The organism is Asanoa siamensis, from assembly GCF_016862555.1.
Lineage (GTDB): Bacteria > Actinomycetota > Actinomycetes > Mycobacteriales > Micromonosporaceae > Asanoa > Asanoa siamensis.
Genome location: NZ_BONE01000063.1, coordinates 1 through 44561 on the forward strand (window position 1 = coordinate 1; position 44561 = coordinate 44561).

General features: G+C 72.6%; 45 protein-coding genes. 25 read left to right on the plus strand and 20 right to left on the minus strand.

All coding sequences use genetic code 11. The annotated features are described in order from the left end of the window. The 7 genes from Asi02nite_RS30045 to dhaK all read left to right on the plus strand — a co-directional run. On the plus strand, nt 1-1446 hold a 1446-nt coding region (locus Asi02nite_RS30045; protein WP_203717369.1), incomplete at its 5' end, for a helix-turn-helix domain-containing protein. A gap of 52 nt (nt 1447-1498) precedes the next feature. Further along, complete coding sequence (locus tag Asi02nite_RS30050; protein WP_203717370.1) at nt 1499-2287, plus strand: alpha/beta hydrolase; 789 nt, start codon at nt 1499-1501, stop codon at nt 2285-2287. 74 nt (nt 2288-2361) lie between these two features. Beyond that, a complete protein-coding gene (locus Asi02nite_RS30055) occupies nt 2362-4104 on the plus strand; it encodes a GAF domain-containing protein (protein ID WP_203717371.1) in 1743 nt (580 codons plus the stop codon). A 71-nt stretch (nt 4105-4175) separates the two neighbouring features. Then, the gene (locus tag Asi02nite_RS30060; protein WP_203717372.1) at nt 4176-5036 is read left to right on the plus strand and encodes a class II fructose-bisphosphate aldolase; all 861 of its coding nucleotides are present in this window, start codon (nt 4176-4178) and stop codon (nt 5034-5036) included. Further along, nucleotides 5033-5812 (plus strand): HAD-IA family hydrolase, encoded by a 780-nt coding sequence (locus Asi02nite_RS30065; RefSeq protein WP_203717373.1) that lies wholly within the window; start codon nt 5033-5035, stop codon nt 5810-5812. Before Asi02nite_RS30060 ends, Asi02nite_RS30065 begins: the two co-directional genes overlap by 4 nt. Next, nucleotides 5809-6465, plus strand: a complete 657-nt coding sequence (dhaL, locus tag Asi02nite_RS30070) for a dihydroxyacetone kinase subunit DhaL (RefSeq protein ID WP_203717374.1) — start codon at nt 5809-5811, stop codon at nt 6463-6465. Before Asi02nite_RS30065 ends, dhaL begins: the two co-directional genes overlap by 4 nt. After that, nucleotides 6462-7457 carry a dihydroxyacetone kinase subunit DhaK gene (dhaK, locus tag Asi02nite_RS30075; protein WP_203717375.1) on the plus strand — a complete coding sequence of 332 codons (996 nt, stop codon included), beginning with the start codon at nt 6462-6464 and terminating at the stop codon, nt 7455-7457. Before dhaL ends, dhaK begins: the two co-directional genes overlap by 4 nt. 39 nt (nt 7458-7496) lie before the next feature. On the opposite strand, the gene Asi02nite_RS30080 is transcribed toward dhaK, so the two are convergent. The 7 genes from Asi02nite_RS30080 to Asi02nite_RS30110 all read right to left on the minus strand — a co-directional run bounded on the left by Asi02nite_RS30080 (nt 7497) and on the right by Asi02nite_RS30110 (nt 12859). Next, on the minus strand, nt 7497-7949 hold the full coding sequence (locus Asi02nite_RS30080; RefSeq protein WP_203717376.1) for a DUF417 family protein: 453 nt from the start codon (nt 7947-7949) through the stop codon (nt 7497-7499). A 25-nt stretch (nt 7950-7974) separates the two neighbouring features. Beyond that, nucleotides 7975-8901 (minus strand): hypothetical protein, encoded by a 927-nt coding sequence (locus Asi02nite_RS30085; protein ID WP_203717377.1) that lies wholly within the window; start codon nt 8899-8901, stop codon nt 7975-7977. Continuing rightward, nucleotides 8898-9380 carry a hypothetical protein gene (locus Asi02nite_RS30090; protein WP_203717378.1) on the minus strand — a complete coding sequence of 161 codons (483 nt, stop codon included), beginning with the start codon at nt 9378-9380 and terminating at the stop codon, nt 8898-8900. Before Asi02nite_RS30090 ends, Asi02nite_RS30085 begins: the two co-directional genes overlap by 4 nt. 2 nt (nt 9381-9382) lie before the next feature. Continuing rightward, a complete protein-coding gene (locus tag Asi02nite_RS30095; RefSeq protein ID WP_203717379.1) occupies nt 9383-10567 on the minus strand; it encodes a macrolide family glycosyltransferase in 1185 nt (394 codons plus the stop codon). Between the two features lie 23 nt (nt 10568-10590). After that, the gene (locus Asi02nite_RS30100; RefSeq protein WP_203717380.1) at nt 10591-11481 is read right to left on the minus strand and encodes an aldo/keto reductase; all 891 of its coding nucleotides are present in this window, start codon (nt 11479-11481) and stop codon (nt 10591-10593) included. Beyond that, nucleotides 11478-12074 carry a TetR/AcrR family transcriptional regulator gene (locus Asi02nite_RS30105; RefSeq protein ID WP_203717381.1) on the minus strand — a complete coding sequence of 199 codons (597 nt, stop codon included), beginning with the start codon at nt 12072-12074 and terminating at the stop codon, nt 11478-11480. Before Asi02nite_RS30105 ends, Asi02nite_RS30100 begins: the two co-directional genes overlap by 4 nt. A gap of 95 nt (nt 12075-12169) precedes the next feature. Further along, nucleotides 12170-12859 (minus strand): VOC family protein, encoded by a 690-nt coding sequence (locus Asi02nite_RS30110; RefSeq protein ID WP_203717382.1) that lies wholly within the window; start codon nt 12857-12859, stop codon nt 12170-12172. Nucleotides 12860-12998: 139 nt separating this feature from the next. Here Asi02nite_RS30110 and Asi02nite_RS30115 point away from each other — a divergent pair, with 139 nt between their 5' ends. The 3 genes from Asi02nite_RS30115 (at nt 12999) to Asi02nite_RS30125 (ending at nt 15716) form a co-directional block, all read left to right on the plus strand. Next, entirely contained in the window at nt 12999-14024 is a 1026-nt protein-coding gene (locus Asi02nite_RS30115) for a DUF4331 family protein (RefSeq protein WP_203717383.1), read from the plus strand. Between the two features lie 68 nt (nt 14025-14092). Further along, complete coding sequence (locus Asi02nite_RS30120) at nt 14093-14848, plus strand: SDR family NAD(P)-dependent oxidoreductase (protein WP_203717384.1); 756 nt, start codon at nt 14093-14095, stop codon at nt 14846-14848. A 55-nt stretch (nt 14849-14903) separates the two neighbouring features. Beyond that, the gene (locus Asi02nite_RS30125) at nt 14904-15716 is read left to right on the plus strand and encodes an MmyB family transcriptional regulator (protein ID WP_203717385.1); all 813 of its coding nucleotides are present in this window, start codon (nt 14904-14906) and stop codon (nt 15714-15716) included. Here the strand turns inward: Asi02nite_RS30125 and Asi02nite_RS30130 are convergent. Next, nucleotides 15697-16539: a TIGR03621 family F420-dependent LLM class oxidoreductase gene (locus Asi02nite_RS30130; protein ID WP_203717386.1), complete on the minus strand. Its 843-nt coding sequence runs from the start codon at nt 16537-16539 to the stop codon at nt 15697-15699. The genes Asi02nite_RS30125 and Asi02nite_RS30130 overlap by 20 nt on opposite strands. Before the next feature lie 148 nt (nt 16540-16687). Between Asi02nite_RS30130 and Asi02nite_RS30135 the strand changes: the two genes are divergently transcribed. After that, the gene (locus tag Asi02nite_RS30135; protein ID WP_203717387.1) at nt 16688-18628 is read left to right on the plus strand and encodes an N-acetylmuramoyl-L-alanine amidase; all 1941 of its coding nucleotides are present in this window, start codon (nt 16688-16690) and stop codon (nt 18626-18628) included. A 42-nt stretch (nt 18629-18670) separates the two neighbouring features. On the opposite strand, the gene Asi02nite_RS30140 is transcribed toward Asi02nite_RS30135, so the two are convergent. Continuing rightward, nucleotides 18671-19582, minus strand: coding sequence for a phosphotransferase (locus tag Asi02nite_RS30140; RefSeq protein WP_203717388.1), 912 nt, complete (start codon nt 19580-19582; stop codon nt 18671-18673). 78 nt (nt 19583-19660) lie between these two features. Between Asi02nite_RS30140 and Asi02nite_RS30145 the strand changes: the two genes are divergently transcribed. The 3 genes from Asi02nite_RS30145 (at nt 19661) to Asi02nite_RS30155 (ending at nt 23892) form a co-directional block, all read left to right on the plus strand. Beyond that, complete coding sequence (locus tag Asi02nite_RS30145; protein WP_203717389.1) at nt 19661-21295, plus strand: APC family permease; 1635 nt, start codon at nt 19661-19663, stop codon at nt 21293-21295. Between the two features lie 221 nt (nt 21296-21516). Then, on the plus strand, nt 21517-23196 hold the full coding sequence (locus tag Asi02nite_RS30150; RefSeq protein WP_203717390.1) for a hypothetical protein: 1680 nt from the start codon (nt 21517-21519) through the stop codon (nt 23194-23196). Nucleotides 23197-23325: 129 nt separating this feature from the next. Beyond that, nucleotides 23326-23892 (plus strand): hypothetical protein, encoded by a 567-nt coding sequence (locus Asi02nite_RS30155; protein WP_203717391.1) that lies wholly within the window; start codon nt 23326-23328, stop codon nt 23890-23892. Between the two features lie 142 nt (nt 23893-24034). Here the strand turns inward: Asi02nite_RS30155 and Asi02nite_RS30160 are convergent, their stop codons facing one another. Together Asi02nite_RS30160 and Asi02nite_RS30165 are read right to left on the minus strand one after the other, a co-directional pair. After that, the gene (locus tag Asi02nite_RS30160; RefSeq protein ID WP_239127244.1) at nt 24035-25009 is read right to left on the minus strand and encodes a polysaccharide deacetylase family protein; all 975 of its coding nucleotides are present in this window, start codon (nt 25007-25009) and stop codon (nt 24035-24037) included. Nucleotides 25010-25094: 85 nt separating this feature from the next. Next, nucleotides 25095-25706: a class I SAM-dependent methyltransferase gene (locus tag Asi02nite_RS30165; protein WP_203717392.1), complete on the minus strand. Its 612-nt coding sequence runs from the start codon at nt 25704-25706 to the stop codon at nt 25095-25097. Nucleotides 25707-25725: 19 nt separating this feature from the next. Here Asi02nite_RS30165 and Asi02nite_RS30170 point away from each other — a divergent pair, with 19 nt between their 5' ends. After that, nucleotides 25726-26064, plus strand: a complete 339-nt coding sequence (locus Asi02nite_RS30170; protein WP_203717393.1) for a VOC family protein — start codon at nt 25726-25728, stop codon at nt 26062-26064. On the opposite strand, the gene Asi02nite_RS30175 is transcribed toward Asi02nite_RS30170, so the two are convergent. From Asi02nite_RS30175 to Asi02nite_RS30185, 3 genes are read right to left on the minus strand one after another with little or no spacing between them, the layout of a single operon-like run. Continuing rightward, complete coding sequence (locus tag Asi02nite_RS30175) at nt 26061-27416, minus strand: MFS transporter (protein WP_203717394.1); 1356 nt, start codon at nt 27414-27416, stop codon at nt 26061-26063. The two genes, Asi02nite_RS30170 and Asi02nite_RS30175, sit on opposite strands and share 4 nt — an antisense overlap. A 55-nt stretch (nt 27417-27471) precedes the next feature. Continuing rightward, complete coding sequence (locus tag Asi02nite_RS30180) at nt 27472-28563, minus strand: hypothetical protein (protein WP_203717395.1); 1092 nt, start codon at nt 28561-28563, stop codon at nt 27472-27474. Next, on the minus strand, nt 28550-29059 hold the full coding sequence (locus Asi02nite_RS30185; RefSeq protein WP_203717396.1) for a SigE family RNA polymerase sigma factor: 510 nt from the start codon (nt 29057-29059) through the stop codon (nt 28550-28552). The genes Asi02nite_RS30180 and Asi02nite_RS30185 overlap by 14 nt, the downstream gene beginning before the upstream one ends. Before the next feature lie 174 nt (nt 29060-29233). Here Asi02nite_RS30185 and htpG point away from each other — a divergent pair, with 174 nt between their 5' ends. The 6 genes from htpG (at nt 29234) to Asi02nite_RS30215 (ending at nt 35447) form a co-directional block, all read left to right on the plus strand. Beyond that, nucleotides 29234-31069 (plus strand): molecular chaperone HtpG, encoded by a 1836-nt coding sequence (gene htpG, locus Asi02nite_RS30190; RefSeq protein WP_373312350.1) that lies wholly within the window; start codon nt 29234-29236, stop codon nt 31067-31069. Further along, nucleotides 31066-31716, plus strand: a complete 651-nt coding sequence (locus Asi02nite_RS30195) for a hypothetical protein (RefSeq protein ID WP_203717398.1) — start codon at nt 31066-31068, stop codon at nt 31714-31716. Before htpG ends, Asi02nite_RS30195 begins: the two co-directional genes overlap by 4 nt. Continuing rightward, nucleotides 31695-32249 (plus strand): hypothetical protein, encoded by a 555-nt coding sequence (locus tag Asi02nite_RS30200; RefSeq protein WP_203717399.1) that lies wholly within the window; start codon nt 31695-31697, stop codon nt 32247-32249. The genes Asi02nite_RS30195 and Asi02nite_RS30200 overlap by 22 nt, the downstream gene beginning before the upstream one ends. Nucleotide 32250: 1 nt before the next feature. Then, the gene (locus Asi02nite_RS30205) at nt 32251-33570 is read left to right on the plus strand and encodes a flavin-containing monooxygenase (protein ID WP_203717400.1); all 1320 of its coding nucleotides are present in this window, start codon (nt 32251-32253) and stop codon (nt 33568-33570) included. After that, nucleotides 33567-34382 carry an SDR family NAD(P)-dependent oxidoreductase gene (locus Asi02nite_RS30210; protein WP_203717401.1) on the plus strand — a complete coding sequence of 272 codons (816 nt, stop codon included), beginning with the start codon at nt 33567-33569 and terminating at the stop codon, nt 34380-34382. Before Asi02nite_RS30205 ends, Asi02nite_RS30210 begins: the two co-directional genes overlap by 4 nt. Nucleotides 34383-34535: 153 nt before the next feature. Continuing rightward, nucleotides 34536-35447 (plus strand): alpha/beta fold hydrolase, encoded by a 912-nt coding sequence (locus Asi02nite_RS30215; protein WP_203717402.1) that lies wholly within the window; start codon nt 34536-34538, stop codon nt 35445-35447. Here Asi02nite_RS30215 and Asi02nite_RS30220 read toward each other — a convergent pair. Next, nucleotides 35437-35820, minus strand: coding sequence for a DoxX family protein (locus tag Asi02nite_RS30220; protein WP_203717403.1), 384 nt, complete (start codon nt 35818-35820; stop codon nt 35437-35439). The two genes, Asi02nite_RS30215 and Asi02nite_RS30220, sit on opposite strands and share 11 nt — an antisense overlap. Before the next feature lie 100 nt (nt 35821-35920). Here Asi02nite_RS30220 and Asi02nite_RS30225 point away from each other — a divergent pair, with 100 nt between their 5' ends. Continuing rightward, nucleotides 35921-37081 carry a VOC family protein gene (locus Asi02nite_RS30225; RefSeq protein ID WP_239127246.1) on the plus strand — a complete coding sequence of 387 codons (1161 nt, stop codon included), beginning with the start codon at nt 35921-35923 and terminating at the stop codon, nt 37079-37081. Nucleotides 37082-37348: 267 nt separating this feature from the next. Here Asi02nite_RS30225 and Asi02nite_RS41910 read toward each other — a convergent pair whose 3' ends face one another. From Asi02nite_RS41910 to Asi02nite_RS30250, 5 genes are all read right to left on the minus strand, one after another. Further along, nucleotides 37349-37630 (minus strand): serine hydrolase, encoded by a 282-nt coding sequence (locus tag Asi02nite_RS41910; protein WP_239127248.1) that lies wholly within the window; start codon nt 37628-37630, stop codon nt 37349-37351. 106 nt (nt 37631-37736) lie between these two features. Then, nucleotides 37737-38087 (minus strand): hypothetical protein, encoded by a 351-nt coding sequence (locus Asi02nite_RS30235; RefSeq protein WP_203717404.1) that lies wholly within the window; start codon nt 38085-38087, stop codon nt 37737-37739. Between the two features lie 6 nt (nt 38088-38093). Further along, the gene (locus Asi02nite_RS30240; protein WP_203717405.1) at nt 38094-38696 is read right to left on the minus strand and encodes a class I SAM-dependent methyltransferase; all 603 of its coding nucleotides are present in this window, start codon (nt 38694-38696) and stop codon (nt 38094-38096) included. 26 nt (nt 38697-38722) lie between these two features. Next, on the minus strand, nt 38723-39247 hold the full coding sequence (locus Asi02nite_RS30245; RefSeq protein ID WP_203717406.1) for a COG4315 family predicted lipoprotein: 525 nt from the start codon (nt 39245-39247) through the stop codon (nt 38723-38725). Nucleotides 39248-39317: 70 nt separating this feature from the next. Then, complete coding sequence (locus tag Asi02nite_RS30250) at nt 39318-40418, minus strand: sulfite oxidase (RefSeq protein ID WP_239127250.1); 1101 nt, start codon at nt 40416-40418, stop codon at nt 39318-39320. 119 nt (nt 40419-40537) lie between these two features. Between Asi02nite_RS30250 and Asi02nite_RS30255 the strand changes: the two genes are divergently transcribed. The 3 genes from Asi02nite_RS30255 to Asi02nite_RS30265 form a co-directional block, all read left to right on the plus strand. Next, nucleotides 40538-42427, plus strand: coding sequence for a lectin (locus Asi02nite_RS30255; protein WP_203717407.1), 1890 nt, complete (start codon nt 40538-40540; stop codon nt 42425-42427). A 112-nt stretch (nt 42428-42539) separates the two neighbouring features. Further along, complete coding sequence (locus Asi02nite_RS30260; RefSeq protein ID WP_203717408.1) at nt 42540-44180, plus strand: lectin; 1641 nt, start codon at nt 42540-42542, stop codon at nt 44178-44180. Between the two features lie 74 nt (nt 44181-44254). Next, nucleotides 44255-44561: acetylxylan esterase (locus tag Asi02nite_RS30265; RefSeq protein ID WP_203717409.1), on the plus strand; the 307-nt coding region annotated here is incomplete at its 3' end.

A 44561-nucleotide genomic window follows, 5' to 3' on the forward strand; every position in this document is an offset into this window, starting at 1 on the left:
CACCTCGACGATGCCGCGCGCGGCACGGCGCTGCTGCTCCGGGCGAACGCCTCCGTCACCGCCGGCGTGCCGCAGGCCAACCAGCGCGCGTCCGCGGTCTGTCTGGCCGCGGCCGAGGCGTTCGGTGCCACCCGGCCGGAGCCGGCCCGGGCCGCGGTGCTACACGCCGTCGAGCACGCCCTCGCCGTCGAGCACCTCATCCTGGACACCACCGAGGCCGAGCTCGCGACCGTGGCCCGCCGGCTCGCCGGCGAGCGCCCCGACGGCCTGACCGCGCTGCTGCTCGCCGGCTACGCCGCCGTGGCCGAGGGCGGTGTCGCGCGGGGCGGGCCGGCCGCGCGCCGGGCGGTCGCCGCCGCGACCGACCCGCGCCGGCCCGCCGCCGAGCTCCTGCCGCACGTCGTGGTGGCGGTCAACCTGTGCACGCTGCTCTGGGACGAGCGGACTCGACTGTCCATCCTGGACAGGGCGGAGACGGTGGCCCGCCGGACCGGTGCCCTCCAGGCCCTGGCCGTCGTGCATTTCATGGCGGTGCTCAGCGACACCGCGCTCGGCCGGCTCACCGAGGCCGACCGGCACGACACCACCGGCATCCGGCTGCGGCGCGCCATCGGGATCACGACCGAACGCGAGCTGATCTGGCGGCATCCCGAACTGGCCGTATGGCGGCTCGGCTCTGGGGAGCAGGCGGCTCTGCGACCCGCGCTGGAGCTGATGGAACGCGCCGGTGTCGGCGCCATGGTGTCCCTGACCCGGCACAGTCTCGCGGTTCTCGACATCGGCTACGGCGACTACGCGGCGGCCCGGGACCGGCTGGTGCCGCTGACCGGCACGGGACTGCCCGGTCGGTACGCGCGTGCCCTGCCCGACCTGGTCGAGGCCGCGCTGCGGGCCGGTGACCGGCGGACCGCGGAGGCGGCCTGTGCCGACCTCGCGGCGGCCGCGGCGGGTGCGGGCACCCCGTGGGCGGCCGGCCTGCTGCACCGGTCGCAGGCCCTGCTGGCGGGCGCCGACGACGCGGAACCGCACTACCTGCGCGCCGTCGACGCGTTGACCGGCACGCTCGCCCACGGCGACCTGGCCCGGACCCACCTGCTGCACGGCGAGTGGCTGCGCCGGCGCCGCCGGCGGGGGGCCGCCAGGCAGCGGCTCACCACCGCGCTGGAGATGTTCGAGGCGGAACGAGCCGAGGCATTCGCCGATCGCGCGCGCCGGGAGCTGGCCGCGCTGGGCGAGACCCTTCGGTCACCCGTACCCGAGCGGCAGCCGGTGTTGACCCCGCAGGAGGCCGCCGTGGCGCGACTGGCCCGGGCCGGTGGCACGAACGCCGAGATCGCCGCGCACCTGTTCCTCAGCGCCAGCACGGTCGACTACCACCTCCGCAAGGTCTACCGGAAGCTCGGCGTCACGTCTCGCCGGGCGCTGCGGGAGGCCCTGCACGACTGACTACGCGGAACACGGGATTCGGCCCCCATCGACGGCGGGCCAGGATCGGCGCATGAAACCGATCGTTCTTGTCCACGGGTTCTGGGTTACGCCGCGTAGCTGGGAGAACTGGGTCGCGCACTACGAGGCCAAGGGGCACAAGGTGATCGCGCCCGCGTACCCGGGCTTCGAGGTGGAGGTCGAGGCGCTCAACGCCGACCCGGCACCGATCCTCGAGGTGACGGTCCCGCGGATCATCGCGCATCTCGAGGAGCAGATCCGGGCGCTGCCCGAGGCTCCGATCATCATGGGCCACTCAGCCGGCGGGGCGTTCACGCAGATCCTGCTCGACCACGGCTACGGCGCGGCCGGTGTGGCCCTCAACTCGGCGCCGACGGAGGGCGTCCGGGTGGTCCCGCTCTCGCAGGTGAAGTCGACGTTCCCGGTGCTGAAGAGCCCGGCGAACCGGCACAAGGCGGTGCCGCTGAACCTGGAGCAGTGGACGTACGCCTTCACCAATACGTTCACGGCGCAGGAGTCCCGGGCGCTCTACGAGCGGTATGCGATCCCGGCCAACGGCGGCATTCTCTGGGGGAGCGTGCTGGCCAACTTCCAGCCGGGCCACCAGGACACCTGGGTCGACTACCACAACGACGACCGGGCCCCGCTGCTGTTCGTCTCCGGATCCGAGGACCACATCATGCCGCCGGAGATCCAGCGCTCGAACCACAGGCACTACAAATCCGACACCATCACGGAGATCCGCGAGTACGAGGGCTACGCGCACCTGTTGCCGGCCCAGCGGGGCTGGGAGCGGATCGCCGACGAGGTGCTGGACTGGGCGCTGCGCCACGCCCGTTGAGCGGTTCCGGTTGACCCTCCGGTGGCCCGGGATGACGATCGGGAGAGCGGCTCGATCCCGCGGGGGTGTAGGTCATGGCCAGAGTGCGAACCGGTGCCGGAGAGGCGGTTGAGGCGCGGGAGGCCATGCGCGCGGTCGCGGAGGATCTGGCCGGCGAGCTGGTGGCGCGGCCGTTGTTCGAGCGCGTGCTGCGCCGCAGTGTCGAGCTGCTGGGCGGCGACGCCGGGGCCGTCTCCAGCGTCGACGAGGCCGCCGGCACCTACCGCAAGGAGGCCGAGGTCGGCGTCAAGTGCCAGGCCGGCCGGGTGTTCCCGGTGACCGAGGGCATGACGGGCGAGGTCGTACGGCGCCGCGGGCCGGTCCGGTTCGACTCGTACGACGAGGTCGCCGGCGGGCATCTCGGCGCGGCCGACCAGGCCGGGCTGCGCGGCGTCATCGGCGCGCCGATCGAGTGGCGCGGCGCGGTCATCGGCGCCTGCGTGGTGTTCAGCCGGGAGCGCGCCTTCACCGCCGCCGACGCCGAGCTGCTGGAGATGGTCGCCCGGCAGGCCGCCGTCGCGCTGGTCAACGCGAGCTCGCACGAGGCCGCCGAGGAACGGGCCCGGCTGCAGGCCGCGGGCGCCGAACGCGAGCGCTTGCTGGTCGAGGTGCAGGGCCTGCTGGACAAGGGCCTCGTCGACCTGAACGCCGAGCTCGAGCGGGCCGAGCGGCTCGCGCCGGCCGCGGTGACGGGTTGCCTGCGCCGTGCCCGGGCCGAGGCGGAGAGCACGATGACCGAGGTCCGCCGGTCGCTCGGCGCCGCCGGGCACTCGCCGTTGGAGGACCGCAGCCTCGAGGACGCGCTGCGCGCCGAGCTCGGGTGGGCGCACCGGGCCCGCGGCGCCGACGTGCGGCTGGTGGTCGCCGGCGCGCCCGTACCGCTGGACCGCGGGCTGGCCGAGCACGTGCTCAGCGTCGCCCAGGAGGCGGTGTCGAACATCGTCCGGCACTCGGGCGCGGCGACGATCCGGCTGGGGCTGGTCTACAACTCGGCCGCGCTGGCGCTGCTCGTGCAGGACGACGGGCAGGGCTTCGAGGCCGACCCCGTCGACCAGCGCGCCGGTCTCGGGTTGCGCCGGATGAGCGAGCTCGCGGGCAGCGTCGGCGGGTCCGCGACCGTCGAGTCGGTGCCCGGCTGGGGCACCAGCGTGCGCGCCTCGTTCCCCTACCAGCGCACCGCCGCCGACGACCCCGACCGCGTCGACGTGCTGGTGGTGGCCGCCCAACCGGTGCTCCGGGCCGGCATCTCCCGCCTGCTGGCCTGGTCGGGGCAGACACTGGCCGTGGTCGGCGAGGCGGCCGGCGCCGACGACGCGCTCGCGGCCACCGCCGCCCTCCGTCCGGACGTGGTGGTGGTCGGCCCGGACCTGGTCGACGTGGTCGACCGGATCACCGCCGCCGGGCCGGCGGTCGTCGCGATGTGCGCCGCGGGCGACCATCGCGCGGTCGCCGAGGCGCTGCTCGCCGGCACGCACGGTTGTGTCGAGACGAGCGCCGACGGTCCGACGCTGGCCCGCGCGGTGGTGGCCGCCTCGCGCGGCGAGTCGCTCGTGCCCGACCACGGGGTCTGGGCCGGCCGCCTCACGACCGACCCCAACCCGGCGGGCCTGACCGCGCGGGAGCTCGAGGTGCACGCGCTGGTCTGCCAGGGCCTGCCGGACAAGCTGATCGCGAAGCGGCTCGGCATCGCCGTCAAGACGGTGGAGAAGCACGTGGGTGCGGTGCTGCGCAAGACCGGCGCGCGCGGCCGCGCCGAGCTGATCGCCCACGGGCGGTAGGGACCTCACCCATGCCGCGCGGGTGTTTTCCCTGATGCGGCGGCCGCGGCGCCCCTCCTAGCGTCGATCTCATGGGTGTGGTGTCGCTCAAGGAGATCGTCGACCGGTCGATGCGCGACGGGTACGGGGTGCCCGCGATCAACATCGTCAACGACCTGACCCTGGAGAGCGTGCTGGCCGGCGCCGTCGAACGCCGGTCCCCGATGATCGTCCAGACGTCGGTGAAGACCGTGAAGTCCATCGGGTCCGACGTGCTGTTCACGATGTGGCGGGCGATGACCGCGGGCATCGAGGTGCCGGTCTGCCTCCACCTCGACCACTGCCCGGAGCGCGCCGTGATCACCGAGTGCCTCGACAAGGGCTGGAACTCGGTGCTGTTCGACGGCTCGACCCTGCCCGTCGAGGAGAACCTGCGGCAGGTCGTCGAGGTGGTCGCCGAGGCCCGCGCGCACGGTGCCCACGTCGAGGGCGAGATCGAGGCGATCAAGGGTGTCGAGGACGACGTCGGCTCCGACGAGGAGTCCAAGCGGCAGTCCCTCGACGTCTCCGTGAACTTCGTCGAGACGTCCGGGGTCGACGTGTTCGCACCGTCGATCGGAAACGCGCACGGCGTCTACTCCACGACCCCCGACCTCGACGGCCAGCGGGTCACCGACCTCGTCGAGGCGACCGGCGTGCCGATCGCGCTGCACGGCGGCACCGGCCTGACCGACGAGCAGTTCAAGGACCTGATCGCCCGCGGCTGCGCGAAGGTCAACGTGTCGACGGCGCTGAAGGTCACCTACATGAAGTCGAACCTCGCGTTCCTCAAGGACGCGCAGGAGCGCGGCAAGTGGGACCCGCCGTCGCTGTTCCGGCACGTGGGCAAGGACGTCACCGCGATGGCCGCCGGCTACGTCGACCGCTTCGGCAGCGCGGGGCGGGCCTGGTGACCGCGCTCATCTTCGACTGCGACGGCGTCCTGGCCGACACCGAGCGGTACGGGCACCTGCCCGCCTTCAACCAGACGTTCGCGGAGTTCGGCCTCCCGGTGCGGTGGAGCGAGGAGGAGTACGGGCGCAAGCTCGCGATCGGCGGCGGCAAGGAGCGCATGCGCAGCCTGCTGACACCGGACTTCGTCGCCGCCGCCGGGCTGCCCACGGACCCGGAGGGCCAGGCCGAGGCCGTGGCCGCCTGGCACCGCCGGAAGACCGAGATCTACAAGGCGATGGTCCAGGCCGGGAAGCTGCCGGCCCGCCCCGGCATCGCCCGGATCGTCGAGGAGGCGCACGACGCGGGCTGGCCGCTCGCCGTGGCCTCGACCTCGGCCGAGCCGTCGGTGCGGGCGGTGGTGGAGCACGACGTGGGGGAGGAGCGGGCGCACGACTTCACGGTGCTGGCCGGCGACGTCGTGCCGCACAAGAAGCCGGCGCCCGACATCTACCAGCTCACCCTCGAGCGGCTGGGACTCACACCGCGGCAGGCCGTCGTCGTCGAGGACTCGCAGAACGGCCTGGAGGCGGCGAAGGCGGCCGGGATCCCGTGCGTGGTGACCGTCAACGGCTACACCGCCGACGAGGACTTCACCGGCGCCGCGTTCGTCGTCGACTCGCTCGGTGACCCGGGCAGCGCGCCGATCACCGTGCTGGCCAACGACAGCCCCGCGCGGCCCGGCCCGTACGTCACGCTGGCCGACCTCGCGGCCGTTTCCGAAGGGGACACTCGATGACCGAACAACTGCTGCCCTCGGTCGAGTTCGTGGTGAAGACGCTCGCCCACACCGCGATCGAGAACGAGAAGTACTTCGGCGACCTCGACGCGGTCGTCGGCGACGGCGACTTCGGCTACTCGCTGGCTCGCGGCTTCGAGCTCGTCGAGCGCGACTGGGACAGCTTCGACCGTACCGACGCCTCGACCTTTCTGAAGAAGGTCGCCGTGGTCATCACCAGCCGGATCGGTGGCACCTCCGGACCGTTGTGGGGCACGGCCTTCCTGCGCGCGGCCACCGTCGCGGCGGGAAAGTCCGAAGGGGACGCCGGGACCGCGGTGGCGATGCTGCGCGCGGCGATCGAGGGCATCGAGGCGCGCGGCAACGCCAGCCTCGGCGACAAGACGCTGCTCGACGCGCTCGCCCCGGCCACCGACGAGATCGCGCACCAGGCCGAGCTGGGCAGCGACGGTCCGACGACGGTGCGGGCCGCGGCCGGCGTGGCCCGGGAGAGCGCGGACGAGACGGCCAAGCTCCAGGCCAAGCGCGGGCGGGTCGCGTACACGGGGGAGCGCAGCATCGGCAGCGTCGACCCGGGGGCCGTCGGCGTGGCCGTCATGTTCGAGGCACTGGCCGACACCTGGCCCGCCCACTTCGAAGGGAAGACAGCATGAAGAAGTTCGTCAACGACCCCAACCAGTACGTCCCCGAGATGCTCACGGGTGTCGCCCTGGCCAACCCGGACACGCTGCGCTACGTCCCCGAGTACAACCTGATCATGCGGGCCGACGCACCGGACGACAACAAGGTGTCGATCATCCAGGGCTCCGGCTCCGGGCACGAGCCCGCGCACGTGATGAGCGTCGGCAAGGGCATGCTCGACGCGGCCTGCCCCGGTGACGTGTTCTCCGCGCCGCCGATGGACTACGTGCTGGAAACCAGCAAGATGCTGGCGTCGCCGAAGGGCGTGCTGCACCTGATCAACAACTACACCGGCGACCGGATGGCCTTCGACATGGGCAAGGAGATGGCCGAGGCGGAGGGCGTCAACATCGAGACCGTGCTGGTCGACGACGACGTCGCGGTGTCGGACTCCACCTACACGGTGGGTCGTCGTGGTGTCGCGGGGAACTTCTTCGTCATCAAGGTGGTCGGTGCGGCGGCCGAGCAGGGCGCCGACATCGACGAGCTGGTCCGCCTCGGCAACAAGGTCAACTCGGTCACCCGCACGATGGGCATGGCGCTCACCTCGTGCACGCCGCCGGCCAAGGGCTCGCCGCTGTTCGACCTGGGCGAGGACGAGATGGAGATGGGCGTCGGCATCCACGGCGAGCCGGGCCGTCGCCGCGAGAAGCTGCACAACGCCAACGAGATCGTCGACGAGCTGCTGGACGCCGTCGTGCCGGACCTGCCCTACAAGCAGGGCGACGACGTCGCCCTGATGATCAACGGCCTCGGGGGTACGCCGATCAGCGAGCTGTACCTGCTCTACGGCCACGCCCACGAGCAGCTCGAGGCCCGCGGGATGCACGTGCGGCGCAACTACGTCGGCGAGTACTGCACGTCGCTCGACATGGCGGGCGCCTCGCTGACGCTGGTCAAGCTCGACGACGAGATCGTCAACGGCCTGGCCGCTCCGGCCGAGACGGCCATCCGGACCTTCTGAGGGGGCACACCGATGGGCCCGGCGCGGGTGGCGCCGGGCTCATCGTCGCCCGGCCTCCAGCGCCTCGACGGCCGTCAGCAGGGCCGCGCCGAGCAGCACGCTGTCCTTGAGCAGGGCCTCGCCGAGCACGGAGAGCTGCGGCACGCGCCCGTCGTGCCAGGCCTCCGGCGTGGTGACCAGGAAGCTGAGCGTGCCGACCATCATGCCGGCCGCGCCGAGGCTGCCGAGCGCCGAGAGGCGGGGTGCGAACGGGCGGGAGGCGATCAGTGCGCCGAGCGTGACCTGTGAGACGCTGACGAGCCGGCCGAGCTTGCGAGCGCCGAGTCGGCGACGCAGGCCCTTGGTCAGAGGGCTGTTCCGGACGAGTGGTTCGGCGTTCTGGACCTCGTACTCGAGGAACTTGAGCCCGCCGACCCACAGGAAGATCGTCGCCAGGCCGTAGCGCATGACGACGTGGCCCAGCACGGCAGCGTCGCGCAGTGGTGTGTCCATGGCTTCCTCCGCCTTGAGTATCGCCTCAGCCGGCGGGCGGGACCGCCGTATCGCGGATGAGCGCCACCACGGTGTCGGCCGTGTGCTCCAGGTGGCTGCGACCGTCGGGCCGGTGGCTGGCGGGGCTGATGTAGCTGCGGGGACCCACGTGGGTCGCGGGGTCGAGCCGGTGCACGGTGACCTTCCCGGCCCGCGCGGCCCGGTTCCACGGGCTGCGGCTCCACAGTCGCCACCGCTGCGGGAAGATCCAGGTGCCCAGCCGCTCGATGCGGTCGTCCCCGCTGGTGAGCTGGAAGAGCCGGGCCGCGTGGGTGACGTCGTTGGCGCCGTTGTGGAAGCCGCCGAGGTTGATCAGCACCAACGGGCACCGGAGCTGCCGCCACAGGCCCTCCACCGCACCGGTGGCGACCTGGGCGCCGCCGCTGTAGCTGAGCAGCACGACCGGGATGCCGCTGTCGGCCTGGTAACCCGCGAGCCGGAGCTGGGTGGCGATCTGCGCGCCGACGGCCCGGTTGTAGACCGGACGGTACCGGTGGTCGGCGGCGATGAAGATCTGCATGACGTTGTGCAGGAACAGCAGCAGGCCGACGTGGCGCCGCAGCCAGATCCACACAGGACGGGCGGCGAGCGCGTACGCCAGCGGGGAGTAGGGCTGGACCTGGCCCAGCACCCGCAGCTCCGGCGCCCGGGCGATCAGGGCCTTCACCAACCGGCCGCCGTCGCGGGTGTCGCGATAGTGCCGCTTACCGATGCCGTCGAGATAGACGAGGTAGGCGGCCGGCGGCCGGTCGGCGTCGGCCCCGCGCGCGTAGGGCAGGCCGCGCGGGAGAGCGGTGGCAGGGGTCCGCCAACCCGCGGCATAGGCGAGCACCTCGTAGCGCGCGAGCAGCGCCTCGGCGAGCAGGATCGGGCCGAGGCAGCAGAGCAGCAGCAGGAGCACCAACTCCGTCATGTCGCCGGCTCCGGCAGCGGTGCCGTGTTCAGCCGCACCGCCAGGCGGCGGACGGCCTCGACGGCGATGCCGAGCCCGACGCCCGCGACGGCCACACAGCCGGCGGCGGTCCACCAACCCTGCCCCGTCGCGGCGTGCAGCGCGTCGGCCAGGCCGGCACCGACCCCGACGAAGAGCACCAGGTGCAGGAACGGCCCGAGCATCGGGAACGCGAGGATCGCGGCGAGCAGCAGCGGGGCGGCCAGCCCGGGCGTCCAACCGAGGCCCGTCGTGTTCGCCGAACCGACGAGCCCGGCGACCGTCCAGGCCGACAGCGGCCAGAGCGCGAAGACGGCGGCCTCCACGACCGCGCCGGCCAGGATCATCCGGACCGCCTTGCTTCGCGAGACGCCCGAACCCGGCGCGACGATCGGCAGCAGGCGGCCCGCGGCCTCGGACACGCCGGCGAGCAGCAGGAGGACGGCGACGAAGACGGACATCGTCAGCCTCCCGCCCCGGCCTCGACGCGGGCCTGGCCCGCGCGTTCCAGGTAGTGCTCGAGCTCGTCGGCCGCGCGCCGGAAGCCGCCCGCCTCGTGCTGGGCCTCCTGGAGCGTGCAGGCCGCGCCGCGGAAGCGGGACTCGCCGAGGAGCCGCTGGGCCAGCGCGCGGACGAGGCCGTCCGTCACGTCGGGCGTCCGGATCGTCAGGCCGGCGCCGAGCGTGGTGACCCGGGACGCGACCAGCGGCTGGTCCGCGCCCTGCGGGACGACCAGCATCGGGACGCCCGCGTAGAGGGCCTCGTTGACGCTGTTCATGCCGCCGTGGGTGACGAACAGCGCGGCGCGGGCCAGCACGTCCGGCTGGGGCACGAAGTGGCGGGCGATCACGTTGGCCGGCAGCCGGCCGAGCGCGGCCGGGTCGGTCCGCCCCGTGGCCACGACCACCGTCCCGCCCAGCGGGGCGAGCGCCGTGACGAAGGCGTGCAGCAACCGCGGCTCGGCGTTGAACACGGTGCCCAGCGACGCGTACAGCACCGGGTCGCGGAGGCGGTCGAACGGGAACGACCCGTCGACGGGCCGGGCGCCGATGCTGGGACCGACGAACCGGTACGACGCGTCGAGCTCCTCCACACCGGGCTGGAACATCCGGGAGGTGTAGACGAGGTTGAGCGGTGCCCGGATGTTGCCGAGGTCGAACGCCGGCAGCCCGCGGGTGTCGTACCGCCGGCCCAGCTCCCGGCGCTCGCGCAGGAACGCCCTCGTCAGCAGGTGCCGGGAGGCCCGGGTGGGACTGGGCACCTGCCGGTTGAACGCGAAGGTGGTGAACGAGGACGCCGCCGGGACGTCCAGCTCCCTGGCGGCGACCGCGCCCCACAGGCAGGCGGCGTCGTGGACGATCAGGTCGGGCCGGCTCCCGCGCAGGTCGGCGAGGACCGAGGGCAGAACGGCGTTGGCGGTACGCGTGAGCCCCGCCAGCAACGTCGCCGGCGTCGGCGGGTCCGGCAGCGGCTGGTCGCCGCCGGGGTACCGGAACTCGGTGGCACCCGCCGCCGCGACCGCGGCGGCGAACGCGGGTGAGGTGTGGTAGGTGACCGAGTGTCCACGTCGGACCAGCTCGGTCACGAGCGGCAGCGTCGGGTTGACGCGGCCGTGCATGGCGATGTTGAGGAACGCGAAGGTGCTCACCGTCCGACCTCCTCGTCGGTGCGTCAGGCGGGTGCGACGGCGTCCAGCGCGGCCAGCGTGGCGTCGTCGAGCAGGATGTCGCCGGCGGCGACGTTCGCCGCGAGATGCCCGGCGTCGCTCGTGCCGGGAATCAGCAGCGTGTTCGGGGAGTGCCGGAGCAACCAGGCGAGTCCGACCTGGGCGGTGCTGACGTTCAGCGCGCGGGCCGTGTCGCGCACGACCGGGTCGTCGGTCACCTTCGGCACCCCGGGCGTGGCACCACCCAGCGGGTAGTAGGGCACCCAGGCGATCCCCTCGGCCTCGGAGAGCTTGAGCATGTCCTCGTGGTCGCGGGTCAGCACGCTGTAGGAGTTCTGGACGCAGGTGATGCCCGCGGGGATCGCCCGGCGCAGGCCGTCGAAGTCCACCCCGCTCAGCCCGATCGCGCCGATCTTGCCCGCGTCCCGCAGGGCCATCAGCACCGCGAGCTGGTCCTCGAGATCCACGACCTGGTCGCGCGGGAGGGGGAAGCCGGCGCCGACGTCCATCCGCCGGAGGTTCACCACGGCGATCTGCTCGGCGCCGAGGCTGCGCAGGTTGTCCTCGACACCCACCCGCAGCTCCGCCGGCCGCTGCGCCGGGCGCATCGGCTGCTTGCCACCCGGGTTCGCGGCGATGCCGACCTTGGTCGAGACGACGGCGTGGTCGGCCGGATCGATCGCCGCGCGGAGCAGCCCGTTGACGTACCCGTTGCCGTAGACCTGGGCCGTGTCGAGGTGGTCGACGCCGAGGTCCAGCGCGCGCCGGAGCAGCGTGACGGCGGCGGCGCGGTCGTCGCGCAGCCGGGCGAGTTGCATGGCGCCGTACCCGATCCGGGACACGACCCGTCCGCCGAGGAAGCCGGGACCGCCGGGGCGGCGTACGTCCGTGGTCATGATGGTTCTCCTTGCCTGGGAATCACGGTGTCGACGAGGTCGGCGACGTCGGCCTCGCCGAGCAGGGCGCTGCGGAACAGCAGTGCCTGGTACGCGGCGAGGAGCCGGCCCGCCAGGTGCCGCGCCCGCGGGCCGGCGTCGGCGAGCGTGTGGCCCTGCGTCCGGATCAGCCACTCCTCGCAGCCGATCCGGAAGACCTCGCGCAGGCGCTCGAGCATGCCGACGACGATCTCCCGGACGGCGGGGTCGGTCGTGGCCTGGCCCCAGGCCTGCAGCGCGATGTGCGCCTCGTTGGGGTCGACGGCGGTGGACAGGTGGCCGATCATCTCGGCCGGGCTCGGGGGCCGTTCGCTCGCGGCCGCGTACGCGGAGAGGGTTTCCCGCCGCCGGTCGAGCAGGTCCTGGATGACGGCGTGGACGATGTCGGCCTTGGTCGCGAAGTGCGCGTAGATCGAGCCGGCGGAGAGCCCCGACTCGGCGGTGATGTCGGCGACGGACGTGCGCTCCATGCCTGCCCGCACGAAGCACCGCCGCGCGGCCCGCACGATCTGCTCGCGCCGTAGCTCCTTGCGGGCCTCGGTCAGTCTGGGCACGGCAACCTCCTCCGTCACACAAAAAGAACGGCCGCTCCGTTTGCCAGCATACAAACAGAGCGTCCGTTCTGTTTAGTGTCTCCGGTCACAGGCTCCTAGGTCGCGGTCAGGTGGAACTCGTTGCCGTCGGGGTCGGCGAGCAGGATCGCGTCGGCGTCGATGACCGTGGCACCGAGCGCGACCAGGCGGTCGACCTCCGCGGCCAGATCGCCGGCCGGCACGGCGAGCGTGAAGCGTTGGCGGTTCGTGCCGCGTTTCGGGGTCACCGGGGGGCCGCCCCAGGCGACCTTCGTGCCGCCGTGCGGAGACTGGATCGCCGTCTCCTCGTGCTCGTCCCAGACCAGCGGCCAGCCCGTCGCGGCGCTCCAGAACTGGCCGACCGCCCGGGGACCGTCGCAGGCGACCTCGCCGAGGAAGCCGCAGCCGGCGAGGAAGTTGTTGTCGGGCGGGATCACGCAGAACGCGTTGCCCTCCGGATCGGCCAGCACGACGTGCGGTTCCTCCGGTAGCTGCCCGACGTCGAGGTGACCGGCACCGAGCCCCAGCGCCTTGTCCACGACGGCCCGCAGGTCGCCGGCGGCCTCGCTGGTGAGGTGCAGGTGGATGCTCCGGGTGGGCGTGGCGGATCTCGCGGGCCCCGGGACGAAGCGGAGGCTGACCTGGGCCTCGTCGCCGGGGACCAGGGCATCCTCGACGATCTTCCGGTCGAGCAGGTCGGCCCAGAACCGCGCGAGCCGCGCCGGGTCCCGGGCGTCGAACGTCACTGTCAACTGTCTGGCACTCATCCCGGCAAGCTAGGCGCGCTCCGGCGACAGAGGCAACGCGATTAGGTCTCAGCCGTACGGGGGACGCGGGCGGCGCGGCGTCTCGCGGCGGTCGCGGTCGCGGTAGTAGACCGGACGGTGATCACCACGGGGGCTCACTTTGTCGCATCACCTGGATTCCGAGCTGGCGCGCCGGGACAGCCGGATCGACCTCACCGACCAGTACATGTTCCGCGGCACGAACGGCACTGTGCTCGTGATGAACGTCAACAGCTCCATCCTGGGTGCCGACTACCGGGCGGGCTTCCATCCGGAAGCGCGCTACGAGTTCAAGGTCCACTTCGACGGCGAGGCCGTCGAGGATCTCACCTACCGGGTCACGTTCGGCCCGGCCGAGGACGACGGCCGGCAGCGGGTGGTGCTGGGGTGCCTGCGGGGCGGCGACGCGCGCGGTGACACGGCGGAAGGCATCGGCCTGGCGTCGGGCCGTACGCACGAGCCCCTGCACGGCCCGGCGGGCATGCGGCTGTGGGCCGGCGTGGTCCGGGACCCGTTCTACAACGACCTGACGCTGCTGTCGGCGCTGATTCCGGCGGTGAAGGACGGCACGCGCCCCGACCTCGGCGACTGGCGCCCGGACAAGGCCGAGAACGGCATCGCCGGCACCGAGGTCCACTCGATCGTGCTGGAGATCCCCGACGGCGAGCCGTACCTGCCCGGGCGCGACATCGCCCTGTGGACGGTCACCAAGCTGCCCACCGACTTCGGGGGCTGGCAGCAGGTCAACCGGCAGGCCACGCCGATGCTCTGGCCACTGATCCGGACGTCCGACCCCGTCTGGGCCATCGACGCCAACCGTACGCACCCCGGGCACGACGTCCACGACGACGGGGAGCGGCTCACCGGCGTCATCGCCGCGGTGGTCGCCGCCAACCGGACGTCGCTGAGCCCCCGGGCGTACGCGGAGACGCTGGTCCGCCGGCTGCTGCCGGACCTGATGCCGTACCGGATCGGCAGCGAGGCCAACTTCGGGCTGTCCGGTGTCAACGGCCGGAGCCTGGCCGACAACGCGGTCGAGACGATGTACTCGCTCGTCTTCAACGCCGCCATCTCGGTGGGACTGCGGCCGGAGGACAACGCGGACACCCGCAGCGAGCAGTTCCCGTACGTCGTCGCCATCCGGTAGCCACGCTCTCGGGGGGCGCGGCTCCGCGCGGTCTGGTTGCCGTCCGCGCGGCGGTCGAGGGTGGACGCATGGATCTGGGACTCAACGGCCGCACCGTCATCGTGACGGGCGGCTCGGGCGGGATCGGCCGCCACATCGCACTGGGGTTCGCCGCGGAGGGGGCCGACGTCGTGGTCACCTACCGGCGGGAGCGTTCGGACGCCGAGGGCGTCGTCAAGGAACTCGACGGGGCCGGGCTGGCCGTGCCGTTCGACCTCGCCGCGCCCGACGCGGCCGCGCGGCTGGTCGAGGCGGCCACCGCCTGGACCAGCCGGGTCGACGTGGTCGTGAACAACGCCGTCCACTGGGGAGCGACCACGCCCGACGAGGACGGGCGGTTCGAGACCGTGCCGGACGACGACTGGCTGGCCGTGCTGCGTACCAATGTCGAAGGGGCCCTGGGCCTCACCCGCGCCGCGGCACCCGGAATGCGCCGGCGCGGCTGGGGCCGGCTCGTCCACCTTTCGTCGAGCGTCGCGGTCAACGGGATGCCGGGCGGCGAGTACTACGGCGCCGCGAAGGCGGCGCTGCACGGCTTCAGCCGCTCGGCAGCCTTCAGCCTGGGCCGTGACGGCGACATCCTGTCCAACGTCGTGATGCCGGGGCTCACCCGGACCGCGCGCAACGGCCCGATCGTCGACGTCGCGGGGGAGCGGCTGAGCGAGATCGCCCCGATCGGCCGCCTGCTGGACGCCGCCGAGGTGGCGAAGGCCGTCGTCTACCTCGGCTCCGCGGCCAACACGGGGATCACCGGCCAGGTGATCGCGGTGACCGGCGGCTCGTGACCGCCGTCCTCGCCGGGGGCGGCTGAGGTGGGCCGTGCCCGGCTACCGTTGCGGGATGAGCGAGCTGGGCACCTTCCTGCGGAGCAGGCGCGAGGCGGTCGCGCCGGCGGACGTCGGCCTCCCCGCGGGCCGGCGCCGGCGCACGCCCGGCCTGCGCCGCGCCGAGCTGGCCATGCTCGCCGGCGTCAGCGTGGAATACCTGGCGCGCCTCGAACAGGGCACCGACCGCCATCCCTCGTTGCAGGTCCTGCACGCGCTGGCCGACGCGCTGCTGCTCGCGCGGGAGGACCGCGAGCTGCTGCTGCTCACGGCCAAGAGCGCCGGCGGCCTGCGCTGCCCGCGGGCCGATCCGGCCAGCGCTGTCCGGCCGACGGTCCGGCGTCTCCTCGACGGTCTGGAGCCGCTGCCGGCCGTGCTGCTCGACCGGCTCGGCGACGTGCTCGCCCACACCAGGGCGTACGAGCGGCTCGTCGGTCCGATCGGCCTGCTCGACGACCGGCCGGCGAACCTCGTGCGCTACCTGTGCACCGACGACCGGGCCCGGACCGCGTTCCCGGACCGGGAGCGGATGGCCGGCGAGCAGGCCACCGTCCTCCGCCTCGCGGCCGGCTCCGGTGACGAGGCCGCGGTCGCGCTGGCCGCCGAGCTCGGGGCGGCCCCCGGCTTCACCCGGCGCTGGGAGATGCCGGCCTCGACGGGCGTCGAGCGCCTCGTCCACCCCGACGTGGGCCTGCTGCGCCTGGCCTACGAGACGCTCGACGTCGCCGCCGACGGTCAGCGCGTCCTGGTGTACCTCCCGGCCGACGAGCCGACGGAGGCCGCGCTCGACCGGCTGGCCCGCGACCTGGTCACCGCAGCAGGGGGATGACCTCCGCGAACAGGTGCATGTGCGGCTCGAGGACGCTGACGTAGCTGATGCCGTACGTGTCGCGGTAGTGCCCGAGCTTGTCGGCGATCTGCCGCGGTGAGCCGACCAGCACGCCGGGCAGGTCGACGAGCTCCTCGGCCGGGCGGCCGCTCGCGGAGGCCACGATCGAGAGGTCGAGGTCGTCCACCTGGGCGCCGACCGCCGCCACGAACAGGTTCAGCTCCAGGTCCGCGAACCGGTCGCCGGCCGCGGTGCGGACGCGGTCGACGCGGCGGGCGAGCGCCTCCTCGGGCGTACCCGGGCCGAAGCCCGCCGTGATCGGGAAGCTGATGATGTCGGCGGTGCGGGCGGCGTACTCCAGCAGCCTGTCGCCCGCGGCGGCGATCATGATCGGCGGCAGCGGCCGGTCGGGCTCGGCCAGCAGCAACTCCTTCGTCTCCGCCAGCACCTGCTGGAGGCGGCGCAGCCGGGACCCGGGGGTGCCGAACGGCAACCCGGCGGCCGTGAACTCGTGCTCGACGTAGCCGGCGCCGAGGCCCAGCTCCAGCCGTCCCTCGGTGAGCCGGTGCGCGTCCGCCACCTCGCGGGCCAGGTAGGCGGGATGCTGCACGCCGGCGTTGAGCACGTAGGTGCCCAGCCGCATGCCGGTCACGTCGGCGGCGGACACCAGGGCCGGGAACGGGGCCGCCATCCCGAGGTGGTCGTTGACGAGGAGCACGTCGTACCCGAGGCCCTCGATCTCCCGCGCCCGGGCGTGCCAGACGGACCTCGAGGTGCCGATGTTGATGATGCTGGCTCCGAAGCGGAACGGGCGAGCGGCCATACCCCCGACGCTAGGCGGGTCGGCGGCGCCACGGCGGCAAACGCCGGTTGTGAAACTTAGTTACGAAACATGCGTACGGCGTGGCAGCTATTGACGTGGTCTCCATCGATGGAGGAAGGTGGCCCGAGGCTATGGCGGGAGGCGCGGCATGCGACGGACCCTCAGTTATCTCTCCACGGCGGTGCTCGCGCTCGCGGGGCTCACCCTGGCCGCGCCGGCGGCCGCCGCACCAGCGGGCAGGCAGCAGGCGTACGCGGCCGCGGCAGCCGAGTTCGGCGTGCCGGAGAGCGTCCTGCTCGGCGTGTCCTATCTGGAGTCCCGCTGGGACGTCAACACCGGCAAGCCGAGCACGAGCGGCGGGTTCGGCCCGATGCACCTGACCGACGCGGCGGCGGTGCGCCCGGCCGGCGGCCACGAGCACGCCGAGGACCGGCGGGGCGACGACAGCCGCCCCTCGCCGTCCGTGGCCGGCACCGTCGACCCGGCACCCCTGGCCGCCTCGCTGCAGACGCTCGCCGCGGCGGCCACGCTGACCGGCGCGGACGAGGCGGCCCTGCGCACCGACCCCGCGACCAACATCCGCGGTGGCGCGGCGCTGCTCGCCTCCTACCAGCAGGCGCTGGGCGCGCCGACCGGCAGCGGCAGCGACCCGGCCGCCTGGTACGGCGCGGTGGCCCGCTACTCGGGCGCCGACACCGCCGAGGCCGCGACGACGTTCGCCGACGAGGTCTACGCGACGATCGGCACGGGCGCGGCCCGCACCACCGACGACGGCCAGACGGTCAGGCTCGAGGGGCGGTCGGTGGCGCCCCAGCGAGCCCTGGCCGACCGGCTCGGCCTGCGTGAGACGACCCGGCCGGACGGGCTGGAGTGCCCGGTGACCGTCTCGTGCGAGTGGATCCCGGCGCCCTACGAGCAGTACGGCGCGACCCCCGGCGACTACGGCAACCACGACCTGTCGGAGCGCCCGGCGCGGCAGAAGATCGAGTACATCGTCATCCACGACACCGAGGGCTCCTACGACACCACCCTGCGGCTGGTGCAGGATCCGACCTACGTGAGCTGGCACTACACGCTGCGCTCGGCCGACGGGCACATCGCCCAGCACGTGAAGACCAAGGACGTCGCCTGGCACGCGGGCAACTGGGACGTCAACGCCCGCTCGGTCGGCCTCGAGCACGAGGGCTTCGCGGCCGACGGCGCCTGGTACACCGAGGCGCTCTACCGGTCCTCGGCCAAGCTGGTCCGCTACCTGTCCAAGCGGTTCGACGTGCCGCTCAACCGGCAGCACATCCTCGGCCACGACAACGTCCCCGGCACCACGGCGGCGACCGTGCGCGGCATGCACTGGGACCCGGGGCCGTACTGGGACTGGTCGCACTACTTCGACCTGCTCGGCGCGCCGCTCTGGTCGACCGGCACCTCGCTGACCGGGCTGGTGCAGATCGCGCCCGACTACGCCACCAACCAGCCGGCGTTCACGGGCTGCGTCACGGCCGGCGTGCCGTGCGCGCCGCACGGCTCCTCGTCGGTCGTGCTGCACACCGCGCCGTCGGCGGACTCGCCGTTGCTGACCGACCTCGGGCTGCACCCCGACGGCGCACCGTCCACGATGCACATCTCCGACCACGGTGCACGCGCCTCGACCGGGCAGACGTTCGCGCTCGCCGGGCGCCAGGGTGACTGGACGGCGATCTGGTACCTGGGGCAGAAGGGCTGGTTCCACAACCCGCGCTCGGCGCCGACGGCCAACTGGCAGCTCGGGCTCGTCGCGGTGCCCAAGCAGGGCAAGGCCACGATCCCCGTGTACGGGCGGGCGTATCCGGAAGCCGCGGCCTACCCGGCCGGCGTCCCGGTGCAGGCGATCTCGCCGCTGCAGTACACGCTGGCGGCCGGACAACGCTACGCGGTCGGGGCGGTGCTGCCGGGGCAGTACTACCGGGCGACCACGTTCGCGGCCACCTCACCCGGTGACTGGACGGTCATCCAGGGCGACAAGACCTATGTGGAGATCCAGTTCGGCCACCGGGTCGCGTTCGTCGACAAGGCCGACGTCGACCTGCGCCTGTCGATCGGGTCGGGCCGATAGTCGAGCGGCCGCCCGGTGCATCGGGGCCTCGGGCGGCCGCTGTCACCGCACCTCGTCGAGCAGCCTGACGATCGCGTCGGCGGTCAGCGGGCGGGCCAGCATCGCCTCCATCCGGGCGGTCGCCCGCGTGCGGTCCTCCTCGGTCGCTGCCGGATCGAGTGCGCGCCGCCCGTAGAAGTCGAGCAGGTGGCCCTGCACGGCGAGCGCCATCGCGAAGTCGTCGCGTTCCGGAGGCGGGCCGCCGTAAGCCGCCGCGGCGGCCTTCGCGCCGTCGCCCAGATCCCAGAGGAGGGCCGCCAGTTCCCACTCGGGCTGCGCCGGGCCGCTGTTCTCCCAGTCGAGCACGACGAGCGCGCCGGCCGCGGTGCGCCGTACGTTCTCGGTGTTGACGTCGCGGTGGCAGGTGGTCGCCCGGTCCGGCGGCCGGATCAGCGCGTCGGCGTCGAACAGCGCGCCGAGGTGAGCCTCGAGTGGCGCGGACCAGGACGCGCCGGCCGCGCGCGCCGACGCGGCCAGTGCCTGCCAGCGCTCCCGGCCCAGCGGCGCGGCGAACCACTCCACGACCGGCCCGCGCGCCGGATGCCCGACGCGGTGCAGCCGGGCCAGCAGCGCGCCGAGGTCGGCCGGGTCGGCTCCGGTCGGGCCGAGGTCGACCCACTCGTACACGCGGAAGACCGCCTCCGGACCACGCACCGTCACGCAGCCGTTGGTGGTGCGCACCGGCAGCGGCAGCGGGATGCCCGCCGCCGCGGCGGCGACCTGGAACGCGACGTCGTCGTCGGCGGCGGCCTCGGCGACCGGGACCAGCGCCTCCTTGACAGCCCAGGTGCCGCGGTCGGTGTCGAGCCGCCAGATCCGGCCCAGCTCACCGCGCGCCGCGTACACCGGCGGCTTTGCTGCCGGGCCGAGCCCGTAACGCATGGTCACCATGGCCGTGACCTCGGTCGACATCATGCCGATCATTGTCCTTGACGTGGGCGGGGAAGGCGATCAATATCCACTCGGTTGATGTCCACTCTGGAGGCGCATGCCATGTCCGCAACCCCTCGCGCCGTCGGCGCCGAACCCACCGCGAAGCTGGCGGCCGGCCGGCTCGGCGTACCCGCGGTGCTCTTCTTCGTGATGTCGGCGGCGACCCCGCTGACCGTGGTCGCCGGTGTGGTGACCACCGGTTTCGCCACGACGGGCCTGACCGGCATCCCGGTCGCGTTCGTGGTCGTCGGGTTGGTCCTGGCGGTGTTCTCGGTCGGCTACGTCGCGATGGCCCGGCACATGGCCAACGCGGGCGCGTTCTACACGTTCGTCTCGCGCGGCGTCGGCCGCCCGGCGGGCATCGGCGCCGCGTGGGTCGCACTGGTGGCCTACAACGCCCTGCAGGTCGGCCTGTACGGCGCGATCGGCTCGGCGGCGGGCCCGCTGCTCGACGAGTGGTTCGGGATCAACCCGGACTGGTGGGTGATCGCGCTGGTCTGCTGGGCTCTGGTGGCGGCGCTCGGCGTGCTGCGCATCGACGTCAACGGCACGATCCTGGCGGTGCTGCTCTGCGCCGAGGTGCTGATCATCCTGATCTACTCGTTCGCGGACCTCGGCAGCCCGGCCGGCGGCGCGATCAGCACGGCGACGCTGGACCCCGGCAACCTGTTCGGCGACGGCGTCGGCGCGATCCTGGTGCTGGCCCTGCTGGGCTTCGTCGGCTTCGAGGCGTCGGTGGTGTTCTCGGAGGAGGCCAAGGACCCGAAGCGCACGGTACGCACGGCGACGTACGTCGCGGTCGCGGCTACGGCGGTGCTCTACACGTTCGCGTCGTGGGCGATGACGGTCGCGACGGGCCCGGACAGCATCGTGGACCGGTCGCAGCAGGAGAGCGTCGGGCTCATCTTCGGCCTGGCGGGGGCCAACCTGGGCGAGGCGTGGGTGACGATCGGCGAGGTGCTCTTCGCGACCTCGATCATCGCCGCGATGATCTCGTTCCACAACACGATCTCGCGCTACATGTTCGCCCTGGGCCGGGAACGCGTGCTGCCGGCGGCGCTGGGCCGGGTGGCGGCGACGACCCAGGCGCCGCGCAACGCGTCGGTGGTGCAGACGGTGATCGGCCTGGCGGTCATCGTGGTGTACGCCCTCGGCGGCTGGGACCCGACGGTCCACCTGTTCTTCTGGGGCGGCACCTCCGGCGGGCTCGGCGTGCTGTTCCTGATCACGTTGACGGCGGTGGCGGTGTTGCTGTTCTTCCGCCGCGACGCGCGGGGCGAGTCGCTGCTGTCCCGCCTGCTCGCGCCAGGTTTCGCGGTGGCCTTGCTGGCGGTGGTGGTGGTGCTCGCGGTGGCGAACTTCGACGCCCTGCTGGGCGTGGCCCCGGACAGCGCACTGGCGTGGGCGATCCCGGCGGCGTTCGTGGTGATCGGCCTCCTGGGCGCGGCCTACGGCGTGTGGCTACGCGGCAGCCAGCCGGAGGTCTACGCGGCAATCGGCTCGGGCGGCAGCGGCGAACGACCAGTGCCGAACGCCTCCGCGGCGCCGGCCGGGTCTGCGGCTGACGACGCTTCTGCGGCTGCCGACGTTTCGGCGGCGGCTGCCGGGTCTGAGGCGCCTGCCGGGTCTGCGGCGGCGGACGCCTCCGGCGAGCCGGGTACAGACGGTGCGCCGGGCGACCGGAAGGGCAACTGACGATCCACATGCGCCGGTAGCCGGCCGGCGCGGCTGGGGCCGGCCGGTCGTTCGCGGCGACCGCGACGACCGGTGGGGTGCGGCGGGGAGTCTTGTGCTCCCCGCCGCCGTACGTTGGAAGCGCCTGTTTGGTTGCTGTCAATTCGTCGATAGCCGCCGGGCTGAACGGGGCCTAAGCTCCGCTTGCCACATGGCGTATCCAACTATCAACGGGGGCAAGAATGCGCATTCGCCATGGCACCATCACGGTTGCCATTGCAAGTCTGCTCGTCGCCGGGCTGCCGGCGGTCGCGACGGCGTCCACAGTGGGCGCTCGCGCCGCCACGATCGTCGCCTCGCCCACCAGCCTCGATTTCGGTCCGAGTGATGTCGACGTCGACGGGCCGTCGCTCAAGACCCTGATCGTGGCCAACGGCACCGGGCCGGTGACCCTGGGCGCGCCGACGATCGGCGGCCCTACGCCGGGGGCGTTCAGGATCTCCGGCAACACCTGCACCGGCGTGACGCTCGCGGCCGGCCAGCGGTGCGAGGTCGCGATCACGCCGCGCGCCACCGCCGACGGGCCGCAGACGGCCACGCTCCTCGTGCCCAACAACAGCGGCACCAACCCCTTGGTCGTGCCGCTCTCGCTGCGGGGCGAGGTGACACCGCGGGGCACCTTCTACCCGATCGGTGAGCAGCGCCTGCTCGACACCCGCCGCGGTGTCGGCGCGCCCGCGCGGCCGATCGGCGCCAACCGGGCCATCGCCGTGCAGGTCAGCCGGATCGCCGGCGTGCCCCGGGTGGGCGCGTCCGCGGTGGTGCTCAACGTGACCGCCACATCGGCCACCGCGAACTCGTACCTCACGGTGTATCCGACCGGGGTGCCGACCCGCCCGACGGCCTCGTCGCTCAATTTCGTGCCGGGCCGGACGACCGCCAACATGGTGACCGTGCCGCTCGGCGCGGACGGCAAGGTCGACATCTACAACGCCAACGGCTCGGTGGACGTCGTCGCCGACCTCCTCGGCTACTACGCCTCCGACAACTCGATCCCGAACCACGGGGGTGCGCTCGGCTCCGCGTACCAGCCGATCGATCCGGTGCGCATGCTCGACACCCGCGAGATCCTGCCGGGCGGGCTGCCGGGCGGCCACTACATCCGCGCCGCGGCGACCTGGGGTCCGGAGGTCGACTCGCACGTCAAGGCGTTCGTCGTCAACGTCACCGCGGTGACGCCCCGCGACGGCGGCTACCTGACCGCGTTCAACGGCAGGTCGAACCCGTACATCGACACGTCCACGCTCAACTACGCGCCGGGCCGCAACGTACCCAACCTGGCCGTCGTGCAGGCGTTGCCGTGCGCGGACTGCGGCGGGATCACGGGCTGGCCGTCGATCGCGGTCTACAGTTCCGCCACCACCCACGTACTCGTCGACATCGTGGGCTTCTTCGACGATTCGTCGCTGCCGGGCGGCCTGCGGTTCACCCCGCTGACCCCGACCCGGATCGCGGACTCGCGTACGGGCCTGGGCGTGCCGAGCCGACTCGGCGCCGACGACTCGGCCACGGTCGTCCCGCCGGCGACGGTCCTGACCCCGGACACGGCGGCGCTGTCGATGAACGTGACGGCGGTGCGGGCGAGCCGGACCACGTTCCTGACCGTCTGGCCGGCCGGCACCGACATGCCGACGGTGAGCAACCTCAACCCGGCCACGGGCCAGACCGTCGCGAACGCGGCGCTCACGGCTCTTGGCACGGGCAACGCGTTCGAGGTCTACAACAGCCTGGGCAGCGTCGACGTGGTCGTCGACGTCGTGGGCCGCCACTGGGTCTACCCGGGCACGGACACGGCGGCCGGCGCCCGCGGCAAGGCTCCGGCACCGAAGGTCTCCCACGGCCCGGTCGTCCGCGGCCACTGACCGCGCAGGAGCGGTCCGTTCCCCACGAGGGAACGGGCCGCTCCTCAGGCCGCGCCGGTCGGCCGGACGGCGGCTGACGGCCGGACGGCGGGCGGGAGAAGCCTTCCGGCGAAGCGCTACGATCAGATCATGATCACGGGGGAGATGGTCCCGCCGGCGGTTCGACGTCAGATACCCGCGGTCGTGGTCGTGTCCACAGTGCTGCTGTGGCTCAGCGGTTTCGCTCGCCTGGCCCTCGCCACGACGGGCCTGGTCGAGGACCAGGCCTACCTGGCGGCCGTGGATACGGTGGAAGGACTCGGCGGCTTCGCCGCGGTGCCGGTCCTCGGCGTCCTGGTCAAGGCCGCGATCCTGGTCCTGGTCGCCTCGGCTCTCGTGGCGCTCGCGCTGATCAACCTGCGCGGCCTCCGCTGGAGCCGCATCGCGACGTGGACACTGGGCGGGCTGGCGCTGCTGGTCACCACCGCCGGGGTGGGGTTCGGGCTACTGGCGTCCTTGGATGACGCCGAAGGCGGGCCCACGCTCGACTGGGCGCAGATCTACCGGCTCGCCGACGCGGAGATCCCAGCTTGGGTCGGTCCTGTCTCGACGGTGGCGGAGATACTGGCACCGTTGGGCCTCGTCGCGGGCTTGGTCCTGCTGGCCGTCCCGGCAGCCAACGCCTTCTTCCGCAGGCCCGGCCCCACGTACGCGTGAGCCGGGCGCCGGGTTGTCGTCATCGTGGAGGCGACCGACGGCGGCGGGTTCCCGCTGACCCGCTACGACCGGGTGACCGTCACGGTCCTCGGAGCCGGTGCCGGCCCCCGGGCTCGACGGCCCGGGGGCCGGACGGCGCCGCTCAGCCGCTCGTGCAGGAGCGGATCTGGGCGCGACCGCCGCTGTTGCCGTTGAACATCGTGGTGAACCCGAACGTGCCGCCGCTGCCGTTCGACCGCATCGTCAGTACCGTGCCCGTGCTGTCCAGGCTCGCGGTGCCGTTCCAGGTGGTGACGATGCGCTGGGGCGCGGTGACCGCCGCCACGACCGTCCAGTTCGTCGCGCCGCTGACCGTGACGCTCGTGTTGTAGCGGTCGCCCCAGACGTTGGGCGTGCTCGTCGAGGCCGAGCAGGTGCCGCCGCCCGGTGGCGGAGTGCTGCCGCCGTCGGGCGCGACCGCGCGGCCCGTCGACGGCGAGATCATGCCGGGACACAGGTTCCGGCTTGTCAGGTTGGCCATGATCTGCGGGATCGCGCTGCGGGTGTTGGCGATGCCGTCATGCATGAGGATGACCTGGCCGTTCTGCAGGCGGCCGGCCGCGGAGACGATCGCGCTGACGCTGGCGCCGTTCCAGTCCTGCGAGTCGACGTCCCAGATCACCTGCCGCAGGCCGAGCGATGAGGCGACCGACTGCAGGGTGCCGTTGGTCTCGCCGTACGGCGGCCGGAACAGCTGCGGTCGTACCCCCGTCGCGGACTGGATCGCGCTGTTGGCCTGCGACAGGTCCGACTGCATCTGCGCCTGGCTCATCGAGGTCATGTGGGCGTGGTTCCAGCTGTGGTTGCCGACCCACATGCGGGCCGCGACCTGCGCCTGCGCCGCCGACCGGTTGTTCTGCGCGTTCTGCCCGGTGTTGAACATCGTCGCGCGTACGCCGTGCTGCGTCAGCACGCTCAACAGCGCGCTCGTGCTGCCGGTGGGACCGTCGTCGAACGTGAGCCCGACGTAGCCGTCGCAGGTGGCCGCGGCGGCCGGCGTGGCCGTGGTGACGAGCCCGCCGAGCGCCACGACGGTGGCGACCATCGCGAGCCGGGCCGTGTTCCTGAGCCTGGACATACGAGGATGTCCTCCTTCGGTGTTGCGCCGCTCGGCCCGCGGTGCTGGATGGGGCGCCGAGTATTGCCCCAGCCATCGACAACGGTCAACTGTTTCCGAAACCACCGTCCCGCCGCGCGTGCAGGGCGAGCCAGTCCCGGAGGCCGGCGTTGCGGCGGACCCGGCGCACCGCGAACCCGGCGGTCGCCAGCAGGGCGGTGAGGTCACTCTCGCGGTGGTACGTGAACCAGCGCCGGAGGGCCGAGGCGTAGTTCGTCGCCACCTCCCAGTCGGCGCCGTCGCCCTCCGCGACCTGGAGATAGAGCCCACCGCCCGGCCGGACGACCCGCGCGAACTCGGCGAGGGCGGCCGGCACCGACGCGCGGGGCAGGTGCAGCAGCGCGGCCTGGCACCAGACGGCGTCGACCGAGCCGGTGGCGACCGGCAGGTGCCGCATGTCGGCCTGCGCGACGCCGCCGCGCCCGCCGGTGCGGAGTTGGCCGATCGACAGGTCCACGCCGGTGACCTGGAAGCCGCGTGCGCGCAGCAGGTCGATCTCGCGGCCGGGTCCACAGCCGACGTCCAGCACACGGGCGCCGGGCGGCAGCGCCTCGGCCAGCCCGTCCAGGTCGACCCGCAGGCGGTCGCCGACCGGCGACTTGCGCCGCGCGTACTCGATGGAGATCTGGTCGTAGGTCTCGATCGTCTCGTCGCTCACGGCTGACTAGCATCGCAGGATGACGGTCGACCTGTTCGCGGGCATCTCGGTGCGGGACTTCCAGGGCGCGCTGCGCTGGTACGAGCAGTTGCTGGGCGCGCCGCCCTCGTTCTTCCCGAACGACGTCGAGGCGGTGTGGGAGGTGGCCGAGCACCGGTCGCTCTACATCGAACACCGCCCGGAGCACGCGGGGCACGCGCTCACCACGCTGTTCGTCGACGATCTCGTCGCGCGGGTCGAGGGGATGGCCGCGCGGGGGCTGACACCGGCCATGGACGAGACCTACGAGAACGGCGTACGCAAGGTCACCTACCGCGACCCGGAGGGCAACGAGATCGGCTTCGGCGGCATGTCCTAGCCGGCGCCGGCGCGGTCCAGGGCGTACCGGCGCTGGAAGAGGACCGCGCCGAGCAGCAGCAGGGCCGGGATGAAGCCGTAGCCGTAGCGGACCGCGGTCAGGGCGTCGGCGGACTGGACGACGTCGTCGCCGGTGCTGCCCACGAAGCCGCCGACGGCCAGGCACGCCGCGTACAGGTAGGGGCCGATCGCGCCGCCGGCCGAGTCGGCGGCCGTCCACACGCCGGTGTAGCTGCCGGCGTCGCCGATGTCGCGCCCGGACGCCGCCGCCACCACGTCGGGCAGCATCGCGAACGCCAGCAGTTGCAGCGCGGCGAACGCGATGCCGAGCACGGCGACCGCCGCGACGAGCAGCGCGAGCGGGATCCGGTGCCCGACGACCGCGACCAGGCAGCCCGCCGCGAACACCGCCTGGGCGAGCAGCAGGCCGCGCTGCTTGCCGATGCGCCGCGCGACGACGAGCCAGACCGGGGTGGCCAGCAGCGCGGGCCCGAGGAAGGCGGCCATCAGCACGCTGGTCAGACCTTCCCGACCCAGGGTGTACGTGGCGTAGTAGGGCACTGCCGCGAGCACCAGGTGGGTGGCCGTCGAGGTGAGCAGGAAGGCGGTGACGAGGGGCCGGAAGTGCGGGTCGCGCAGTGAGCTCAGCAGGACCCGGACGCCGCGCAGCCGGGGTGGCGCGGGGTTGGGCGGCAGGCCGGCGACGCTGCCCAGCCGTCTGACGCCGCCGATGCCGACCAGCATCGCGCCCAGCATGCCGGCGGCGAGGGCACACCCCATCACGACATAGCCGGTACGGGTCGGGTCGTCGCCACCCGCGAGCACGGGGGCGAGCACGCCGCTGAGCAGGATGCCGACGGTGAGGACGGCCATCCGGAACGACATGAGCCGGGTGCGCTCGTGGTAGCCGATCGCGAGGTCGGCCGGGGTGGCGAGGTAGGGCACCTGGTAGGCGGCGTACAGCAGGTTGCCGAGGACGTAGAACACGGCGACCCAGACGGCCGCGGCGTTGCCCCGTAGGCCGCCGGGCACCGCGAACATGACGGCGAACGCGAGGGGAAGCGTGCAGGCGACGAGCATGAGCGCGATCCGGTGGCCGTGCCGGGCGCGCTGCGCGTCGGAGAAGTGGCCGACGAACGGGTGCAGCACCACGTCGGCGACCTTCGGGAGGAGCAGCGCGAAGCCGGCGACGAGCGGCGAGACGGCCAGCACGTCGGTGAGGAAGTAGAGCAGGAGCAGGCCCGGGACGGTGATCCAGACACCCATCCCGATCGAGCCGCCGGCGAAGGCGAGGAGCCCGCCGCGGGGAAGCGTCGCGGTGTCGCCGACGGGCTCGGTCCGGGTCCGGGTCATCGGGGCTCCGCCATTCCCCGACGTTAGATGTCGATCGATCCGGTCGCAATGGGCCTTACGTGGGGCGCAGCACGGCGACGCGCCAGGTCGTGTCGCCCTCGCGCCAGGCGAAGCGGTCGGCGGCGGCCAGGGCCGGCATGCGGAGCCCGCTGACGCGCCCCGTGGCGGTGTCGTAGACGGTCGTCTCGGGCCGGCCGTCGCTCGCGCACACGACGAACCGGTCGCCGGCGGTCAGGCGGGCGGTCGCGGTGACGCCGCCGGGCACGGTGTTGACGACGACGGCCCGTCTGTCCAGGACGGACAGTCGGCCCTCGGAGGCCCACGCGAGGTGGGTGGTCGTCGCGGCGAAGACCTGTCCGCCGGTGGGGACGTCGAACCTCGGGGCCCCGGGCACCAGTTGCTGTGTGCCCGTCCGCACGTCGACCTGCCGCAGCTCGCCGGTCGTGTCGTCGACCAGGAACGCGTCGGGGAAGGCGAACGCGACGGCGTGGCCCCGCGCGTCGATCTTGCGCGGCGCGCCGGCGCAACCCTCGGCGTACCAGGCCTGGCCCGCCTCGTCCGTCCACAGTAGTGTGTCGTCGCTGACCTGGATCGGGTTGTCCCGCTTCAGAACGCCGCGGTCGCCGACCTGCCGGGGTTCGCGCGTGCCGCCCGCACACATCACCTGGAAGTCGTGCCGGTCGCCGTCGCGGTGGTCGGCCCACACCACGATGTCCTGTCCGGCTGCGGCGGCCCAGGCATGCGGCGAGCGGGCGAGCGTGCGGGTCGGGGCGCCGGGTGTGTCGACCGACAGCTCCTGCTCCGGGCCACCGACGACCACACCGGTCGGCCCGACGGAGTCGACGCGGTCGAGGTCGTAGGTGGTGACGTCCGTGACGAGCGCGGCGATCTCGGGCGGCAGCGCGCTCGCGGCGCTGGGACCGGCGGCCGCGCCGGTGCCGGACGGACCCGGGCGGCCGCTGACCCAGCCGACGGCGGGCACGACCAGCACGAGCGCGGCGGCGACGGCAGCGGTGGCGACGACCCGTCGGCGCCGGCGCCTGTGCACGATCGCCGTGGTGATCCGGTCTGCGAGGCCGGCGGGCGGTCGGAGGTCGGCGCCGGCCCGGGAGAGGTGGTCGCCGAGCGTACGCTCAAGCTGATCCATGACGGGCCTCCTCGCCGCGAAGCAGGTGGCGCAGGCGGGCCAGGCCCCGCGAGGCCTGGCTCTTGACGGTGCCCGGCCGGCACCCGAGCACGTCGGCGATCTCCGCGTCGGCCATGCCGTCGAGATACCGCAACACGAGCACGGCCCGCGTCCGCTCGGGCAGCCCCCGCAGGGCGACGTCGATCTCGGCCGCGTCATGGAGGCGCTGCAGCCCTCGGTCGTCGACGGCGGCGTCGGGCGGCTCGGCGACGGGATACTCACGGGTGCTCCGCCGCCAGCGGTCGACCATGAGCCGGGCCATGGTGGTCCGCACGTACCGCTCGGGATCGTCCTTGTTCCGGACGCGATGCCAGGCGAGACCGGTGCGGACCAGCGCTTCCTGAACGAGATCCTCGGCATCCTGCGGAGTGCCGGTCAGCACGAACCCGTAACGGTAGAGCGCCGGCAACCGACTGGCCACGAACGCGTCAAAGTGGACCATCCCCGCATCGGGCATCCGCACACCTCCGCACCCAGAGACGAAAAACCCGACCCAGCGGTTGCGTCATTCGGCGAATTTCCGAGTTTCCTGACGATCGAGGTCGCCTGCCGCCTCGCCGGCGGGATTCGTGTCGGTGGGGACCTTTACCATCATGCGCGGACGGTCGGTCACCGGTGGGGGTGCTTGCTGATGGAGACGCTGGAGTTTCAAGCCGAGGCGCGGCAGCTGCTGCAGTTGATGATCCATTCGATCTACTCGAACAAGGACATCTTTCTGCGGGAGCTGATCTCGAACGCCTCCGATGCGTTGGACAAGCTGCGGCTCGCCGTGTTGCGGGACGGGGTCGAGGGCGACCTCTCCGACCTACGGATCGAGATCGAGGTCGATCCGGCCGCGCGGACCCTCACCGTTCGGGACAACGGCATCGGGATGACCCGTGACGAGGTCGTCGAGCTCATCGGCACCATCGCGAGGTCCGGCACCGCCGAGCTGATCAAGAAGCTGGCCGACGCCAAGGGTGACGCCGAGCTGATCGGGCAGTTCGGGGTCGGGTTCTACTCGACCTTCATGGTCGCCGACACGGTCACCCTCGTCACCCGCAAGGCCGGCACCGAGGGGCACGGCACCCGGTGGGAGTCCGCCGGGGAGGGCACCTACACGATCGACGACGCCCCGGACGCGCCCGTCGGCACCACCGTCACCGTGCGGCTTCGGCCGAAGGACGAGGAGGACGCGCTCTTCGACTACGCCGCGGAGCCGAAGGTCCGCGAGATCGTCAAGCGCTACTCCGACTTCATCGCCTTCCCGATCAGGATGGGCGACGAGACGCTCAACTCGATGAAGGCGCTCTGGGCCCGCCCCCGCAGCGAGGTCTCCGACGACGAATACCACCAGTTCTACAAGCACATCAGCCACGACTGGGCCGACCCGCTGGAGATCGTCAATCTCAAGGCCGAGGGCACCTTCGAATACGAAGCGCTGCTGTTCATCCCGTCCACCGCCCCGTTCGACCTGTTCCACCGCGACTCCGCCCGCGGCCTGCAGCTCTACGTCAAGCGCGTCTTCATCATGGACGACAGCCGCGAGCTGCTCCCCGAATACCTGCGCTTCGTCAAGGGCGTCGTCGACGCGGCCGACCTGTCGCTCAACGTCTCCCGCGAGATCCTCCAGCAGGACCGCCAGATCCAGCTCATCCGCCGCCGACTGGTCAAGAAGGTCCTCTCGACGATCAAGGACCTCCAGCAGAACCAGCCGGAGAAGTACGCCACCTTCTGGCGCGAGTTCGGCCGCGCGCTCAAGGAGGGCCTGCTCAACGACACCGACAACCAGAAGGCCATCCTGGACGTCGCCTCGTTCGCCTCCACCGCGGGCCCCGAGCCTACGACCCTGGCCGACTACGTGGGCCGGATGAAGGAGGGTCAGGACGCCGTCTACTACCTGACCGGCGACTCCCGCGCCCAGGTCGAGAACTCGCCGCACATGGAGGCGTTCCGGGCACAGGGCTACGAGGTGCTGATCCTCACCGACCCCGTCGACGAGATCTGGGTCGACGCGGTGCCCGACCACGACGGCCGCAAGCTGCAGTCGATCGCGCGCGGCTCCGTCGACCTGCCCACGCCCGACGCGGAGCAGGAGCCCGAGGGTGACTTCGCCCCGCTGCTCGGTTTCCTCAAGGAAACCCTCCAGGAGCAGGTCAAGGAGGTACGGCTGACGCACCGCCTGACCACCTCACCGGCCTGCCTCGTCGGCGACGCGGACGACCTCCCGCCCGCGCTGGAGAAGATGTACCGGGCCATGGGCCAGGAGCCGCCGCGGGTCAAGCGCATCCTGGAGCTGAACCCGCACCACCCGCTGGTCGAGGGCCTACGGGCGGCGCACGAGCGGCAGGCCGACGACCCGGGGCTACCGGACACGGCCGAGCTGCTGTACGGCACCGCCCTGCTCGCGGAGGGCGGCGACCTCGAAGACCCGGCCCGCTTCGCCAAGCTCCTGGCGGACCGGCTCGCCCGTACCCTCGGCGGATGATCTGGCTCGTGCTCTGGCCGCGCGAGGCGAAGCGCGGGTCGCCCACCCACACCCCCCGGTTCGGCGACGCCGCGATCGAGCTCAGCACCTACTGCCAGGACACGCTGAACGTGACGTTCGACGGAGGGGCGTGGTTGCGGCGGCGGTTTCCCGCGGGGAGCCTGATCTGCCTGAAGGTGGAGGCGCAGGAGGTCGGGTCGGTCGTCGTCGGGCGGCCCCATGCGAAGGGCCCCGACGGCGTGCCCAAGGAGATCCGCTGTCCGGTCGGGCTGCCGCTGGGCTGGTTCGCGGAACCGGGCGACGGCCTGCTCGCGGTCCGGATGATGCGCGCCTGCGTCACCGCGCTCGCGACGCTCGGCGACCACTACGAGATCGGCATGCCGGCTCTGAGGTCGAGCCGTAGGCAGCACCACGTCATCGACCCGTTCGTGCCCCGCGTGACCGCGCCGTCGCCCTACACCGACGCGGCCCGCACGATCGACGGCCTCGCCGCCGGCCCGGGGCGACTGCTGGTCGTCGCCAAACCGTCAAAGGACCGGTCGGGCCGGCAGCGGGCCGTGGCCGAGCGGCTGGGCCAGGTCGAGGCGCCGGTGACCGTGCGCGGTCGGGAGGAGAAGCTCACCGTATGGCCGGTCCGGCAGCACTGACCTGGCATCTCGCGGACAGCGGGACCGCCGCGCAGACACGGAGACTGCGCGACGCCGTCGCCGCGGTCGACGGCTGGCTTCACGCCTGGCCGAGTTTCCTGCGGGTGACGGTCACGCGGGCGGTCGAGATCCACGTCCGCACGGCACCCGAGCCCGCGACGGCCTGGGAGGCGGACCGGGCGATCGTCACCCTGCCCGAGGCGATGCTCGCGGGCGACACCGCGGCGCTGCGGATGGCGTTGCTGGAGGCGAGCCTGGCGGTGGTCGAAACGGCGGCGCAGCGCGGGCGGGCGGCCGATCGGCCCCGTTCGGCGCCCACCGAAGCCCGCGACGGAGACGACATCGAGTCGCTCGCCGCGGAGTTGGAGGCGTTGCAGCCGACGGAGGTGCTCGTCTTCGGCCGCGTCGACGGGCCGGACCAGTTCGACGATCTTGACGCGTACGTCATGGATCGGGTCGAGTCAGACGACGAGGCGGTCGCCGACACGGCCGGGGGTCCGGCCACCGCGACCTGGCTCGTGGAGCTGATCTGACGTGGCTGCCGAGGTCGTGGTGATCGGTGCCGGGCCCGCCGGGCTCGCCACGCTGAAGGCGCTCGCGGACCGTGGCGTACCCGCCGTGTGTTTCGACGCCGGCGATCGGCCGGGCGGGCTCTGGGTCCTCGGCGGCCCGGGCTCCGGCGCCTACCGGACGCTGCACCTCAACACGAGCCGCACGCGTACGCAGTTCGCCGACCTGCCGATGCCCGCCGACTGGCCCGACTACCCGAGCCACGACCGGATCCTGGCTTATCTCATCGACTATGCCGACCGCTTCGGCCTGGGGAAGGCGATCCGGGCGCGGCACGTCGTCCGCCGTGTGCGCCGCGCGCCCGACGGCGGATGGTCGGTCGAGGCCGACGGCCCGGACGGCCCGGTCGTCACGAACGCCCGCGCGGTCGTGGTCGCGTCCGGGCACAACAGCGTCGCCCGCTGGCCCGACCCGCCGCTGCTCGGGCTGACGGCACCGCAGACGCACAGCCACGACTACCGCGACCCGGCGCAGTTGGCTGGTCGCCGGGTGCTCGTCGTCGGCGGCGGGAACTCCGCGATGGACATCGCCGCAGACGCCTCCAACGTGGCGGAGCGGACCGTCCTGTCGCTGCGCCGCGGCGTCTGGATCGTGCCGAAATACCTGTTCGGCCGCCCGTCGGACACGCTCAACGGTGCGCTCGCGACCCGCCTGCCGTGGCGGCTGCGGCAGGCGGTGAGCCAGACGATGCTGCGCGTCGCGACAGGCCGACCCAGCGCGTACGGGCTGCCCGCGCCGGTGCACGGCTTCCTCCAGGACCATCCGACGCTCTCCGACGTGCTGCTGTCCCGCGTCGGCCACGGCGAGATCGCGGTCCGCGGCGCCCTGCGCCGGGCCGACGGCAGCACGGTCGAGTTCGCCGACGGGACCAGCGAGGAGGTCGACCTCGTGGTGTGGTGCACCGGCTACCGGGCCGAGATCCCGTTCCTGGACCAGCCCGTACCCGGTGACCGGGTGCCGCTCTACCGCCACGTCTTCCACCTCGACGAGCCCGGCCTGTTCTTCGTGGGCCTGATGCAGTCGACCGGCTCCGCGTTGCCGGTCGTGGAGGCGCAGGCGCGCCTGGTCGCGGCCTACGTCGCCGGCCGGTACGCCCTCCCGGCGCCCGACCGGCAGCGGGCCGACCGGGCGGCCCGGCTGCGCGCCGCCGAGCGCCGGTGGGGCGACCGCCGGCCCGCGATGCGGATCGACTTCGACGCCTATCTCGCGCTCGCGACCGTCGAGCTGCGCCAGGGCGAGCGCCGCGTGGCGCGGGGCACGGGACAGCGTTGGGAGGCGCGGTGAGCGCACTGCACGGACGGCGAGTCGTCATCACGGGCGCGGCCGGCACGGTGGGCCGGGCGCTGTGCCGCGCGTTGACGGAGCAGGGCGCGCGGGTGATCGGCCTGGACCTCGCCGCACCCGACGACGCTCCGGTGCCGGTGCTCGCCTGCGACCTCACCGACCATGCGGCCGTCCCGACGGCGGTCGACGCCGCCGTCGCCCGGCTCGGCGGCCTGGACCTGCTGGTCAACAACGCCGGCATCGGCGGGCCGGCGCCGGCCGAGCTGCCACCGGACGCGACGGTGCGCCGCCAGCTCGAGGTGAACCTGCTCGCCGCCTGGGCGACGACCGCCGCGGCGCTCCCGGCACTGGAGGCATCCCGCGGCCGCGTCGTCTTCATCGCGAGCCGGATGGCGGCGCTACCGCTGCCGCTGGCCGCGGCGTACGGGGTGAGCAAGCGGGCCCTGGTCGCCTACGCCGACGCGCTGCGCCTGGAGGTCGGCACCCACATCGGGGTGACGGTGGTCTACCCCAGCATGATCGCCTCACCGATCCACGACTCGACGGCCGCGGCGGGGCTGTCGCTGGAGGGGGTGTCCCGCTACGAGCCGATCGAGGGCGTCGTCGGCGCGGTCGTCCGGGCGGCGACGGCGCGCCGCGCACCGGCCGACCTGGCCACGACCCGCCGCGGCCGGGTGGAGCTGACGATCGCGCGGCATCTTCCGGGCCTGGCGCGGCGGATGGTCAACCGCACGGTCGCCGGGCGCCTCGCCGCGGGCGCCTTCGACGGCGCGGCCCTCGCGGAAGGCCTCCGCCGCCGCGCCAGAGACTGACGGAAGAGGTGCCGACACTGCTGCGTGGCGTTGATCCGCGAGCGCCTACGGAGATGACGACAAACCAAGGTGAGTTGGTCCGCGCCCGGCCGCCCTTTCTCGCAGCACTTGTTTCGAGAGAGTTGTTTCGAGAACATGTGGCGGGAGGCGTTGATGGATCAAACCTGGGACGACCCGGTCGTGGCCGCGCTGTCCAGCCTGGTGGGAGACGGCGTCGTGCGGCGTGGGCTGAGCCGCGGCAATGGCCGGCAACTGCGTTGGGTCGAGACCGGCGGCAACGCGCCGACCGTCGTCCTGGTGGCCGGTGCCGGCGAGGTCGCCCTCGACTGGGCCGTCCTGCTGCCGCGGCTCGCCGGCCGGTACCGCGTCGTCGCCTACGACCGGGCCGGGCTGGGTGCCAGCGACCGCGTCCGGCCGCTGACCGTGCGGTCCCAAGTGGACGATCTCGTCGCGTTGCTGGACGACGTCGGTCCCGCCGTGCTCGTCGGTCATAGCTGGGGCGGGCTTTTGGCCGAACTGGCCGCCTGCGCCCGGCCCCAGAGCGTCGTGGGTCTGGTCCTCGTCGAACCCTTCCACGAGGACACGACGACCGCCGTGCCGTGGAGGCTGCGGGCCGCGTCCACCGCCATGCTCAACGGGATCGTGGCGCTGAAAGCCGTCGGTCTGTTTCCGCGGATCGCCGCCGGCATGGGGCGTGCGCTGGCCGAACGTTGCACGGCGGATCCGCGTACCCGGGCGCTGATCACCGCCGCCTACCTCGCCTCGTACTCCTCCATCGGCAACGTCGCGACCATCCGTGCGGAGAACCGGCTGGCCGACGTGCACACCGACCAGACCCGGGCGGCTCGCGCGTGGTCGCCTCGGCCCGACGTACCGATGCGGATCCTGACCGCAACCCGCGGCAAGCCGCCCGCCCTGCGACAGCGATCGCACGACCTGGCCGACGCGACCGCCGCGGGGTTTCCCCGCGGCGAGCGTCGCGTCGTGGCCGACACCGGCCACTACATCCACAAGGACCAGCCGGCGGCTGTCGCCGAAGCTATCGCGGACGTCGTCACCCCGTGAAGGGTGCCGGGCCGAAGCGTCCCCAGGCGAGGAAGACCGCCAGCGCCAGGTAGACGAGGTCCGCCGCGATCGTCGTACGCTCGCCCCGGCGCAGCCGCATCACGACCGCGCCCGTGAACAGCAGCGCGACACACACCGCGGTCACCGGCACGAGGACCGGCGCGATGTCCAGCAGGGCCGGCAGCACCAGGCCGGCCGCGGCGAAGATCTCGAGGGTGCCGATCGCCCGCAAAGCGCCCGGGCTGAAGTCCAGCACCCATTCGGCGGCCGCGCCCGCTCGGGCGATCCGCTCCCTGGGCACGAACATCTTGGACGTGCTCACCAACAGCACCGCGGCCAACAACCCGGCGACGATCCACAGCGCGACGTTCATGACATCTCCTGTCCGATAGTGGCTACGAACGGAAGACGAGACGGCCGCGTACGCCATGAACGGTCGTAACCGGGGTCACAGGCGCTCTAGAGTGCCGGGCATGGCATGGAAGATGGTCGACGGTGTGGTGACGGCGTGGTTCGACGCGCCCTCGCTGATCGCGGGGGCCGCGCTGGCCGCGCGCGTCGCGGAGCTGTCGGCCGGGACCGTGGTCGACCTGCGTGCGACGGGCGTGCGGGTACGCCTCGACGCACCCGCCCACGCCGAGGCGGTGTCGGCGGCCGCGCGCGATCTCGGCCTGACCGCGAACCCGGCCGTGCCACAGCAGGTGAGCGTCGTCATCGAAGCCGCGAATCCGGCCGAGGTCCGCGGGTTCTGGCAGCGGGTGCTCGACTACATGCCGGATGCCGACGGCGGCCTGACCGATCCGCTGGGCCGCGACCCCACGCTCCGGATCCGCCGGTCGACCGAGCCCCGGCCCTTGCGCAACCGCATCCACCTGGACGTGGTGCGCCCGGAAGCCGCGGCCACGCAGGCGAGCCCCGGCGAGGCATCGGGCCCGTACGGGGTCCGGCACAGCGACCCCGACGGCAACGAGGTCGACCTGGTGCCGGGCGCGCCACTCGGCGAAAGCTCGAGGACAGCCGACTGGCAGTCGGTCTTCAGCGCGATGGCGTGCTACCGCGTCGCCACGCGGACGCAGCAACGTGACCTGGCCACCGCGGCCGCGGCACTGGCCGACGACAGGCGCTTCCCGCTGCTGATCGACCTGCGCCCCGGACTCGTCATCCTCGACAGCGGCAAGGACCAGTGGGAGGACGACGCCCACGGCCTCGATGTCGACTTCACCGACCTCGCGGGAGACATCCAGACCGCCGCCCGCGACCTGGGGGCGACCGCCGACCCGGGCCTGCCACGCTTCGCCCAGCTCTTCCTCGACGCCGCCGACGTCGCGGCGGTGCGGGCGTTCTGGGTAGCCGCCCTCGGATACACCCACGACCGGCGCGCGGGAGTCAGCGACATCCACGACCCATGCCGCCTGAACCCGGTGCTGGTGTTCCAGGAGCTGGACGCGTCGGAAACGGAGCGCCGCCGCCAGCGCAACCGCGTCCACGTGGAGCTCGCGATGCCACCCGACACCGCGACGACCCGCCTCGCCACGACCCTCGCGGCCGGCGGCCGCCTCCTCGACGAGCAGGGCGACCGCCGGCGGATCGCCGACCCCGAAGGCAACGAACTCGTGCTCGTCAGCGGCGCCTGAACACCGGGTGAGCACGATGCCCGTCACGCCGTGCGCCGGGTCCGCGTACGTGGACGTGCCGCTGCCGCCGTCCCAGCCGAACTGGCCCATCGGCGCGTAGTCGCCGCGGTACGTGCGCACCGCCGTCCCGAAGCCCCAACCCCCGTGCTGTCCCTGACCGAACGACAGGTGGACGTTGTTGACGGCCATCGCGTGCCGGGCCGCCTGCTGCTCCGCCGTCAGCCGGTTCGTGGTCATCAGCTCCACCGCCGCCCGCGACAGGATCCGTTACCACCGCTCCCCGGGCTGGTACATCAGCGGCAGCGTGTCCATGCCGAGGCCGAACGTCGACGTCAGCACGTCGCGCACCATGATCGGTCGCCGCCGCGGCACCGTCTCGTCGAGCGGGCCGTCCAGGCGCTTCAGGACCTGCCGGTTCGCGAGTTCCGGCAGCCACGGCTCGACCAGGTCGTCCAGCCGCAGCCGGCACTCGTCGAGCAGGACCATCGCCGCCGCGACCGAGACCGGTTTCGACGTCGACGCCATCCGGAAGTTCGTGTCCCGGCGCATCTATGCCCCGCCGTCGTGGCGCATCGTCCCGATCGCCTCGACGTGCGTCTCGTCGTCCCGGCTGACCAGGGCCACCACCGGCTGACGCCGTCCTGACACCGCGCGGTCAGGCGCCGTAGGGCCGGTAGAAGAACAGCGCCCAGACCAGCGGCGCGGCGGCGACGGGGGCCAGGGCGAGGGCGAGGATCCGGAACCAGACCGGGAATCGGGTACGCGTCGCGAGCAACGCCGCCAGCAGGACGTAGCCGCACGACAGCACCGCGCTCGGCAGCACGGCCACCGGCTCGGCACCGCAGTCCGACGCGTCCTCGGCCCACGGCTGCCGGCACGGTGTCGACGGCGCCATCGACAGCAGCAGGCCGACGGCCGACAGGCAGCCGATCGGCAGCAGTGGCAGGGCCAGCAGCGCCAGAGCGACGTTCACCCCGACCCGCGGCCGCCCACCCGGCGTCGTCATCACCGATCAGCGCCGGGTGGCCAGGACCAGGGTCGTGTCGATCGTCAACGGAACCTCGTCGGCGAAGACGCCGGCGAGGTCGGCCAGCACCGCGTCCCGCAGGAGCCCCGGCAGCATCCGGAACTGCGACCGGGTCTGCGCCAGGCCCAGGTAGTCGGCCTTCCACACCGTGCGGTCGCTGCGGTAATGCTGGCTCGCCAGGCTGCCGAACGCCGCCACCTCGGCGAGTTCGGAGCCCGGCCAGCGGTGCCGGACGTCGCCGGGGCCGAGTGGGTCGTCGTGCACGGTCACGGCCGGCGCGTGCGACGCGTACACGTCGAGCATGGCCTGTCGCATCGATGGGTCGGCGACGCGTTCGTTGTGCCAGAACAGCGCCGGCGTCCCGCCCGCCGCCATCGCGGCGTCCGGTTCCACCGCCACGACGGGCACGCCACGCTCGGCGAACGCCACCGTCGCCCGGCCGGTGCCCGCGCCCACCTCGAGCGCGGGCCCGGCCAGATGGCTGTAGCCCAGGACGTCGTCGACCAGCGCGGCCGGAAACGGCAGCCGGACCCGGTCGTAGTCCTCCGCGACCTCACCGAAGACCCTGCCCGCGGGACGCTTCTCCACGGGCGCAGCTTACGGCCGCGCGGTTCCTAGTAGGTGACGCCGCCGGCCGGCGACTGGCCGCCGGACGTGATCGCGTCGCCGTTCGGGTTGACGAGCCACCACAGCGCGCCGAAGGCGTTGACGCCCTGGCCGTTGGTCTGGCCCGGCGACGTGTCGGCGACGAAGTAGTACAACGGGTGGTTGTTGTAGGTCGCCTGCTTCGTGTTGTCCTGCCGGTTCGACGTCGCGAGCTTGCCCGCGTCGACGCCGTTGCCGGCCACGACCGCGCCCTGCGTCACCAGCGGCGGCCACTGGGCCGCGCAGGCGCCGTTGCACGTCGACGTGTTGCCGGTGTCGGCCACGAACAGGTACAGCGACCGGCCCTGGCCGTCGGTCAGGTAGGCGCCGTTGGGCCCGTTGCGGGTCTGCACGGTGACGCTGGCCGGCGGTGCGTTCTTCGCGTCGTTGACGTCGGCCGCCGTGGTCGCCGCCGTCGCGCCCGCGACCACGAGGGCCGCACCCGCCACGCCGACCCCGATTTTCGCCCAGAACCCTTTCGAACGCCCAGACATGGCGCTGTTCCTTCCCCCCGATGAAACAGTTACCAAAGGCCGACGCTACGCCGGGGGTGCGGGGGAGCGGTCAGTCTTCCAGGCAGGTGACCGGGATTTGGTGGGCCGCGTTGTTGACGAAACCACCGCGGTTCCAGGGGGCGTCCACGGGCTGGACCTCGCCGTCCGTGGTGGTCGCGCGGGCGGTGACGAGGTGCTCGCCGGGGGTGGCGAGCCAGGAGTGGCTCCAGCGCCGCCAGGCCCAACGGTGACCGCCGTCGTCCGCCAGCGTCGCCGCGGCCCACGTGGCGCCGCCGTCGACGCTGACCTCGACCCGGGCGACGGGCGCGCGACCCGACCAGGCGCGGCCTTCCAGCAGGACCGGGCCGGGCCGGACGACCCGGCCGCGGGTCATGAAGTCCGGGAAACCGGGCGGGATCACCAGCGCGCGCGGCGCGATCCGGGTGATCGGCACACCGGCCTCGTCGGACGACTGGCGCACCACGTACGCCTTCTGCTGGAAGCCCGTGAACTCGTGGTCGAGCACCTCGACCCGGCGCAGCCACTTGACGTTGGTCATCCCGTACCAGCCGGGCACCAGCAGCCGCAGCGGGAAGCCGTGCTGCGGGGCGAGCGGTGCGCCGTTCATCTCGTACGCGAGCAGCACCTCGGGGTCGAGGGCCTCGGCCAGGGTGAGCTTGCGCTGGTAGTCCTGCTCGACCCCGCGCTCCACACCGTGGTCGGCGCCGGTGAAGACCACGTCGACGGCGTCGGGCCGGACGCCCGCGGCCAGCAGCACGTCACGCAGCGGGACGCCGGTCCACTCGGCGGTGCCGACCGCCTCGACCAGCCACGGCTGGCTCACGGGGCGCGGCTCGAGGCGGGCCCGGCCGTTGCCAGCGCACTCCATGGTCGAGCGGACGGTCGTCGCCGGCATCGCCTTCAAGGCCGCCAGGTCGATCGTCAGCGGGCGGTCGACGAGCCCGTCGATGCGCAGCGACCACGCGTCCGCGTCGACGAACGGGATGTCGTAGTGGATCAGCAGGTAGTGCAGCCCCGGCGGCGTCAGGTCGTAGCGCATCGCCTCGAGCGGCATGCCGTGGTTGCGCGCGGCCAGGCCGAGCTCCGGCTGGCTGACGCCCTCACCGGCGTCGGCCACCCGGCTGGGGGTGCTGATCTCGTCGAGTCTCACGGGCTGACTGTACCGGCCGTCCCACGTACGCATTGACATCGATCTGTAAAGGGTGTTTCCTATTATCCACCCCTGTCGGCGAGGGCGGTGACAAATCCACCCACTGAGGAAGGATCCGCATGTCCCGAGCACGGATCGCCGGCAGCCTCGCGCTGGGCCTGGTGGTGGCGGCACTGGTCGTCGCCGAACCCGCGCGAGCGGCGAACGAACCCGTCAACGTCTGGCTGACCACGACCTCCGACGGCGGCGGCCGCACCGTCACCCGCGGCCTGCAGCAGCAGGGCGCGATCGCGTTCGCGGCCAGCAGCCCCGGCGCCACCCACACGATCACCGTCAACGAGAACACCCGCTACCAGACGTTCGAGGGCGCCGGCGCGTCGATCACCGACACCACGGCGTACCTCCTGCGGGGTGGTCCGGTCAGCGCGGCCACCCGCGACAGCGTGATGCGCGCGCTGTTCTCGCCGACCGACGGCATCGGCCTCTCGTTCGTGCGCAACCCGATCGGGGCGTCGGACCTCTCCCGGCCCGGCAACGTCTCGCTCGACGACACGTGCTGCAACCTCAACGACTTCCATGCCAACGGGTACGACACGAACGTGCGGCTGCTGACGCAGCAGGCCCGCCAGCTCAATCCGGCCCTGCGCGTCAAGGGCGTCCCGTGGAGCGCGCCCGGCTGGATGAAGGACAACGGCCGGATGGACCAGATGGGCTGGCTGCAGTCGCAGTACTACCCGATGTACGCCCAGTACTTCGTGCGGTACGTGCAGATGTACCAGACGGCCGGCATCCCGGTGAACTACGTGTCCGTGCAGAACGAGCCCAACTGCTGCCAGGCCGGCAACCCGACGGCGATGAACTACCCGGGGATGAGTTGGAACTCGTCCGGGCTGCTGGAGTTCACCAAGAACCACCTGTTCCCGGCGTTCCGGGCCGCGGGCATCACGACCAAGGTGATGGTGCACGACTGGAACTACGGCGACTGGGGCCAGATCGGGGCCGGCATCGTCGCGGACGCCGCGCTGCGCAACGACCCGCTGTTCGCCGGTGTCGCCTGGCACGGTTATGCCGGCAGCCCGTCGGTCGGCTCGCAGGTGAAGAGCCAGTATCCCGCGGTGCGGCAGTTCTCGACGGAGCACTCCGGCGGCACGTGGATCGGCAACCAGCACAACGAGGACATGGCCGACATCGTCAACTACACCCGCAACTGGAGCGAGTCGGTCGTCAAGTGGAGCCTCGCGCTCAACCAGTCGATGGGTCCGCACAACGGTGGCTGCGGCACCTGCACCGGGCTGATCACCGTGCAGGAGGGCGGTTCCCGGGCCGGGCAGGTCGACTACACCATCGAGTACTACACGACCGGGCACCTGACCAAGTTCGTCCGGCCGGGGGCACAGCGGATCGACTCGACGGCCAACGGCACGGTGCAGAACGTGGCGTGGCGCAACAGTGACGGGTCCAAGGCCCTGATCGCCCATAATGGGGGGACAGGCAGCCAGTCCGTGCGCGTCGTCTGGGGTGGACAGTCGTTCACCTACACGCTGCCGGCCCGGACCACCGCGACGTTCACGTGGTCGGGCACGCAGGGTGGTGGCGGCGGTCCGACCGATCCGCCGCCCACCGGGCGGACCGGTCCGATCACCGGGCTCGGGGGCAAGTGCCTCGACGTCGCCGGAGCCAACCCCGCCGACGGTACGGCGGTGCAGGTCTACGACTGCAACGGCACCGCGGCGCAGCAGTGGACGATCGGCACCGACGGCACGGTGCGGGCGTTGGGCAAGTGCCTCGACGTGCGGGACCAGTCGACGGCCAACGGCGCCAGGGTCCAGATCTGGACGTGTACGGGCGGCGCGAACCAACGCTGGACGGCGACCGCGGCCCGTGACCTGGTCAGCGCGAGCGCGAGCAAATGCCTCGACGTGACGGGCAACAGCTCGGCCAACGGCACGCCGGCGCAGATCTGGACGTGCACGGGGGCGGCCAACCAGAAGTGGAACGTGCCGGCCTAACATCGATGAACGTTGACTGATCGGACCTCTCGGGTTTACCGTGGGGTCCGATCGCTCAACAAATCCGACAATGTGGCCATTCGGCGGTGGCCCTTGAGGGGAGAAAGACCCGATGGGTATCACACGCCGAACCGTGCTCGCGGGCGCCTCTGCTTCGGCTGCCGCGCTTGCCGTCACCCCGTCCGCCGCTGCCGCCGCTCCCAGTCCGCCCGGCGACGTGGTCGGGAAGATCTCGGTGGGTTACCAGGGTTGGTTCGCCTGCCCGGGTGACGGTGCCCCGATCGGTGGGTGGTGGCACTGGTCGCGGGATCGGTTCCAGCCGCCGTCGCCGTCGAACACGACGATCGTGTCCTGGCCCGACATGCGTGAGTACACGCGGGGGTACACGACCGCGTACCCGAATCTCGGCAATGGGCAGCCCGCGCAGCTGTTCTCGTCCTATGACGACCAGACCGTCGACACGCACTTCCGGTGGATGCAGCAGCACGGGTGCGACACGGCGGCGCTGCAGCGGTTCAACCCGGTCTCGGGGGAGGGGCCGACGCGGGACGCGATGACGCAGAAGGTGCGGCTGGCGGCCGAGCGCTACGGGCGCAAGTTCTACATCATGTACGACGTTACGAGCTGGACGAACATGCAGTCGGAGATCAAGTCCGACTGGACGTCGAAGATGTCGGCGCACGTGTCGTCGCCGGCTTATGCCCGGCAGAACGGCAGGCCGGTCGTGTGCATCTGGGGCTTCGGGTTCAACGACCCCGGGCGGCCGTTCGCGCCGGCGCCCTGCCTCGACGTGGTCAACTGGTTCAAGGCGCAGGGCTGTTACGTGATCGGCGGCGTGCCGACGTACTGGCGGCAGGGCATCAACGACTCGCGGCCGGGCTTCTCGGCGGTCTATCACGCGTTCAACATGATCTCGCCGTGGATGGTCGGGCGTACCGGTGATCTGGCGGGGTTGGACTCGTTCTATGCGAACGTGAACGTGCCGGACAAGGCCGACTGTGATGCGAGCGGGATCGACTACCAGCCGTGCGTGATGCCGGGTGACCTGTCGTCCGGGCATCGGCGGCACGGTGACTTCTACTGGCGGCACCTCTACAACATGATCCGGCTTGGGTCCGCGGGGCTGTATGTGTCGATGTTCGACGAGTACAACGAGGGCAACCAGATCGCGAAGACGTCGGAGAGCGCGGCCACGACGCCGCCGGGGATCCGGGCGCTGGACGAGGACGGCACGTTCTGCTCGTCGGACTACTACCTGCGGATCACCGCCGACGGCGGCCGGATGCTCAAGGGACAGCTCGCGCTGACCGCGACGCGGCCGACGCAGCCGGTGGTGGGTGGTCAGCCGCCGCTGCCGGGTGGAGCGTCGGGGCTGCGGTCGCGGGCCAACAACCTGTGGGTGCAGGCGTCCGACGCGGGCAACGGTCCGCTGGTCGCCCGGGGGACGGCGCTGGGCGCGTGGGAGGGGTTCGACGTCGTCCCGGTGGCCGGCGGCAACGTGGCGTTGCGGGCGCGGGTCAACGGTCGCTACGTCTGCGCGGAGAACGCGGGTGCGGCGGCGCTGGTCGCCAACCGCACGGCGGTCGGGGGTTGGGAGACCTTCCGCCTGGTCCGCAACGGGAACGGCACGGTCAGCCTGCAGGCGACGGTCAACGGGCGGTACGTCTGCGCGGAGAACGCCGGCGCGGGACCCCTGATCGCCAACCGCGCGTCGATCGGCCCGTGGGAGCAGTTCGACCTGTCGACCGTGTGACGCACTTCCTGGCCAGCGGCCGCGGCGCCTGGTAGAACGACGTCTACCCGACCCGCGGCCGCTGGGAGCACAGCATGCAGTTCGACCTGGACCTCGACGAGCTCGCCGCCTACCGCTACGACGAGCCGGAGCCGGACGACTTCGACGCGTTCTGGTCGCGCACGCTGGAGGAGGCCGGCCGGATCCCGGTGGCGGCGCAGTTCGCGCCCTACGACTCGCTGCTGCGCACGGTCGAGGCGTTCGACGTGACCTTCGCGGGCTACGGCGGCGACCCGATCAAGGGCTGGCTCATCCTGCCCGCGGACCGCTCCGGCCCGTCGCCGACGATCGTCGAATACATCGGGTACGGCGGCGGCCGCGGCGAGCCGCTGGAGTGGCTGG

Bases quoted from the DNA above. Each gene is read 5' to 3' on its own strand.
- Asi02nite_RS30050 (WP_203717370.1), top strand. From the start codon at position 1,499: ATGAAACCGATCGTTCTTGTCCACGGGTTCTGGGTTACGCCGCGTAGC.
- Asi02nite_RS30055 (WP_203717371.1), top strand. From the start codon at position 2,362: ATGGCCAGAGTGCGAACCGGTGCCGGAGAGGCGGTTGAGGCGCGGGAG.
- Asi02nite_RS30060 (WP_203717372.1), top strand. From the start codon at position 4,176: ATGGGTGTGGTGTCGCTCAAGGAGATCGTCGACCGGTCGATGCGCGAC.
- dhaL (WP_203717374.1), top strand. From the start codon at position 5,809: ATGACCGAACAACTGCTGCCCTCGGTCGAGTTCGTGGTGAAGACGCTC.
- dhaK (WP_203717375.1), top strand. From the start codon at position 6,462: ATGAAGAAGTTCGTCAACGACCCCAACCAGTACGTCCCCGAGATGCTC.
- Asi02nite_RS30080 (WP_203717376.1), bottom strand. From the start codon at position 7,949: ATGGACACACCACTGCGCGACGCTGCCGTGCTGGGCCACGTCGTCATG.
- Asi02nite_RS30085 (WP_203717377.1), bottom strand. From the start codon at position 8,901: ATGACGGAGTTGGTGCTCCTGCTGCTGCTCTGCTGCCTCGGCCCGATC.
- Asi02nite_RS30090 (WP_203717378.1), bottom strand. From the start codon at position 9,380: ATGTCCGTCTTCGTCGCCGTCCTCCTGCTGCTCGCCGGCGTGTCCGAG.
- Asi02nite_RS30100 (WP_203717380.1), bottom strand. From the start codon at position 11,481: ATGACCACGGACGTACGCCGCCCCGGCGGTCCCGGCTTCCTCGGCGGA.
- Asi02nite_RS30110 (WP_203717382.1), bottom strand. From the start codon at position 12,859: ATGAGTGCCAGACAGTTGACAGTGACGTTCGACGCCCGGGACCCGGCG.
- Asi02nite_RS30120 (WP_203717384.1), top strand. From the start codon at position 14,093: ATGGATCTGGGACTCAACGGCCGCACCGTCATCGTGACGGGCGGCTCG.
- Asi02nite_RS30125 (WP_203717385.1), top strand. From the start codon at position 14,904: ATGAGCGAGCTGGGCACCTTCCTGCGGAGCAGGCGCGAGGCGGTCGCG.
- Asi02nite_RS30130 (WP_203717386.1), bottom strand. From the start codon at position 16,539: ATGGCCGCTCGCCCGTTCCGCTTCGGAGCCAGCATCATCAACATCGGC.
- Asi02nite_RS30135 (WP_203717387.1), top strand. From the start codon at position 16,688: ATGCGACGGACCCTCAGTTATCTCTCCACGGCGGTGCTCGCGCTCGCG.
- Asi02nite_RS30140 (WP_203717388.1), bottom strand. From the start codon at position 19,582: ATGATGTCGACCGAGGTCACGGCCATGGTGACCATGCGTTACGGGCTC.
- Asi02nite_RS30145 (WP_203717389.1), top strand. From the start codon at position 19,661: ATGTCCGCAACCCCTCGCGCCGTCGGCGCCGAACCCACCGCGAAGCTG.
- Asi02nite_RS30150 (WP_203717390.1), top strand. From the start codon at position 21,517: ATGCGCATTCGCCATGGCACCATCACGGTTGCCATTGCAAGTCTGCTC.
- Asi02nite_RS30155 (WP_203717391.1), top strand. From the start codon at position 23,326: ATGATCACGGGGGAGATGGTCCCGCCGGCGGTTCGACGTCAGATACCC.
- Asi02nite_RS30160 (WP_239127244.1), bottom strand. From the start codon at position 25,009: ATGTCCAGGCTCAGGAACACGGCCCGGCTCGCGATGGTCGCCACCGTC.
- Asi02nite_RS30170 (WP_203717393.1), top strand. From the start codon at position 25,726: ATGACGGTCGACCTGTTCGCGGGCATCTCGGTGCGGGACTTCCAGGGC.
- Asi02nite_RS30175 (WP_203717394.1), bottom strand. From the start codon at position 27,416: ATGACCCGGACCCGGACCGAGCCCGTCGGCGACACCGCGACGCTTCCC.
- Asi02nite_RS30180 (WP_203717395.1), bottom strand. From the start codon at position 28,563: ATGGATCAGCTTGAGCGTACGCTCGGCGACCACCTCTCCCGGGCCGGC.
- Asi02nite_RS30185 (WP_203717396.1), bottom strand. From the start codon at position 29,059: ATGCCCGATGCGGGGATGGTCCACTTTGACGCGTTCGTGGCCAGTCGG.
- htpG (WP_373312350.1), top strand. From the start codon at position 29,234: ATGGAGACGCTGGAGTTTCAAGCCGAGGCGCGGCAGCTGCTGCAGTTG.
- Asi02nite_RS30195 (WP_203717398.1), top strand. From the start codon at position 31,066: ATGATCTGGCTCGTGCTCTGGCCGCGCGAGGCGAAGCGCGGGTCGCCC.
- Asi02nite_RS30200 (WP_203717399.1), top strand. From the start codon at position 31,695: ATGGCCGGTCCGGCAGCACTGACCTGGCATCTCGCGGACAGCGGGACC.
- Asi02nite_RS30215 (WP_203717402.1), top strand. From the start codon at position 34,536: ATGGATCAAACCTGGGACGACCCGGTCGTGGCCGCGCTGTCCAGCCTG.
- Asi02nite_RS30220 (WP_203717403.1), bottom strand. From the start codon at position 35,820: ATGAACGTCGCGCTGTGGATCGTCGCCGGGTTGTTGGCCGCGGTGCTG.
- Asi02nite_RS30225 (WP_239127246.1), top strand. From the start codon at position 35,921: ATGGCATGGAAGATGGTCGACGGTGTGGTGACGGCGTGGTTCGACGCG.
- Asi02nite_RS41910 (WP_239127248.1), bottom strand. From the start codon at position 37,630: ATGCGCCGGGACACGAACTTCCGGATGGCGTCGACGTCGAAACCGGTC.
- Asi02nite_RS30235 (WP_203717404.1), bottom strand. From the start codon at position 38,087: ATGACGACGCCGGGTGGGCGGCCGCGGGTCGGGGTGAACGTCGCTCTG.
- Asi02nite_RS30245 (WP_203717406.1), bottom strand. From the start codon at position 39,247: ATGTCTGGGCGTTCGAAAGGGTTCTGGGCGAAAATCGGGGTCGGCGTG.
- Asi02nite_RS30255 (WP_203717407.1), top strand. From the start codon at position 40,538: ATGTCCCGAGCACGGATCGCCGGCAGCCTCGCGCTGGGCCTGGTGGTG.
- Asi02nite_RS30260 (WP_203717408.1), top strand. From the start codon at position 42,540: ATGGGTATCACACGCCGAACCGTGCTCGCGGGCGCCTCTGCTTCGGCT.